Source organism: Stenotrophomonas sp. STEN147, from assembly GCF_056757995.1.
On the sequence record NZ_JBRRCG010000019.1, the window covers coordinates 1 to 55903 of the forward strand.

Annotated in this window: 53 protein-coding genes and 2 tRNA genes (1 of these 55 cut by a window edge); 27 read left to right on the forward strand and 28 right to left on the reverse strand. The window is 67.1% G+C overall.

Annotated features, from left to right (window positions below):
* Nucleotides 1-169 precede the first annotated feature (169 nt).
* The gene (locus ACVOKU_RS15910) at nt 170-1477 is read right to left on the reverse strand and encodes a M20 family metallopeptidase (RefSeq protein ID WP_481560358.1); all 1308 of its coding nucleotides are present in this window, start codon (nt 1475-1477) and stop codon (nt 170-172) included.
* A 185-nt stretch (nt 1478-1662) separates the two neighbouring features.
* On the opposite strand from ACVOKU_RS15910, the gene ACVOKU_RS15915 reads away from it, so the two are divergent.
* The 9 genes from ACVOKU_RS15915 to ACVOKU_RS15955 all read left to right on the forward strand — a co-directional run bounded on the left by ACVOKU_RS15915 (nt 1663) and on the right by ACVOKU_RS15955 (nt 17141).
* Nucleotides 1663-2904, forward strand: coding sequence for an efflux RND transporter periplasmic adaptor subunit (locus tag ACVOKU_RS15915; protein ID WP_053515617.1), 1242 nt, complete (start codon nt 1663-1665; stop codon nt 2902-2904).
* 74 nt (nt 2905-2978) lie between these two features.
* Nucleotides 2979-6212 (forward strand): efflux RND transporter permease subunit, encoded by a 3234-nt coding sequence (locus ACVOKU_RS15920; protein WP_481560359.1) that lies wholly within the window; start codon nt 2979-2981, stop codon nt 6210-6212.
* A gap of 31 nt (nt 6213-6243) precedes the next feature.
* Nucleotides 6244-9366, forward strand: coding sequence for an efflux RND transporter permease subunit (locus ACVOKU_RS15925; protein WP_065174390.1), 3123 nt, complete (start codon nt 6244-6246; stop codon nt 9364-9366).
* A 224-nt stretch (nt 9367-9590) separates the two neighbouring features.
* Nucleotides 9591-11648 carry a TonB-dependent siderophore receptor gene (locus ACVOKU_RS15930; RefSeq protein WP_481560360.1) on the forward strand — a complete coding sequence of 686 codons (2058 nt, stop codon included), beginning with the start codon at nt 9591-9593 and terminating at the stop codon, nt 11646-11648.
* 96 nt (nt 11649-11744) lie between these two features.
* Nucleotides 11745-13925, forward strand: a complete 2181-nt coding sequence (yccS, locus tag ACVOKU_RS15935; protein ID WP_164151974.1) for a YccS family putative transporter — start codon at nt 11745-11747, stop codon at nt 13923-13925.
* 75 nt (nt 13926-14000) lie between these two features.
* The gene (locus ACVOKU_RS15940; RefSeq protein WP_481560361.1) at nt 14001-15890 is read left to right on the forward strand and encodes an MFS transporter; all 1890 of its coding nucleotides are present in this window, start codon (nt 14001-14003) and stop codon (nt 15888-15890) included.
* Nucleotides 15891-16072: 182 nt separating this feature from the next.
* Nucleotides 16073-16360: a CD225/dispanin family protein gene (locus tag ACVOKU_RS15945; RefSeq protein ID WP_053515606.1), complete on the forward strand. Its 288-nt coding sequence runs from the start codon at nt 16073-16075 to the stop codon at nt 16358-16360.
* Between the two features lie 30 nt (nt 16361-16390).
* Nucleotides 16391-16669 (forward strand): CD225/dispanin family protein, encoded by a 279-nt coding sequence (locus ACVOKU_RS15950; protein WP_481560362.1) that lies wholly within the window; start codon nt 16391-16393, stop codon nt 16667-16669.
* A gap of 52 nt (nt 16670-16721) precedes the next feature.
* Nucleotides 16722-17141 carry a DUF2752 domain-containing protein gene (locus ACVOKU_RS15955; protein ID WP_053515602.1) on the forward strand — a complete coding sequence of 140 codons (420 nt, stop codon included), beginning with the start codon at nt 16722-16724 and terminating at the stop codon, nt 17139-17141.
* A gap of 69 nt (nt 17142-17210) precedes the next feature.
* Here the strand turns inward: ACVOKU_RS15955 and ampE are convergent, their stop codons facing one another.
* The 5 genes from ampE to ACVOKU_RS15980 all read right to left on the reverse strand — a co-directional run bounded on the left by ampE (nt 17211) and on the right by ACVOKU_RS15980 (nt 20903).
* Entirely contained in the window at nt 17211-18098 is an 888-nt protein-coding gene (ampE, locus tag ACVOKU_RS15960; protein WP_481560363.1) for a regulatory signaling modulator protein AmpE, read from the reverse strand.
* Nucleotides 18099-18242: 144 nt separating this feature from the next.
* The gene (gene nudC / locus ACVOKU_RS15965; RefSeq protein WP_481560364.1) at nt 18243-19148 is read right to left on the reverse strand and encodes an NAD(+) diphosphatase; all 906 of its coding nucleotides are present in this window, start codon (nt 19146-19148) and stop codon (nt 18243-18245) included.
* Nucleotides 19149-19266: 118 nt separating this feature from the next.
* Nucleotides 19267-19659 (reverse strand): iron-sulfur cluster insertion protein ErpA, encoded by a 393-nt coding sequence (gene erpA, locus ACVOKU_RS15970; protein ID WP_053515598.1) that lies wholly within the window; start codon nt 19657-19659, stop codon nt 19267-19269.
* Between the two features lie 31 nt (nt 19660-19690).
* A complete protein-coding gene (locus ACVOKU_RS15975; RefSeq protein ID WP_481560365.1) occupies nt 19691-20155 on the reverse strand; it encodes a bactofilin family protein in 465 nt (154 codons plus the stop codon).
* A gap of 4 nt (nt 20156-20159) precedes the next feature.
* Entirely contained in the window at nt 20160-20903 is a 744-nt protein-coding gene (locus tag ACVOKU_RS15980; RefSeq protein ID WP_053515594.1) for a DUF6776 family protein, read from the reverse strand.
* 179 nt (nt 20904-21082) lie between these two features.
* On the opposite strand from ACVOKU_RS15980, the gene ACVOKU_RS15985 reads away from it, so the two are divergent.
* From ACVOKU_RS15985 to ACVOKU_RS15995, 3 genes are read left to right on the forward strand one after another with little or no spacing between them, the layout of a single operon-like run.
* The gene (locus ACVOKU_RS15985; protein WP_053515592.1) at nt 21083-21700 is read left to right on the forward strand and encodes a DUF4126 domain-containing protein; all 618 of its coding nucleotides are present in this window, start codon (nt 21083-21085) and stop codon (nt 21698-21700) included.
* A 44-nt stretch (nt 21701-21744) separates the two neighbouring features.
* Nucleotides 21745-23622, forward strand: a complete 1878-nt coding sequence (locus tag ACVOKU_RS15990) for an EAL domain-containing protein (RefSeq protein WP_065181536.1) — start codon at nt 21745-21747, stop codon at nt 23620-23622.
* 1 nt (nt 23623) lies between these two features.
* Complete coding sequence (locus ACVOKU_RS15995) at nt 23624-25786, forward strand: ATP-binding protein (protein WP_481560366.1); 2163 nt, start codon at nt 23624-23626, stop codon at nt 25784-25786.
* A 1-nt stretch (nt 25787) separates the two neighbouring features.
* Here ACVOKU_RS15995 and bfr read toward each other — a convergent pair whose 3' ends face one another.
* From bfr to ACVOKU_RS16010, 3 genes are all read right to left on the reverse strand, one after another.
* Nucleotides 25788-26258 (reverse strand): bacterioferritin, encoded by a 471-nt coding sequence (gene bfr, locus ACVOKU_RS16000; RefSeq protein WP_005414691.1) that lies wholly within the window; start codon nt 26256-26258, stop codon nt 25788-25790.
* Nucleotides 26259-26401: 143 nt separating this feature from the next.
* The gene (locus ACVOKU_RS16005) at nt 26402-26611 is read right to left on the reverse strand and encodes a (2Fe-2S)-binding protein (RefSeq protein WP_032951724.1); all 210 of its coding nucleotides are present in this window, start codon (nt 26609-26611) and stop codon (nt 26402-26404) included.
* Between the two features lie 108 nt (nt 26612-26719).
* On the reverse strand, nt 26720-27337 hold the full coding sequence (locus ACVOKU_RS16010) for an RNA pyrophosphohydrolase (RefSeq protein ID WP_481560367.1): 618 nt from the start codon (nt 27335-27337) through the stop codon (nt 26720-26722).
* A gap of 121 nt (nt 27338-27458) precedes the next feature.
* Here ACVOKU_RS16010 and ACVOKU_RS16015 point away from each other — a divergent pair.
* Nucleotides 27459-27535, forward strand: a tRNA-Met gene (locus tag ACVOKU_RS16015).
* A 52-nt stretch (nt 27536-27587) separates the two neighbouring features.
* A tRNA-Gln gene (locus tag ACVOKU_RS16020) sits at nt 27588-27662 on the forward strand.
* A 276-nt stretch (nt 27663-27938) separates the two neighbouring features.
* On the opposite strand, the gene rpsI is transcribed toward ACVOKU_RS16020, so the two are convergent.
* Together rpsI and rplM are read right to left on the reverse strand one after the other, a co-directional pair.
* Nucleotides 27939-28331, reverse strand: a complete 393-nt coding sequence (gene rpsI / locus ACVOKU_RS16025) for a 30S ribosomal protein S9 (protein WP_053515585.1) — start codon at nt 28329-28331, stop codon at nt 27939-27941.
* A 2-nt stretch (nt 28332-28333) separates the two neighbouring features.
* Nucleotides 28334-28762, reverse strand: a complete 429-nt coding sequence (gene rplM, locus ACVOKU_RS16030) for a 50S ribosomal protein L13 (RefSeq protein ID WP_005414692.1) — start codon at nt 28760-28762, stop codon at nt 28334-28336.
* Between the two features lie 188 nt (nt 28763-28950).
* On the opposite strand from rplM, the gene coq7 reads away from it, so the two are divergent.
* Nucleotides 28951-29595, forward strand: a complete 645-nt coding sequence (coq7, locus tag ACVOKU_RS16035) for a 2-polyprenyl-3-methyl-6-methoxy-1,4-benzoquinone monooxygenase (RefSeq protein WP_053515583.1) — start codon at nt 28951-28953, stop codon at nt 29593-29595.
* 61 nt (nt 29596-29656) lie between these two features.
* Here coq7 and ACVOKU_RS16040 read toward each other — a convergent pair whose 3' ends face one another.
* Together ACVOKU_RS16040 and speD are read right to left on the reverse strand one after the other, a co-directional pair.
* A complete protein-coding gene (locus ACVOKU_RS16040) occupies nt 29657-29977 on the reverse strand; it encodes a DMT family transporter (RefSeq protein WP_005411314.1) in 321 nt (106 codons plus the stop codon).
* Nucleotides 29978-30144: 167 nt separating this feature from the next.
* Complete coding sequence (speD, locus tag ACVOKU_RS16045) at nt 30145-30939, reverse strand: adenosylmethionine decarboxylase (protein WP_019661504.1); 795 nt, start codon at nt 30937-30939, stop codon at nt 30145-30147.
* A 149-nt stretch (nt 30940-31088) separates the two neighbouring features.
* On the opposite strand from speD, the gene crp reads away from it, so the two are divergent.
* On the forward strand, nt 31089-31778 hold the full coding sequence (crp, locus tag ACVOKU_RS16050) for a cAMP-activated global transcriptional regulator CRP (RefSeq protein ID WP_010482649.1): 690 nt from the start codon (nt 31089-31091) through the stop codon (nt 31776-31778).
* Nucleotides 31779-31840: 62 nt separating this feature from the next.
* Nucleotides 31841-32602 (forward strand): sulfite exporter TauE/SafE family protein, encoded by a 762-nt coding sequence (locus tag ACVOKU_RS16055; RefSeq protein WP_481560368.1) that lies wholly within the window; start codon nt 31841-31843, stop codon nt 32600-32602.
* Nucleotides 32603-32756: 154 nt separating this feature from the next.
* Here ACVOKU_RS16055 and ACVOKU_RS16060 read toward each other — a convergent pair whose 3' ends face one another.
* The 9 genes from ACVOKU_RS16060 to ACVOKU_RS16100 form a co-directional block, all read right to left on the reverse strand.
* Entirely contained in the window at nt 32757-33473 is a 717-nt protein-coding gene (locus tag ACVOKU_RS16060) for a haloacid dehalogenase-like hydrolase (RefSeq protein WP_053515578.1), read from the reverse strand.
* Nucleotides 33470-34264 carry an indole-3-glycerol phosphate synthase TrpC gene (gene trpC / locus ACVOKU_RS16065; RefSeq protein WP_065174378.1) on the reverse strand — a complete coding sequence of 265 codons (795 nt, stop codon included), beginning with the start codon at nt 34262-34264 and terminating at the stop codon, nt 33470-33472. The genes ACVOKU_RS16060 and trpC overlap by 4 nt, the downstream gene beginning before the upstream one ends.
* Before the next feature lie 74 nt (nt 34265-34338).
* Nucleotides 34339-35370, reverse strand: coding sequence for an anthranilate phosphoribosyltransferase (gene trpD, locus ACVOKU_RS16070; RefSeq protein WP_481560369.1), 1032 nt, complete (start codon nt 35368-35370; stop codon nt 34339-34341).
* An 18-nt stretch (nt 35371-35388) separates the two neighbouring features.
* Complete coding sequence (locus ACVOKU_RS16075; protein ID WP_074900025.1) at nt 35389-35976, reverse strand: anthranilate synthase component II; 588 nt, start codon at nt 35974-35976, stop codon at nt 35389-35391.
* Between the two features lie 108 nt (nt 35977-36084).
* Nucleotides 36085-37560 (reverse strand): anthranilate synthase component I, encoded by a 1476-nt coding sequence (trpE, locus tag ACVOKU_RS16080; protein ID WP_065174375.1) that lies wholly within the window; start codon nt 37558-37560, stop codon nt 36085-36087.
* 175 nt (nt 37561-37735) lie between these two features.
* Nucleotides 37736-38665 carry a lipid kinase YegS gene (yegS, locus tag ACVOKU_RS16085; protein WP_481560370.1) on the reverse strand — a complete coding sequence of 310 codons (930 nt, stop codon included), beginning with the start codon at nt 38663-38665 and terminating at the stop codon, nt 37736-37738.
* A gap of 670 nt (nt 38666-39335) precedes the next feature.
* Nucleotides 39336-39821, reverse strand: coding sequence for an N-acetyltransferase family protein (locus ACVOKU_RS16090; RefSeq protein ID WP_481560383.1), 486 nt, complete (start codon nt 39819-39821; stop codon nt 39336-39338).
* Nucleotides 39822-39833: 12 nt separating this feature from the next.
* Nucleotides 39834-40511 carry a ribulose-phosphate 3-epimerase gene (rpe, locus tag ACVOKU_RS16095; protein WP_065174373.1) on the reverse strand — a complete coding sequence of 226 codons (678 nt, stop codon included), beginning with the start codon at nt 40509-40511 and terminating at the stop codon, nt 39834-39836.
* A 29-nt stretch (nt 40512-40540) separates the two neighbouring features.
* The gene (locus ACVOKU_RS16100) at nt 40541-40870 is read right to left on the reverse strand and encodes a J domain-containing protein (protein ID WP_005411327.1); all 330 of its coding nucleotides are present in this window, start codon (nt 40868-40870) and stop codon (nt 40541-40543) included.
* Nucleotides 40871-41011: 141 nt separating this feature from the next.
* Between ACVOKU_RS16100 and ACVOKU_RS16105 the strand changes: the two genes are divergently transcribed.
* From ACVOKU_RS16105 to ACVOKU_RS16140, 8 genes are all read left to right on the forward strand, one after another.
* Nucleotides 41012-41938 (forward strand): phosphoribosylaminoimidazolesuccinocarboxamide synthase, encoded by a 927-nt coding sequence (locus ACVOKU_RS16105; RefSeq protein ID WP_053515559.1) that lies wholly within the window; start codon nt 41012-41014, stop codon nt 41936-41938.
* A gap of 117 nt (nt 41939-42055) precedes the next feature.
* Nucleotides 42056-42541: an Mpo1 family 2-hydroxy fatty acid dioxygenase gene (locus ACVOKU_RS16110; protein ID WP_481560371.1), complete on the forward strand. Its 486-nt coding sequence runs from the start codon at nt 42056-42058 to the stop codon at nt 42539-42541.
* A gap of 332 nt (nt 42542-42873) precedes the next feature.
* Entirely contained in the window at nt 42874-45702 is a 2829-nt protein-coding gene (locus ACVOKU_RS16115; RefSeq protein ID WP_065174372.1) for a monovalent cation/H+ antiporter subunit A, read from the forward strand.
* Complete coding sequence (locus ACVOKU_RS16120; RefSeq protein WP_053515553.1) at nt 45702-46079, forward strand: Na+/H+ antiporter subunit C; 378 nt, start codon at nt 45702-45704, stop codon at nt 46077-46079. Before ACVOKU_RS16115 ends, ACVOKU_RS16120 begins: the two co-directional genes overlap by 1 nt.
* Complete coding sequence (locus ACVOKU_RS16125) at nt 46076-47611, forward strand: monovalent cation/H+ antiporter subunit D (RefSeq protein WP_128988919.1); 1536 nt, start codon at nt 46076-46078, stop codon at nt 47609-47611. Before ACVOKU_RS16120 ends, ACVOKU_RS16125 begins: the two co-directional genes overlap by 4 nt.
* A complete protein-coding gene (locus ACVOKU_RS16130; protein WP_481560372.1) occupies nt 47608-48114 on the forward strand; it encodes a Na+/H+ antiporter subunit E in 507 nt (168 codons plus the stop codon). Before ACVOKU_RS16125 ends, ACVOKU_RS16130 begins: the two co-directional genes overlap by 4 nt.
* A complete protein-coding gene (locus ACVOKU_RS16135; RefSeq protein ID WP_053515548.1) occupies nt 48111-48395 on the forward strand; it encodes a K+/H+ antiporter subunit F in 285 nt (94 codons plus the stop codon). The genes ACVOKU_RS16130 and ACVOKU_RS16135 overlap by 4 nt, the downstream gene beginning before the upstream one ends.
* Nucleotides 48392-48781: a Na+/H+ antiporter subunit G gene (locus ACVOKU_RS16140; RefSeq protein WP_074900035.1), complete on the forward strand. Its 390-nt coding sequence runs from the start codon at nt 48392-48394 to the stop codon at nt 48779-48781. Before ACVOKU_RS16135 ends, ACVOKU_RS16140 begins: the two co-directional genes overlap by 4 nt.
* 64 nt (nt 48782-48845) lie before the next feature.
* On the opposite strand, the gene ACVOKU_RS16145 is transcribed toward ACVOKU_RS16140, so the two are convergent.
* Both ACVOKU_RS16145 and ACVOKU_RS16150 read right to left on the reverse strand, forming a co-directional pair.
* Nucleotides 48846-49811 (reverse strand): sodium:calcium antiporter, encoded by a 966-nt coding sequence (locus ACVOKU_RS16145; protein ID WP_481560373.1) that lies wholly within the window; start codon nt 49809-49811, stop codon nt 48846-48848.
* Between the two features lie 73 nt (nt 49812-49884).
* Nucleotides 49885-50541 carry a hypothetical protein gene (locus ACVOKU_RS16150; protein ID WP_279941867.1) on the reverse strand — a complete coding sequence of 219 codons (657 nt, stop codon included), beginning with the start codon at nt 50539-50541 and terminating at the stop codon, nt 49885-49887.
* Nucleotides 50542-50662: 121 nt separating this feature from the next.
* On the opposite strand from ACVOKU_RS16150, the gene ACVOKU_RS16155 reads away from it, so the two are divergent.
* On the forward strand, nt 50663-51187 hold the full coding sequence (locus ACVOKU_RS16155; protein WP_481560374.1) for a hypothetical protein: 525 nt from the start codon (nt 50663-50665) through the stop codon (nt 51185-51187).
* A gap of 3 nt (nt 51188-51190) precedes the next feature.
* Here ACVOKU_RS16155 and hmgA read toward each other — a convergent pair whose 3' ends face one another.
* Nucleotides 51191-52489 (reverse strand): homogentisate 1,2-dioxygenase, encoded by a 1299-nt coding sequence (hmgA, locus tag ACVOKU_RS16160; RefSeq protein ID WP_065174368.1) that lies wholly within the window; start codon nt 52487-52489, stop codon nt 51191-51193.
* 83 nt (nt 52490-52572) lie between these two features.
* On the reverse strand, nt 52573-53685 hold the full coding sequence (gene hppD, locus ACVOKU_RS16165; protein ID WP_481560375.1) for a 4-hydroxyphenylpyruvate dioxygenase: 1113 nt from the start codon (nt 53683-53685) through the stop codon (nt 52573-52575).
* 129 nt (nt 53686-53814) lie between these two features.
* On the opposite strand from hppD, the gene ACVOKU_RS16170 reads away from it, so the two are divergent.
* On the forward strand, nt 53815-54309 hold the full coding sequence (locus ACVOKU_RS16170) for a MarR family winged helix-turn-helix transcriptional regulator (protein ID WP_065174367.1): 495 nt from the start codon (nt 53815-53817) through the stop codon (nt 54307-54309).
* Nucleotides 54310-54352: 43 nt separating this feature from the next.
* Here the strand turns inward: ACVOKU_RS16170 and ACVOKU_RS16175 are convergent, their stop codons facing one another.
* Together ACVOKU_RS16175 and ACVOKU_RS16180 are read right to left on the reverse strand one after the other, a co-directional pair.
* On the reverse strand, nt 54353-55492 hold the full coding sequence (locus ACVOKU_RS16175) for a hypothetical protein (RefSeq protein WP_481560376.1): 1140 nt from the start codon (nt 55490-55492) through the stop codon (nt 54353-54355).
* Nucleotides 55493-55623: 131 nt separating this feature from the next.
* Nucleotides 55624-55903, reverse strand: the 3' portion of a protein-coding gene (locus tag ACVOKU_RS16180) for a thioredoxin family protein (protein ID WP_053519849.1). Its footprint extends 320 nt past the window's final position; 280 of the gene's 600 nt are visible here — the last part of the coding sequence; the start codon falls outside the window, past its right edge; the stop codon is at nt 55624-55626.

The window sequence follows — 55903 nt, forward strand, 5'->3', positions numbered from 1 at the left end:
GTCCGGTTGAGGGGGTGTGAGCGGCATGGATGCCGCGACCAAGCCCCCATGGACGGGTTTACGGCGTCCCCCTCAACCGGACCCACCCCGCCAACCCACGGAAAGCCAGCTTCTGAAGTTGACGTTGATCTGCAGCGGGTGCAGGGCTGCAAGCCCTGCCGGAATACGCTCAGCCAGCACCGTTCAAGTAATCCAGGCTCACCTGCATCAACGCCCGGAACCCGACGTCCAGCGCCTTCTCATCCAGCAGGAACTTCGGCGAATGATTGGCCGGTGCCGTCGCCGGATCGATGCCCACGCTGGTGGAGCCGACGAAGAAGAACATGCCCGGCACCTCCTTGGCATACAGCGAGAAGTCCTCCGCGCCCATCTGCAGGGGCGGTTCGTACACGTTGTCCTTGCCCACCACCGCCTGCAGGCTCGGCAGCATGCGTGCCGTCAGCGCCGGATCGTTGACCGTGGCCGGGTTGCCCTCTGATTCGTAGATGTCGGTGACCGCCTTTGCCCCGTGCGCGGCCGCAGTGTGCTCGGCGACGTTGCGCAGGTCAGCGAAGATCTGCTGGCGCATGCCCTCGTCGAACGTGCGGATGGTGCCGACCATCTCCACCTCGTCCGGAATGATGTTGTAGCGGATGCCGCCGTTGATCGCACCGAAGGTGAGCACCGCCGGCTGCTTGGACAGATTCGCGCGACGGCTGACGATGGTCTGCGCGGTACCGACCAGATCGGCGGTGGCAACGATCGGGTCGACACCGTTCCACGGCGCGGAGCCATGCGTCTGGCGACCGATCACCTTGATGCCGAAGCGGTCCGAGGCGGCCATCAGCGGACCGCCACGCACGGCGATCTGACCGGCCTGCACGCTGGAGAACACATGCAGGCCGAACACGGCTTCCGGCTTGAAGTCGGCGAACAGGCCCTCCTTCAGCATCAGCGCGGCACCGCCTTCTTCCGGCGGCGGCGCGCCCTCCTCTGCCGGCTGGAAGATCAGCATGACCTGGCCCGGCAGGTCCTTCTTCATTGCCACCAGCGCCTCGGCCACACCCAGCAGGGTGGCGGTATGCGCATCATGGCCGCAGGCATGCATCACGCCCACCGTCTGCCCGCGGTACTGATCGGTCGCCTTCGAGGCGAACGGCAGGCCGGTCTGTTCGGTCACCGGCAGCGCATCCATGTCGGCGCGCAGGGCGATCTTCGGACCCGGCCTGCCGCCTTCGATGATCACCACCACGCCATGATGGGCAATGCCGGTCTTCGGCTTCAGGCCCATCGCGCGCAGGTGCTTGGCGACCTCGGCCGAGGTCCGTACTTCGCGGTTGGACAGCTCCGGATGCTGGTGGAAATCGCGGCGCCACTCCACCACTTTGGCCTGCAGCCGCTGTGCGGCCGCGGTCACCTCGGGGCGCTGCCCGTCCTGGGCGTGGGCAAGGGCCGGCAGGGCCAGGATCAGGGCGGACAGCAGCAACGAACGGCGCATCTCGGTACTCCACGGCAGGGTTCTGCACCTGAATGTAGGGCAACGCTGCCTTTACGGGAACCTCCACGGCCGGCACCGGTCCTAGCGCCCGTCCCATCCGTCATGCAGGAAACGCGATGTGGCACAGGTATGCTTTGCGCATTGCCCACCGGGCCCCGCCCGTCCAGCCCTCTTGGAGTCCTTGAATGTCACGTGTTTGGAAGATCGTGCTGCTGGTCGTGGCGGTACTGGTGCTGGCCGTGGTGGGCCTGCGCGTGCTGGGCGGTGGCAAGGACAAGGCCGGCAGGCCCGGCGTCGCCGCCGGCCAAGGTGGCGATGACGCCGATGCCGCACCGGTACCGGTGACCGTGGTCGACGCCGTGCGCCAGGACGTGCCCGTCTACGCCAGTGCGCTCGGTACGGTCACCGCGATGAATACCGTCACGGTCAGCCCGCAGGTCGGCGGCCAGCTGATGAGCCTGAACTTCCGCGAAGGCCAGGAAGTGAAGCAGGGCGACGTGCTGGCGGTGATCGACCCGCGTACTGCCCAGGCCAGCTATGACCAGGCCGCCGCCGCCAAGCGCCAGAACGAGGCGCTGCTGGCGACCGCGCGTTCCAACTACCAGCGCTCCAACGCCCCGGAGTACCGCCAGTACGTCGCCAAGACCGATCTGGATACACAACGCAACCAAGTGGCACAGTACGAAAGCGCAGTAGCCGCCAACGAGGCGAGCATGCGCTCGGCGCAGGTGCAGCTGCAGTACACCAAGGTCACCGCGCCGATCTCGGGCATCGCCGGCATCCGTGCGGTCGATGCGGGCAATGTGGTCAACGCGGGCACCGCCCTGGTCACCCTGACCCAGATCCACCCGATCCACGTGCTGTTCAACCTGCCCGAACGCCAGCTCGGCGACGTGCGCCAGGCACAGGCGGCCGGCAGCGTTCCGGTGGCTGCACTGGACCGGGCCGATTCGCACGTGCTGTCCGGCGACGGCAAGCTTGATGTGGTCGACAACCTGATCAGCGCTGACAGCGGCACCTTCAAGGCACGTGCGGTGTTCGACAATGCGGACAACGGCCTGTGGCCCGGCCAGTTCGTCAATGTGCGCATGCAGCTGCGTACCATTGGCGGCGGCGTGGTGATTCCGACCCAGGCCGTGCTGCGTGGCCCGGACGGCGAGTATGTCTACGTCGTGCAGGGCGACAACACGGTGAAGATGCAGACCGTGCGCAGCGGCGTGGAAGTGGGCGACAGCCACGTGCAGATCGCCGAGGGCCTGAAGGGCGGCGAGCGGGTAGTCAGTGAAGGCCAGTTCCGCCTGAAGCCCGGCAGCAAGGTCACGGCCCTGAAGCCCGGCGAGACCCCGGCTGCACCGACCGAGGCCGAATTGAAGGCCGCCGAACAGAAGAGTGGCGGCGCGGGCCGCCGCGGTGGTGGCCCGCGCTGAGCGCAGGCCACCGATTCCTTTCGCGCCGGCATCGACGCCGGCGCTGCCATTGAAGCGCCAGCAAGGATCAGTCCGTGGGCTTTTCGACGATCTTCATCCGCCGCCCGATCGCCACCTCGCTGCTGATGGCGGGCCTGTTGCTGCTGGGCATTCTCGGTTATCGCAAGCTGCCGGTGTCGGCACTGCCGGAAATCGATGCGCCCAGCCTGGTGGTCACCACCCAGTACCCGGGTGCCAATGCCACCACGATGGCCTCGCTGGTCACTACCCCGCTGGAGCGGCAGTTCGGCCAGATCTCCGGCCTGGACCTGATGACGTCCGATTCGTCGGCCGGGCTGTCGACAATCATCCTGCAGTTCTCGATGGACCGCGACATCGATATCGCCGCGCAGGACGTGCAGGCGGCGATCCGCCAGGCCACCCTGCCCTCGTCGCTGCCCTACCAGCCGGTCTACAACCGGGTGAACCCCGCCGATGCGGCCATCGTCACCCTGAAGCTCACCTCGGACACGCGCCCGCTGCGGGAGGTCAACAACTACGCCGATTCGATCCTGGCCCAGCGCCTGTCGCAGGTGCAGGGCGTGGGCCTGGTGTCGATCGCCGGCAATGTCCGCCCGGCGGTGCGCATCCAGGTCAATCCGGCGCAGCTGTCGAACATGGGCCTGACCCTGGAAGAACTGCGCAGCGCGCTCACCCAGGCCAACGTCAACGCGCCGAAGGGCTCGCTGAACGGCAAGACGCAGTCCTACAGCATCGGCACCAATGACCAGCTGTCCAGTGCCGCCGAATACCGCGACACCATCATCAGCTACAAGAACGGCCGCCCGGTGCGGCTGTCGGACGTGGCCGCGGTGGTGGACGGGGTGGAGAACGACCAGCTGGCCGCATGGGCCGACGGCAAGCCGGCAGTCCTTCTCGAAGTGCGCCGCCAGCCGGGCGCCAACATCGTGCAGACGGTCGAGCGCATCCGCGCGATCCTGCCGCAGTTGCAGGGCGTGCTGCCGGCCGACGTGCATCTGGAGATCTTCAACGACCGTACCGAGACCATCCGCGCCTCGGTGCACGAAGTGCAGTTCACCCTGGTACTGACCATCGGCCTGGTCGTGGCGGTGATCTTCGTGTTCCTGCGCCGCCTGTGGGCCACGATCATTCCTTCCGTGGCGGTACCGTTGTCGCTGGCCGGCACGTTCGCGGTGATGGCGTTCACCGGCATGTCGCTGGACAACCTTTCGCTGATGGCACTGGTGGTGGCCACCGGCTTCGTTGTCGACGATGCCATCGTCATGATCGAGAACATCGTCCGTTACATCGAGCAGGGCAAGAGCGGCAAGGAAGCGGCCGAGATCGGTGCGCGCCAGATCGGCTTCACCGTGCTGTCGCTGACGGTATCGCTGGTGGCGGTATTCCTGCCGCTGCTGCTGATGCCCGGCGTCACCGGCCGCCTGTTCCATGAGTTCGCCTGGGTGCTGAGCATCGCGGTCGTGCTGTCGATGCTGATCTCGCTGACGCTCACGCCGATGATGTGCGCCTACCTGCTCAAGCCCGATGCGCTGCCGGAAGGCGAGGACGCGCATGAACGGGCGCACGCGGCCGGCAAGCAGACCGTGTGGAGCCGCACCGTCGGCCTGTATGAGCGCAGCCTGGACTGGGTGCTGGACCACCAGCGCCTGACCCTGGCCGTGGCCGGCGGCGCCCTTGTGCTGACCGTTCTGCTGTACGTGCTGATTCCCAAGGGCCTGCTGCCCGAGCAGGACACCGGCCTGATCACCGGCGTGGTGCAGGCCGACCAGAACATCGCGTTCCCGCAGATGGAGCAGCGCACCAGGCAGGTGGCCGAAGCGCTGCGCAAGGATCCGGATGTGACCGGCGTGTCGGCTTTCATCGGCGCTGGCAGCATGAACCCCACGCTCAACCAGGGCCAGTTGTCGATCGTGCTGAAGGAGCGCAGCCAGCGTGACGGGTTGGACCGGATCCTGCCGCGCCTGCAGGAGGCCGTCGCCGGGATTCCCGGCGTAGCCTTGTATCTGAAGCCGGTGCAGGACGTCACCCTCGACACCCGCGTGGCCGCGACCGAGTACCAGTACTCCCTGTCGGACGTGGACCCGGCCACCGTCGCCACCCAGGCCACGCGCCTGACCGAGGCCCTGCGCCAGCGGCCGGAGCTGGCCGACGTGGACAACAACCTGTCCAACCAGGGCCGCGCCCTGCAGCTGACCATCGATCGTGACAAGGCCAGCGTGCTGGGCGTGCCGATGCAGACCATCGACGACACGCTCTACGATGCGTTCGGCCAGCGCCAGATCTCGACCATCTTCACCGAGCTCAACCAGTACCGCGTGGTGCTGGAAGTGGCACCGGAGTTCCGCACCAGCACCGCGCTGATGGAGCAGCTGGCGGTGGCCTCCAACGGCGCTGGCGCGCTGACCGGCACCAACGCCACCAGCTTCGGCCAGGTCACCTCCTCCAACTCCTCCACGGCCACCGGCATCGGCGCGCAGAACACCGGCATCACGGTCGGTGCCGGCAACATCATTCCGTTGTCGGCGCTGGCCGAAGGCCAGGTGACCAGCGCGCCGCTGGTGGTCAGCCACCAGCAGCAGCTGCCAGCCGTGACCGTCTCGTTCAACGTCGCGCCGGGCTATTCGCTGTCCGAAGCGGTACGCGCGATCCAGGAGACCAAGGACAGTCTGGACATGCCGGCGCACCTGCATGCCGAGTTCATCGGCAAGGCCGCCGAGTTCACCGGCAGCCAGACCGATGTGGTGTGGCTGCTGCTGGCCTCGCTGGTGGTCATCTACATCGTGCTGGGCGTGCTGTACGAGAGCTACATCCATCCGATCACGATCATCTCGACCCTGCCGCCGGCAGGCGTCGGCGCGCTGCTGGCGCTGATGCTGTGTGGCCTGAGCCTGTCGGTGGACGGCATCGTCGGCATCGTGCTGCTGATCGGCATCGTCAAGAAGAACGGCATCATGATGGTGGACTTCGCGATCGAAGCACGCCGCGCCGGTGCCAACGCGCATGAAGCGATCCGCCGCGCCTGCCTGCTGCGCTTCCGCCCGATCATGATGACCACGGCTGCGGCCATGCTCGGCGCGCTGCCACTCGCGCTGGGTACCGGCATCGGCTCGGAACTGCGCCGTCCGCTGGGCATCGCCATCGTCGGCGGCCTGCTGCTGTCGCAGCTGGTGACGCTGTACACCACGCCGGTGATCTACCTGTACATGGAGCGCTTCTCCGAGTGGCTGGCGCGCCGTCGGGAGCAACGCGCACTGCGCGAGGGCACGCTGCAGGAGCCGCAGGCATGACCCCTGCCCCGCTGTTGCGGGGGGCCGCGCGATGAACCTGTCCGGCCCCTTCATCCGCCGCCCGATCGGTACCGCCCTGCTGGCCATCGGCCTGTTCATGGTGGGCCTGATCTGCTACCTGAGGCTGGGTGTTTCGGCACTGCCGAACATCCAGATTCCGGTGATCTTCGTGCACGCCAGCCAGGCCGGTGCCGACGCGGCGACGATGGCCTCCACGGTCACCGCCCCCCTGGAACGCCATCTGGGCCAGCTGCCGGGCATCGACCGCATGCGCTCGTCGAGCTCGGAAGGCAGCTCGCTGGTGTTCATGATCTTCCAGAGCGACCGTGACATCGATTCGGCAGCGCTGGACGTGCAGACCGCGATCAATTCCGCGCAGGCCGACCTGCCCTCGGGCATGGGTTCGCCGATGTACCAGAAGGCGAATCCGAACGACGACCCGGTGATCGCCATCGCACTGACCTCGCAGACGCAGTCGGCCGATGAGCTGTACAACGTGGCCGACTCGCTGCTGGCCCAGCGCATCCGCCAGATCAGCGGCGTGGCCTCGGTGGACATCGCCGGCGCGTCGACGCCGGCAGTGCGCGTGGACGTCAACCTGCGGCTGATGAACGCGCTGGGCCTGACCGCCGACGACCTGCGCAACGCAGTGCGCGCGGCCAATGTGACCTCGCCGACCGGCTTCCTCAGCGATGGCAACTCCACCACCGCGATCATCACCAACGATTCGGTGGCCCGCGCTGCGGACTTCGCCAACCTGGTGGTGAAGACCGAAGGCGACGGCCGGGTGATCCGCCTGAAGGACGTCGCCAACGTCTACGACGGCCAGCAGGACGCCTACCAGGCGGCATGGTTCGACCACAAGCCCGCGGTGGTCATGTATGTGTTCACCCGCGCCGGCGCCAACATCGTGGAGACCGTCGACCGGGTGAAGGCGCAGATCCCGACGCTGCGTGACTACCTGCAGCCGGGCACCACGATGACCCCATACTTCGACCGCACGCCGACGATCCGCTCGTCGCTGCACGAAGTGCAGATCACCCTGCTGATCAGCCTGGCGATGGTGGTGCTGACCATGGCGCTGTTCCTGCGCCGGCTTGCCCCGACCCTGATCGCGGCCGTGACGGTGCCGCTGTCGCTGGCCGGCGCCGCACTGGTGATGTATGCGCTGGGCTTCACACTGAACAACCTGAGCCTGCTGGCGCTGGTGATCGCGATCGGCTTCGTGGTGGACGATGCGATCGTGGTGATCGAGAACATCATGCGCCACCTCGACGAAGGCATGCCGCGCCTGCAGGCAGCGTTCACCGGCGCACGCGAGATCGGCTTCACCATCGTCTCGATCACCGCCTCGCTGGTTGCGGTGTTCATCCCGCTGCTGTTCGCCAGCGGCATGATGGGCGCGTTCTTCCGTGAGTTCACCGTCACCCTGGTGGCGGCGATCGTGGTCTCGATGATCGTCTCGCTGACGCTGACGCCGGCGCTGTGCAGCCGGTTCCTCAGTGCGCACGACCATCGCGCGGCACCCTCGCGCCTGGGCCGCTGGCTGGACGCCGGCCACGAGCGCATGCTGCGCATCTACACCGTGTTCCTCGATTTCTCCCTGCGCCACGCGTTGCTGCTCTCGCTCACGCCGCTGATCCTGATCGGCGTGACCGTCTTCCTGTTCGGCGCGGTGAAGAAGGGCGCCTTCCCGCCACAGGACACCGGGCTCATCTGGGGCCGCGCCAACTCCAGCGCGACCGTGTCCTTCGAGGACATGGTCAACCGCCAGCGCCGCATCACGGACATGCTGATGGCCGACCCGGCGGTGAAGACCGTCGGCGTGCGCCTGGGCAGTGGCCGCCAGGGTTCCAGCGCGCAGTTCAATGTCGAACTGAAGTCGCGCAAGGAAGGCCGCCGCGAGACCACCGCGCATGCACTGGCGCGACTGAGCGCCAAGGCCGACCGCTATCCCGACCTGCAGCTGCGGCTGCGCGCCATCCAGGATCTGCCCAGCAACGACGGCGGCGGCTCCAGCCAGGGCGCGCAGTACCGCATCTCGCTGCAGGGCAACGATCTGGCGGCGCTGCAGGAGTGGTTGCCGAAGCTGCAGGCGGAACTGAAGAAGAACCCCAAGCTGCGCGATGTCGGCACCGACGTGGACAACGCCGGCCTGCGCCAGAACATCGTGATCGACCGCGCCAAGGCCGCGCGACTGGGCGTCTCGGTCGGTGCCATCGACGGTGCGCTGTACGGTGCATTCGGCCAGCGCCAGATCTCGACGATCTACTCGGACATCAACCAGTACAGCGTCGTGGTCAATGCCCTGCCTTCGCAGACGGCGACCCCCACCGCACTGGACGAGGTCCATGTGCGCGCAGGCAATGGCGAGATGGTGCCGATCACTGCGGTGGCCACCCAGGTACCGGGGCTGGCGCCTTCGCAGATCACGCATGAGAACCAGTACACGACGATGGACCTGAGCTACAACCTCGCCCCCGGCGTCAGCATGGGCGAGGCAAAGGCGATCATCGATGCGACCGTGGCCGGCATGCGCATGCCGGGCGACATCCGCCTGGCCGACGATGCGGGCTTTGGCTTCAATTCCGATCCCAGCGACATGCTGATCCTGGTATTGGCGGCGATCCTGACCGTGTACCTGGTGCTGGGCATGCTGTACGAAAGCCTGATCCATCCGGTGACGATCCTGTCCACGCTGCCGGCGGCAGGCGTAGGCGCGCTGCTGGCCCTGTTCGGTACCAACACCGAGCTGTCGGTCATCTCGATGATCGCGCTGGTGCTGCTGATCGGCATCGTCAAGAAGAACGCGATCATGATGATCGACTTCGCGCTGGTGGCGCAGCGCGAGCACGGACTGACCCCGCGCGAGGCCGCACGCGAGGCCAGCATCGTCCGCTTCCGGCCGATCATGATGACCACGATGGTGGCCATCCTGGCTGCGGTTCCGCTGGCGATCGGCCTGGGCGAAGGGTCGGAGCTGCGCCGGCCGCTGGGCATCGCGATGATCGGTGGCCTGCTGTTCTCGCAGAGTCTGACCCTGCTCAGCACGCCGGCCCTGTACGTGATCTTCTCCTGCCTGGCCGAGCGTTGGCGGGCGCGGCGCGCGCGCAGGCGCGAGGCGAAACTGCTCAAGCGCGCGCAGCGCGCCTAGCCTCGGTAGCGCCGGGCCACGCCCGGCGCGCCGCTACCAACCCCGTGCGACGCTCACGGTTTGACGCGCTGTAACGAAAAGAGAACAATTCGCAACCAGCCATGGTCCTGCGCCCCTGCGGCGCCCCGCTCCCAGTTCACGGACAGCCTGCGTGATCCCAGCCACTGCCTCTTCCCCCAACCATGGGTGGATGGCCTGTGGCCATCCGCCGAGGAATCCGATCGATGCCTTCGTTCCGCACCCCGCGCCTGGCCCTGCTGGCCGCCGCCCTGTCCACCGCCTGCGCAGCCCATGCGCAAGCCCCGGCTGATGCCCGCAGCGCCACCGACCTGGACGCCATCAAGGTGGTCGGCGAACGCACCCACACCGAAGCCGGCGCGCTGGGTGACCGTGCCCTGCGCGATACCCCGTTCGCCATTACTGCGGTCGGCCGCGAACAGCTCGAGCAGCGCCAGGTCGTATCGCTGGGCGAAGCCTTCCTGTTCGATCCATCGGTCACCACCCAGGTAAGCGCCTACGCCAGCGGCTGGAGCTCGCCCATCCGCAACCGCGGCATCGATCTGAACTACGACAGCTACCGCGTGAACGGTCTGCAGGTGTCCTCGTGGGGCACCGAATGGCCGCTGGAAGTGATGGAACAGGTGGACCTGCTGAAGGGCCCCGGCGGCTTCCTGTACGGCTTCGGCGCGCCCGGCGGCATCGTCAACTACATCACCAAGAAGCCGACCGATACCCCCACCTTCTCGGCGCAGCTGGGCTGGCGCGAACAGGCCATCATCAGTGGTGGTGTCGATGCCGGCGGCCGCTTCGGAAACGAAGATATGTTCGGCTATCGCTTCAACGCCTACCAGGAGAAGGGCGAAACCTTCAACGGCGGCCATGTCGACCGCAAGGTCGGCGCGCTGTCGTTGGACGCGCGCCTGAGCGATGCGCTCACGTGGACCTTCGACAGCGTGTTCCAGTCGCGCGACCTGAGCGAAGAGTCGCCGCAGTACTACTTCATCGGCATGACCTCGCTGCCGCGGCCGATTGCCGGCGACGTCGACAACAGCGTGCCGGGTACCTACTACGATACCCGTTCCAGCCTGCTGTCCACGGCGTTCACCTGGCAGATCAACGGCGACTGGAAGGCCAGCCTGAGCTACGGCGTCACCACCTCCTGGAACGACGTCAACAAGATCTTCGCCTACATCGACGATCCGAACGGCGACTACAACGTGAACGTGTATGAGCTGGGCGGCAAGAGCCAATGGAAGCTGGCGCAGGCGCTGGTGCAGGGCGGCTTCCGCACCGGTCCGCTGCAGCACCAGCTGGTGGCCGGCGTCAGCCACCAGACCGGGCTGGGCTGGGACCGCCCCTACGAATGGAACACCATTGGTCGCGCCAACCTGTACCAGCGTTCGGCCATCCGCCACGACGCGGTGGGTTCGCGGGTGATGACCCGCGGCGATGAAACCGTGCAGCAGGCCGTGTTCGCCAGCGATACCGTGGACTTCGGCGGGGGCTGGTCGGTGCTGGCCGGCTGGCGCTACAACGACTTCGAGACCAAGGGCCGTTACCACACCTACCCGGTCACCCCGACCTATGCGGTGATGTTCAAACCCAGCGAAGCCGTGACCCTGTACGCCAGCTACATTGAATCGCTGGAAGCCGGCAGCCGCGTGGGCAACCCCTACATCAACGCCGGTGATGTGCTGGGTCCGACCATCAGCAAGCAGTACGAGGTCGGCGCCAAGGTGGAAGCCTCGCGCTGGAATGCGAACGTGGCCGCATTCCGCCTGGAACGCGGTGCCAACATCGACCAGCCCACCGACGCCGGCCTGCGCCTGGTGCAGGATGGCATCACCCTGTACGAAGGCGTGGAAGCCAGCGCCGACCTGCACCTGACCGATGCGCTGGCCGTGGGTGGCGGCGTGACCTGGCTGGACCCGACCTACGACAGGCTGTCGCCCGGCAGTGCCGCGCAGGAAGGCAACCGCACCGTCGGCGCCGCACGCTGGAGCGGTGTGCTGCATGCCAGCTACCAGCTGCCGTGGGTCGATGGCCTGGAGACCTATGCTGCCGTGCGCTACTACGGCGATGTCTGGTACGACGCCGACAATACCCTGAAGCTGCCCGACTACACCCTGGTCAATGCCGGCGTGGGCTACCGCCTGATGGCGTCGGGGCACCCGGTCACCCTGCGCGCCAGCGTGGAAAACCTGGCCAATCGCAGGTACTGGTCGAACGCGGGCGTCGGCCTGCCGCGCACCTTCGCGGTGAGCGTGCGCTGGGAGATGTAAACCGGCTTGTGGGGGTGCGGACCGTGGGTCCGCACATTGAACACCTCACCCACGCGCACACCGCCATAATGGAGGCAATCCACCGCCCGAACCTGCATGTCCGCGTCCCATTCCCGCCTCAGCCGCCTGTGGGCACACGAGAAAGCCAGCTATGGCCTGCGCGTGTTCATCGCCCTGTCGGCTGCGATGGCCGTGTGCTGGCAGCTGGACGCGCTCCCCGCGCTGCCCGGGGCGTTCCTTGGCATCATCGCCAGCGCGATCGCCGAAACCGACGACAACTGGTGGGGCCGCACCAAGGCGGTGCTGCTGTCGCTGCTGTGCTTCTGCATCGCCGCCGCCTCGGTGATCGCGCTGTTCCCGTGGCCGTGGCTGTTCATCGGCGCACTGGCGCTGTCCACCTTCGGCCTGACCCTGCTGGGCGCTCTGGGCGAACGCTACGCCTCCATCGCCCAGGCCACGGTGACCCTGGCCATCTACACCATGATCGGGCTGGAACAGCATGGCGGCGCCGGAGATCTGCCACGTGCGTTGCATGCGGTCAGCCACCTGCTGGCCGGTGCAGTCTGGTATGGCCTGCTGTCCATCGTCTGGACCGCGCTGTTCGCCAACCGTCCGGTGCGCGAACGCGTGGCCCGTCTTTACCAGGAACTGGGCCGCTACCTGCAGCTGAAAGCCGCCTTGTTCGAGCCGGTGCGTGAGGCCGACCTGCAGCGCCGCCAGCTGGACCTGGCCGAACAGAACCGGCGTGTGGTGGGAGCCCTGAACGAAGCAAAGACGGCGATCCTTGCGCGCTTCGGCCGTTCCGGCCGGCCCGGGGTCAACTCCGGCCTGTACCTGCGCCTGTACTACATGGCGCAGGATTTCCACGAGCGTGCCAGCTCCTCGCACTATCCCTATGGCGCACTGGTGGATGCGTTCTTCCACAGCGACGTGCTGTACCGCTGCCAGCGCCTGCTCGACCTGCAGGGTCAGGCCTGCGCGCGTCTGGGCGAAGCCATCCGCCTGCGCCGCCCGTTCGTGTATGGCGAGAGCAACCAGCAGGCCGGGCGCGACCTGGCCGACGCGCTGGCCTACCTGCGCGACCAGCAGCGTCCGCAATGGCAGCGCCTGCTCGGTTCGCTGGATCTGCTGGTGCACAACCTGCGCAGCATCGAGCGCCGGCTGCTTGACGCCGAACGCTCCGAGGCCAGCCTGGACAATGTCGACACGCGCCTGCGCGACAGCAACCCGCACACCCTGCGCGAGATGGGGGTACGGCTGCGCCAGCAGCTCACGCCCGGCTCGGTGCTGTTCCGCCATGGCCTGCGCATGGCGCTGGCGCTGATCGCCGGCTTCCTGGCGATCCGCCTGTTCAATGCCCAGAACGGTTCATGGGTGCTGTTGACCATCGTCTTCGTGTGCCGGCCGAACTTCGGCGCCACGCGCCAGCGCCTGGCACAGCGCATCATCGGCACCCTGGCCGGTCTGGTATTGACCTGGGCCCTGCTGCAGCTGTTCCCACAGCTGCACGTGCAGCTGCTGATCGCCTTGCTGTCGGCGCTGCTGTTCTTCTTCACCCGCACCGATCGCTACCTGGTGGCCTCGGCCGCGATCACGGTGATGGCGCTGACCTGCTTCAACCTGATCGGCGATGGCTTCGTGCTGATCGTGCCACGCATGGTGGATACGATCCTGGGCTGTGCGATCGCTGCGGCGGCCGCCTTCCTGATCCTGCCGGACTGGCAGGGCCGCCAGCTGCATCGGGTCCTGTCACGGGTACTGGATACCGCCGCGCGTTACCTGGATGCGGTGCTGGGCCAGTACCGCAGTGGCATGCACGACGACCTGGCCTACCGTATCGCCCGCCGCGACATGCACAACGCCGATGCGGCGCTGTCCACTGCACTGTCGAACATGCTGCGCGAGCCCGGCCATGTACGCCGCAACCTGGATGCCGGCTTCCACTTCCTGGCATTGTCCAACACCCTGCTCGGCCATCTGTCGGCACTGGGTGCCCACCGCGACCAGGTCGACAGCTACGCCGGCGACCCACTGGCACTGGCCGCCGGCGACCGGGTACGCAAGGCGCTGCAGCAGCTGGCCGGCGCGCTGGCCGCACGGCAGGCGGTTGCAGAGGATGACAATGATGCCGACCGCGCAGTCGCCGCGGAGCTGGAGCAGATCGAGGACGTGATGCCACCGAAGCTGCAGTTGATCCGCACCCAGATGGCGCTGGTGCTGCGCCTGCTGCCGAAGCTGCGTGCCGCCGCCAACGAGGCCGTACGCAGCCTGACCTGACCGCCACCCGGCAGCACTGGATCCGGGCCCGGCCGGCGGGCAGGAATGCTAGGCTGCGCCGGTCAAGGAGATTCCATGTCCGGTCACAACCAGTTCGCCCTGCTGCGCCAGCGCCGCTTCCTGCCGTTCTTCATCGTGCAGGCGCTGGGCGCTTTCAACGACAACGTATACCGGCAGGCCATCATCGGCCTGCTGTTCTACCTGGGCGTGTCCGAAGAGCAGCGTTCGCTCTACACCACGCTGGCGCCGGCGATCTTCATCCTTCCCTATTTCCTGTTCTCGGCATTGGCCGGGCAGATCGCCGACAAACTGGAGAAGTCACGGCTGATCGTGATCACGACCACGATGGAGATCGTGATCATGTCGCTGGCAGCGATCGGCTTCCTCACCGAGAACCTGCCGTTCCTGCTGGTGGCGCTGTTCTGCACCGGCATGCAGTCGACCCTGTTCGGCCCGGTGAAGTACTCGGTGCTGCCCTCGGTACTCAAACCCGAGGAGCTGACCGGTGGCAACGGGCTGGTGGAGATGGGCACATCGATCTCGATCCTGTCAGGGATGATCATCGGCGGCGCCGTGTTCCTGCTGGCCGGCAGCCACGGGCCCGTGTTCGCGGCATCGCTGGTCATCGCCCTGGCGGTCTGCGGCAACATCGCGGCGCGGTTGATTCCCAGGGTCGATGCCGGCGACCCGGGCCTGAAGATCAACTGGAACCCGTTGCCGGAGTCGCTGGTGGTGCTGCGCATGGCACGCCAGCAGAAGGCGGTGCGCAACGCGATCCTGGGCGTGTCCTGGTTCTGGTTCGTCGGCACCGTGCTGACCTCGCAGCTGCCGAATTACGCGCTGGCCAACCTGGGCGGCGAACCCAAGCTGTACCTGCTGGCACTGGCGCTGTTTTCCATCGGCACCGGCGTTGGCTCGCTGCTGTGCGAGAGGCTGTCGGCGCGCACGGTGGAGATCGGCCTGGTGCCGCTGGGCGCGTTCGGCATGACCGCGTTCCTGCTCGATCTGTACTTCGCCCGCAGCGGTGAGGCCACCGTGCAGGGGCTGAGCATCACCCAGTTCCTGCAGCAGCCCGGCAGTGTGCGCATCGTCATCGACCTTGTCGGAATCGGCCTGTTCACCGGCATCTTCGTCGTTCCGCTGTTCGCCCTGATCCAGAGCCGCACGCCGAAGGCGCAGATGTCACGCGTGTTCGCCGCGTTGAACATCCAGAACTCCGGTTTCATCGTCTCCGCCGCACTACTGTCGCTGGCCGCGCGCGAACTGCTGCACTGGAGCATCCCGCAGCTGTTCCTGGCGCTGGCGATCGCCAATGCCGTGGTGGCGATCTACATCTTCACCATCGTCCCCGAATTCCTGATGCGCTTCCTGAGCTGGGTGATGGTGCGCACCCTTTACCGGCTGCGCCCGCATGGCATCGAAGCCAATGTGCCGGATGAAGGCGCAGCACTGATCGTCTGCAATCATGTCAGCTACATGGATGCACTGATCCTGTCGGCGACGATTCCGCGCCCGGTACGCTTCGTCATGTACTACAGGATCTTCAACATCCCGGTGATGCGCTGGATCTTCCGCACCGCCAAGGCCATTCCGATTGCCGGGGCCCGCGAGGACGAGGCCCTGATGCAGCGCGCATTCGAGGAGATCGATGCGGCGCTGGCCGAGGGTGAGCTGGTCTGCATCTTCCCGGAGGGAGCACTCACCCGCGATGGGCAGATGGCGCCGTTCAAGTCCGGCGTCGAGAAGATCCTCGAACGCCGGGCGGTGCCGGTGGTGCCGATGGCCCTGCGCGGGATGTGGTCGAGCATGTGGAGCCGGCGCGACAGCCGGCTTGGCCGCATGCGGGTTCCGCGCCGCTTCCGCGCCACCGTCGAGGTGGTGGCGGCGCCTGCCATCGATGGCCGCAGCACCGACGCGCCGGCACTGGAAGCCCAGGTCCGCGCCCTTCGCGGCGATCACGCCTGACGGAATCCCTCCGTTCGCGCATAGCCGGGCCATCCCCCACATACGCCAGCGTCAAGTGCCGTGCCCGTCATTACCGGGCTGAAAACGCATACATGCGACGCAGGTTGCGGTAGATTACGCACCCACAGGGGGGAGGTCCGGCCCGTTCACTACGGTCGGCCACCAAGGAATGGAGTCTCACGTTGAATCAACCGCCACCACTCGGCCGTCCGGTCTACATCCCCAACCATCTGGTGTGGGCGATCCTGACGACGCTGTTCTGCTGCCTGCCGTTGGGCGTGGTGTCGATCGTGTATGCCGCCCAGGTCGATGGCCGCCGCGCGGCCGGCGATCTGGCGGGAGCCTATAGCGCGTCACGCAAGGCGGGCTGGTGGGCGGCGGCTTCGGCCGCGGCGCTGCCGGTCCTGTTGCTGTTGTGGTTCGGGCTCTTCGGCGGCCTGGCCGCACTGGGCGCTCTTTCCGACCATTGATCCACCACCACCCATCAAGGAGCTTGAATCATGAATACCGCTACTCCGCAGGTCCCGAACAACCTGGTCTGGGCGATCCTGAGCACCCTGCTCTGCTGCCTGCCGGTCGGCATCGTGTCGATCGTCTATGCGGCACAGGTCAACGGCAAGCTGGCCGCTGGCGATATCGCCGGTGCACAGGACTCGTCCGCCAAGGCCAAGAAGTGGGCCATCTGGTCGGCCATCGCCTGGGTCATCATGGTCGTGCTGTACCTGCTGTTCTTCGTCGTGCTCGGTGGCATCGGTGCGATGAGCAACGGCAGCTACTGAGGCCTGCGGACGGATCCGGCCGCGTCCGCGCCGGATCCGTCCTCGCCTGATGGTGTCCGCGCTTCCTTCCCGGCTCGCCCGCTGGGCACCCCTGCTGGCCTCCACCGGCCTGGCCGCAGGCGCGGCCGTGGTGCTGCGCAACGTCAATCCCTACGTGGCCGGCAATCCCCTGCCGGGCTGCCCGCTGTACGCACTCACCGGTCTGTATTGCCCCGGCTGCGGCAGCACGCGCTGCCTTTACTCGCTGGTCCATTTCGATCTGGCCGGCGCGATGGCGATGAACCCGCTGCTGGTCATCAGCCTGCCCCTGCTGCTGCTGATGCTGCTGAACATCGCCGGCATCCGCCCGCGTGTGCTTGATCCGCTGATGCGGATTCTGGCCAATCCCATGTTCTGGCTGTGGCTGCTGCCCGGTTACGCACTGCTGCGCAACCTGCCGTGGGCACCGTTCACCGCACTGGCGCCGGTCTAGATTCCCACTTCGCGTCCAGGCGCGTCGCGACGCGTACTGCGGTCAGGGCCGCACGCGCCTGGCCAGCGGCTACGTCACCCAGCCGGCGATCACCAGCACGGCCAGCACCGCCAGCCACAGCAGCAGCATCCGCCACACCAGACTCATGGCATCGCGCAGGTCGGGCAGACGTTGCCAGACCGGCAGCAGGCCTGCCTCGGTGTAGTCATGCGCGTCCTCGCGCAGCTCGGCGTTGACGCTGGCCCGGGCCACTGCACCCAGGAATCCGATGCCTCCGGCCAGGCGCTCGCCATGCGCTTGCCGCCATGCCTTCCACGCCGTGTCGAAGTTGCCGACCAGTGCCATCGAGAACGCCATCAACTGTGCCACCGGCCATTCGACCCAGCCCAGCAGACGCTGGGCCACCGCCAGCGGTTCCACCGGTACGCGTGCACGCATCGGGCTCTCGGACATCAGCGCCAGCAGGCGATAGCCCAGCGCGCCCACCGGGCCCAGCAGCAGGAACCAGAACAGCACCGCGAACCAGCGGCGCAGCGCATTGAGTACGGTCGCCTCCACCAGCGAGGGCACATCCTCGCGCAGGCTGCCACCGGCCGCCTGCAGATGGCGCACGGCCGCCTGCCGGGTCGGTGCGTCATCGGCATCGATGATCGCTTCGATGTCACGATCCAGGTCGCGCGGCCCCCAGCACCAGGCCAGAACCGCCACGCCCAGCAGCAACGCGGGCAGCCCGAACAGCACGCCCCGCAGCAGCCAGGCCAGCAGCGCCATCAACACCAGCGGCGGCAGCAGCGCCAGCACCACGCCCATGGGGCCCTGCCAGGCCTTGCCGCCGTGCGCATCCAGCCAGCCCAGCCAGCGCCGGAAGCTGTCAAAGCGGCGCAGCGAGGCGGCAGCGGCCGGGGCGACATGGCCCAGAGCCAGTGCAACCAGCACGGCAGCCAGAGTGGTGAACATGGCAGGTCTCCCTACGAAACAAGGCGCTCGGCGTCGCTACCTTACCCGTCGCGACGCCGCCATCAGCGGTCTGCCGCACTGTAACCCGGGCCGTGTTCAGGTGGCGGCAATGGTCGCCGCCGTTCTGACAGGCCGATGCGGTCTTCAACCCCGCTGTTGGCGATACCAGTGCTCGATCAGCCCCCGCGAAATCGAGATCGGCGGCGACAGGCGGATGCCCTGGCCATCATCTTCGACATCACGTGCCAGCGCCGCGCCCACCTCGTCGGCACTGAACCAGCGCGCATCCTCCAGTTCGCCATCCACGGTCGGCACATCGTCCTGCGCCTGCGCGCGGAACCCCACCATCAGCGCGCCCGGGAACGGCCAGGGCTGTGAACCGAGATACTGGCAGGCAGTGATGCGCACCCGGCTCTCCTCGTGCACTTCCCGCACCACGGTCTGTTCGAAGGTCTCGCCCGGCTCGACGAAACCCGCCAGTACCGAATAGCGGCGCGGCGCCCAGTTGGACTGCCGCCCCAGCAGCAGCCGGCCCTGGTTTTCCACCGCGACGATCACCGCCGGGTCCACCCGGGGATAGTGTTCGGTCGCGCACTGCGCGCAGCGGCCAACGAAGCCACCGCGGGCAAAGGCCACCGCCCCCCCGCAGACGCCGCAGAAGCGCGTGCGCGAATGCCAGTAGGACATGCCGCGCGCGTAGCTGAAAGCGGTCGCATCGGCCACCGGCCACAGCAGCGCCGCCTGGCGCAGGTCGAGCCGGCCAGGCGCAGTGACGGCAACCGTGGACGCTTCCACCGAGAACCAGGCCTGCTCACCCCGCAGACCCAGGAAGATCGCCGCACCGGGGCCGCCGCCGATGTCGGCACCGGTCAGCGCCAGTGGCTGGTCATCAGCGCCGGTGAAGGCACTGCCGTCCTGGTCAAGCACGAGAACCCGCGCATCCGGCCACAGGCGTGCCAGCATATCGGCATCTTCGCGCAGGGCATCGGCGCGCTCCAGCGGTTCGCCGATGAAGGCGAAACCGGACAGCGGCGAAAGAATATTGGACATCCAGCAAGCCTGCCGCCATTCGATGCGGGTGGCAAGGTCGGCGCTGTGCGCATTCTGCTGTGAGGTGTGGAGACCGCTCGACACACCTGGCGCGGAGCGCAGGCCCCGCGCCCTGCCATCACATGCTGAAGCTGCTGCCGCAACCGCAGGTGGTCTTCGCGTTCGGATTGCGGATCACGAACTGCGCGCCGGTCAGGCTCTCGGTGTAATCCACTTCAGCCCCCATCAGGTACTGCAGGCTGAGCGGGTCGACCAGCAGGGTCACCCCGCTGGTCTGTACCGCCAGATCGTCCTCGGCACGGTTCTCGTCGAACTCGAAACCGTACTGGAAGCCCGAACAGCCGCCACCCTCGATATACACACGCAGCGCCAGATCGGGGTTGCCCTCTTCCTGGATCAACGACTTGACCTTGGAGGCCGCTGCTTCGGTGAAGTTCAGCGGCCGCTCCAGCGACTGGTAATCGGGCGCGGCCGCCGTGGGGGCGCCGGGCAGGGAGACTAGCGTGCTCATGGCATCAGCATGGGGGCACCGGCGGTGGCTTTCAAGCCATCGCTTCGGCCAGCTTGCGTCGGGCCGCAGTGTCGCCCTTGCCACTGGCGGGATCCCCGCCTTCGGGTGCAGGCAGGGCCGCCAGCGGTGCGCTGGCATGGATCAGGCGTCCATTCAGCTGGGCCCCGGCGTTCATCTCCACCACCTCGTAGTGGACATTGCCGTTGACCCGCGCGCTCGGGGTCAGTTCGACCTTTTCGGTGGCGTGGACATCCCCCTCCAAGCGGCCGCTGATGACCACCACCTGGGCACGGATCTCCCCTTCGATCACGCCGTGCTCGGCGAGCGTCAGGGTCGCGGTGCTGGCGCCTTCGGCGGCGACCACCTTGCCATGGATGCGACCTTCCACGTAAAGGCCACCACTGAACTCCACATCACCGCGGATCACCACCTGGTTGCCGATCAGGGCATCCACCACCAGTTGGCCGTCACGGTTGGATTTGCTGTTTCCGAACATCTGCCTACTCCCCTTTGCTGGCCGGCGCGCCGGCCTGTTTCCAGTCGAATACCTGGGTGGCGCCCCCCGCACCACTCCCCAATGTCACCCGCACGCGTTGCGGAGTGAAGTCAGCCGGCAGCATCACGCTGCCGGTGAGCTGCTGGAAGTACCGGAACGAGTAGTCCTGTCCCGGCACCTTGCTGCGCTGGTGCAGATCATCCCAGCTGATCGTGGCCAGCTTGCCGTTCTTCACGCCTTCCACGGTGAAACGCATCTGCCCCTGGCTGATGGCCCCGCGGTTGAGGTTCTGGGTGAGCACGGCGGTGTACTGCCAGGTACCGGCCGATTCCGGGCTGAACTCGATCGAGTGGGTGTTCAGGCCCTTGCGCTGGCTGGTCGAGCCGACCAGGCGCTCATAGAAGGCGACGTCCGCGCGCAACCCGGCGATCTCTTCGTCGCGCTCGGCGAGGGAGGACTGCACTTCGTTGTTGGCGGCGCGGCTGATGCGGTCGGAGGCTTCCAGCGTGGCCTGCTTCTGGCGCAGTTCGGTCAGCTGCGCCTGCAGGCTCTCGGCACGCTTCTCGGCCGCCTGCAACCGTTGTCCCTGCTCGCCACGCGGCGCCCCCATCCAGCAGCCTCCGATCGTGGCCAGCACCAGGCTGAGCAGCCAGATGCCTCCAATCACCCACAGGCGACGGCGGTCCGCGGGCGGATGTGACGCGCCGGGCAGGCGGACCTGCACGCGCATGGGAGGACGGTTGGTCATGGGTAGATCCCGTGGCATCGCGGGCGCGACACCGGCACGGCCCGTGTGGCAAACGACGGGCTAGTGTATGACAGGATCGGCAGGATTCCTGCGCTGGCGGCGACCGAGGTCTGTGGCGTTCAGGCACGTCATCGTCGATAGTGTGGCCCCTCGCACAGTTCCGCCGTCGGAGCATCGCCATGACCGAAGCCCACCTGTTCGTGATCGGCATCCTGCTGGCCTGGCTGGCCGGCATCCGTGTCTACCTCACCGTCTTCGGTGTCGGCCTGGCCGGCCTGCTCGGCTGGGTCGACCTGCCGCCCGCCCTGCAGGCGACCGAGTCGTGGTGGGTGCTGGGCACCTCGGCGGCACTGGCCGTGACCGAGTTCTTTGCCGACAAGATTCCCGGCGTGGATTCGGTCTGGGACCTGGTGCAGACCCTTGCCCGGGTCCCCGCCGGCGCCTTCCTCGCCGCCGCCACCCTGTCGCCGGATGGGCAGCTGGGTACCGGCGCGCTCGCTGCGGGCGCCGGCGTTGCCCTGGCCAGCCATGGCCTGAAGGCGGGCACCCGTGCCCTGCTCAACACCTCGCCGGAGCCGGCCAGCAACTGGGTCGCCTCGATCGCCGAAGACACCGTGGTGGTTGGCGGCCTGGCGCTGGCCCTGGCACACCCCTGGATCGCGCTGGTCGTGGTGCTGGCATGCAGCCTGGCCGGCGCATTGCTGGTCTGGCTGGCATGGCGCGCTCTGTGGCGCGGCGTGCGTTGGCTTGCCCGTGCCGGCAACGGCACTGACCGGCAACAGCCACGCACCGGATGAACGCCGGGCGTGTCGCATAATGGCTGCGATCATCAGGAGCCCCCATGGCCGCAATTGAATCCCCCGCAGGCGTCCGCCCGGGTCGCGCTGAAACGCCACCGGCCGATCATTGGCAACGCTGGGCCACTGCGGTGGTGGACGCAGGTGCCTCCCCATCGGTTCCGTCCAGCGTCGCTGACAGTGGGCCTGCCTCCGGCGGTGCTCCGCCGCCGCTGCCGGGCGTCACCTCACAGCCCGAGGCGGGCAACCACGACCCGGCACCAGCGCCGGCGGATTCACCCTACCGCGTGCTGATCGTCGAGGACGACCGTGCGCAGGCCCTGTTCGCGCAGAGCGTGCTGCACGGCGCCGGCATGCAGGCCATCGTGCTCAGCGATGCCGAAGGCGTCCAGCAATCGATCAAGGACCATCGCCCTGACCTGATCCTGATGGACCTGCACCTGCCCGGCCTGGACGGCATGCGGCTGACGGCGATGATTCGCCAGCAGCCCGGCCTGCAGTTGCTGCCCATCGTGTTCCTCAGCGGCGATCCCGATCCGGAGCGCCAGTTCGAAGTGCTCGACAGCGGTGCCGACGACTACCTGAGCAAGCCGATCCGGCCGCGGCACCTGATCGCGGCGGTCGCCAACCGCATCCGCCGTGCCCGCGCGCAGGCGGCAACCTTGCCCGGCGCCTCCGGCACGCCGGCCACCAGCAATCCTGAAACCGGCCTGCCGACGCGCCATCATGTGCTGCAGCAGCTCAACGCCGCCCTGGCCCACCATGATCGTGGCGGCCTGTTCTTCATCGAGGTGGCCAGCGCGCTGGGCCTGCGCGAGCGCTATGGCTACGCTGCGTTCGAACGGCTGATGGTGCAGGCCGGACAGCGCTTGGCCGAAGCCGGCCATCCGCACCTGCTGGCGCGCCTGAACGACAACAGTTTCCTGCTGCTGGCGCGTGATGCCGATGAGGACAGGCTGGAGAACGTGGCCGCCGCCCTGCGCGAGCAGCTCTCCGCGAGGGCCTTCGTGATCCGCGATGACGAATCGGTGCACCTGCGTGGCGTGGTCGGCTATGCACCGCTGTCGCCCGGCTTCGAGGATGCCGCCAGTGCGCTGGAAGCCGTCGAGCGCACGACCCTGCAGGCGCGCCTGCTCAGTGCCGGCGTGGCCGGCCACGTGCATCGGCAGGCCATCAGCGAACAGGAGCATCTGGCCCTGCTGGAAGGCCAGCTGGAACTGGCTTACCAACCCATCGTCGCCGTCGCCGGTGGAGGCAGCGCGCAGTACCAGGTCCTGCTGCGGCTGCGCCAGGCCGACGGCACCGTGCTGACCGCCGGCCAGGTGATTCCGGCCGCCGAAGCCGCCGGCCGCATCGCCGACCTCGACCAGCAGGTGCTCGATCATGCGCTGGGCCTGCTGGATCTGTACCGGCATGCCACCCAGCCGCTCAATCTGTTCGTCTCGCAGTCGCTGCGTACCCTGCAGCGCGACGCCTTCGCCGACTGGCTGCTGGAGTCGCTGCAGCAGCGCGACCTGCCAGGCAGTGCGCTGGTCATCGACGTGCGCCTGCCTGATGCGCTGATCCACACCGTGCCGCTGCAGCAGTTCTGTCAGCGCATGGCGCAGGCCGGCGTGCGCTTCTGCCTGAGCCAGTTCGAGCCCGGCAACGATGCCGACGCGCTGCTGGGCCAGCTGCCGCTTTCGTTCGTACGCATGGCTGCACGCTTCTCCAGCAGCCACGCCAATCCAGGCACGCGCGAAGAACTGCGCAGAGCGATCGAGCGGGCGCACGGCGCCGGTCTGCAGATCATCGGGCAGCAGATCGAGGATCCGCAGGCAGCGGCCGCGATGTGGGTGGGAGGGGTCGACTACATCCAGGGCAACATGGTGCAGTCCGCCGGCAGCGACCTGAACTTCGACTTCCACAACGCGGTACTCTGACATGCCGCTGTGGGCGGTGCTGCTGGTGGCCCTGGCCGTGGCGGCCATCGCGCTGCTGCTGGCGGGGCTGCGCCTGCGCACGCGCAGCCAGGCGCTGGTCGCACTGCAGCGGGATCGTGCCGCGCTGGCCAGCGAGCGCGACCAGCTGCGCCGCACCACCGAGCGCCAGGGCCAGCTCGAACAGCAGTTGCTGCAGGCCAAGCAGGCGGCCGAGGCGGCGGTGCTGGCCAAGGGCGAGTTCCTGGCCACGATGAGCCACGAGATCCGCACGCCGCTCAACGGCATCCTGCCGATGCTGGAGCTGATCGCGCGTGGCCCGCTGGGCGAGGACCAGCGGCAGATGCTGGCCACCGCATCGGCCAGCTCGCAGCAGCTGCTGCGCATCGTCGACGACATCCTCGATTACTCGCGGTTGGAAGCACAGGCACTGGAGCTGGAGATCACCAGCTTCAATCTGCGCGAGCTGCTCGACGCCGTGGTGCAGCTGATGCAGCGCGCGGCCGACGCCAAGGGACTGGCACTGGTGCTGCAACTGGATCCGACGGTCCGCCTTCCCGTGCGCGGCGATCCGGTGCGCCTGCGGCAGGTGCTGAGCAACCTTCTGGCCAATGCCATAAAGTTCACGGCACGCGGCCAGGTGCAGCTGCGCGTGCAACGGCTGGGCGAAGGTCCGGCCCAGCACCAGTTGCGCTTCGAAGTGATCGACACCGGCATCGGCATCGACGAGGCCCAGCAGGCACGCCTGTTCCAGTCCTTCAGCCAGGCCGATGCGTCGACCACCCGCATCTATGGTGGCACCGGCCTGGGCCTGGCCATCTGCAAACGCATCATCGACCTGATGCACGGCCACATCGGCGTCCAGTCGACACCCGGCCAGGGCGCCCGCTTCTGGTTCGAGATTCCGCTGCTGAAGGTTCCCGGCGACCTGCCGGCGATGGCACGCGCACCGGCCACCCTGCTGCTGTTCAGTGCCGACAGCCACCTGCAGGCGCGCATCGAACGCATTGCCGCCCATCACGAGCTGCAGGTGCAGGTCATCGACGGGATGGACGCGCTGGCCGAGCGGCTGCGAGCCATGCCCCGCCCCGGGCACGCTGCGCCGGCCTGGCTGCTGGCCGATGCGCCTGCGCGCCGCAGCGGCGGAACCCGTCTGCGGCAGGCGCTGGCTGCGCGCGGTGAGGACGACACGCTGCAGGTGCTGTGGCTGCAGGACGAGCCGCTGCCCGCGCAGGCGCGCCATCGCCAGTTGCCGGTCGCCTTCGAGGATGCCGCCCTGCACGCCCTGCTTGCCACGCCCACCGCCAGCGCGCGCCCGTCCGCCTGGCTGGCTGCCGCCGAAGAGGGCCAGGCACCGGCTGCCCTGCCAGCGCTCGGTCTACGCGTGCTGCTGGTGGAGGACAACACGGTCAACCGCATGGTGGCCGAACACCTGCTGCGGGTATTCCAGTGCGAGGTCCGCAACGCCGCCGATGGCGAGCAGGCACTGGTCGCGCTGCGCGAAGGCGGTGTGGACGTGGTGCTGATGGACTGCCAGATGCCGGTGCTGGACGGTTACGCCGCGACGCGCCAGTGGCGCGAGGAAGAGATCGCAGCCGGAGGCCGGCGCCTGCCGATCATCGCCATGACCGCCAATGCCATGGCCGGTGATCGCGAACGCTGCCTGCGAGCAGGCATGGACGATTACCTGTCCAAACCGATCGCGCGCGACACGCTGCACGCGCTGCTGCTGCGCTGGGGCCCAAAAGCCCTCCCCACGCCGGCAGTTCCGGCGGCGGCAGCGAAGGCCGGTCCAGAACCTGTCGCCCACCCGGTTCTGGACCGGAACGTGCTGGACGAGCTGCAGGCGGTCATCGGTGATGCCGCCACGCAGATCGTATCGGTGTACCTGGAAGACGCACCGGCGATGGTGCAGGCGCTGCAGCAGGCGGCGCAGGACCACGATGGCCAGCGCCTGCAGGCAGTCGCGCACAGCCTGAAGTCCTCCAGCGCGAATGTCGGCGCGATGTCGCTGTCGGCGGTCGCACAGCGGATCGAGCACGAGGCCCGCGCCGGCAGTCTGCAGCGCCCCGCCGTTGCGGTTGCGCTGCTGGTGGCCGAATTCGCCCGGGCACGGGTGGCGCTGGGCGGGTACCTGGCACAGCATCGCGCCGGCCAGGCGGGCTGACTCACTCTTCGAGCTTGCTCAGCAGGTACTTCGGTTCGCCAATGCGCTCGATCAGGTCCAGCTGCGTTTCCAGCCAGTCGATATGCTCTTCCTCCGAATCGAGGATCTTCACGAACAGCTGGCGGCTCACATAGTCGCCGACCGAATCGGCATAGGCCACCGCCTCGCGCAGGGTGACCACGCCATCACGCTCGAGCGAGAGGTCACACTGCAGGATCTCGGTCGGGTTCTCGCCGATGCGCAGCTTGCCCAGCGCCTGGAAGTTCGGCAGTCCTTCAAGGAACAGGATGCGGTCGGCGAGCATGTCGGCATGCTTCATCTCGTCGATCGATTCCTTGTACTCATGCTCGGCGAGTTCCTTGATGCCCCAGTTCTTCAGCATCTTGGCGTGCAGGAAATACTGGTTGATCGCGGTCAGCTCGTTGTAGAGGACCTTGTTGAGGAATTCGATGACCTTGGTGTCGCCCTTCATGGGGATACTCCTGCACGCTGAAAACGCAGGCACTTTACCGCCTTGCGTGCGGTCGTGAAGGAACGCGAATCGTGCGCATTGGCCTGAGCGGCCGCACGTGAAGGATGCGAAGGCGCGGTATCAACGCACCGCGGAACAGGCAGTCAGGCGACCTGGGCCAGGCCGAGTACCGGCAGCGGCAGATCGTGGGTGGCACGCGCCTTGGCCAGCAGCTCGCCGGCCATGTCAAGGCAGGACCCGCAGGTCGCGCCGCATCCGGTGCGCATGGTCAGCTCGGCCACCGACGTCACGCCATGGCTGGCGGCTTCGCGGATCTGGTGGTCGGTGACTCCGTTGCAGATGCAGACGTACACAGGCGGGAACCGGGCTGACAGGCCAGAAGCGGCCTGGTCGCTATTCCAATGGAAACGAGAATGGTTGTCAATCAGAGACCTGAACCATTCTCGATACCGTTCAGGCGGTCAGCTCGTCGGTCCGTCCTGCGCCTTTTTCGGCCAGTAGCCCCTGCTGCGCGGCCGCTTGCGCGGACGGTCGTGGCCCGCGGTGTTGCCGGGCATCCACGCTTCCGCTGCGCTCTTCGGCATGGCGGTGACGCCCTGCCCCGCCACCCCGCGCGCCAGCGGCGCCAGGTGCCGCAGCGCGCGCGCGTAGACGCCGCGCTTGAACATCACCACGTGCTCCACCGGGTACCAGAAATCCACCCAGCGCCAGTGATCGAACTCCGGCGAATCGGTATGGTCCAGGCACACATGGGATTCGTCACCGGTCAGGCGCAGCAGAAACCAGACCTGCTTCTGGCCGATGCAGACCTGCCGTTCATTGCGGCGGACAGCCCGCGCCGGCAGCTTGTAGCGCAGCCAGCCGGGCGTTGCCCCCAGCACTTCCACGTGCTCAGGCAGCAGGCCGGTCTCTTCCTGCAGTTCGCGATACATGGCCTCGACGGGCGTCTCGTCGGTGTTCATCCCACCCTGCGGGAACTGCCAGCCATCCCGGCGCACGCGTCGTGCCCAGAACACCTGCCCGTCCTGCCGCATCAGCACGATGCCGACGTTCGGTCGATAGCCGTCCGGATCGATCACGATGCGGACTCCTAAAAAAATCTACTGGTCAGGACTATCCCACGCCGCCTGTCAGGCGACAAGCGCGGCACAAATGTGTTGACAGTCCCACGGCGTATCAGCAGAATAGCGGGCTCACCAAGGCTATGTAGCTCAGCCGGTTAGAGCACAGCACTCATAATGCTGGGGTCGGTGGTTCGAGTCCACCCATAGCCACCATGCTGAAGTTGTTTTTCAGCGTGAAAAGTGAGAAAATAGTTACACGATACATTGCCCCGTCGCCAAGCGGTAAGGCACCTGACTCTGACTCAGGCATTCGGTGGTTCGAATCCATCCGGGGCAGCCAAATTAAACGCAGAAGGCCAGATCGAAAGATCTGGCCTTCTGCGTTTAATTTGGTCGCGCATTCCACCTTATCCCCGCGCCTGTCGGCGCACCCCCTTGAACATCAAGGGGGCTCCCCTCCAGAGAGAACCCCGGGGTCGGATCCTTCTCGCAGGCAAAGGCCCTGACCCCACCCTCTCCAATGCACAACCCCGAAACGACAAAAGCCCGGCCAAAGCCGGGCTTTTGCTTTTTCCAACCCGCGGGCTCCCGGAGGAGCCCAGCCAGGCGCAGTGGATCAGCGCTTGGAGAACTGGGTGGCGCGACGGGCCTTGTGCAGACCGACCTTCTTACGCTCGACTTCACGGGCGTCACGGGTCATGAAGCCAGCCTTGCGCAGCTCGGACTTCAGGGTTTCGTCGTACTCGACCAGCGCACGGGCGATGCCCAGACGGATCGCACCAGCCTGGCCGGTGGTGCCGCCGCCGGTGGCGGTGACCAGGATGTCGAAGCTTTCGGTGTTCTTGGTCAGCTCGAGCGGCTGGCGCACGATCATGCGCGCGGTCTCACGACCGAAGAACTCGTCCAGCGGACGGCCATTGACGGTGATGTTGCCCGAACCCTTGCGCAGGAACACGCGAGCGGTGGAGGACTTGCGGCGGCCAGTGCCGTAGTTTTGAGTGATAGCCATGATTAGATATCCAGAACCTGCGGCTGCTGTGCGGCGTGCGGATGCTCAGTGCCGGCGTAGACCTTGAGCTTGCGGTACATCTGGCGACCCAGCGGGCCCTTCGGCAGCATGCCCTTCACGGCGATCTCGATCACGCGCTCCGGGTGGCGCTCCAGCGCCTGGGCCAGGGACTCGGTCTTCAGGTTGCCGATGTAACCGGTGAAACGGTGATACATCTTGTCCTGCAGCTTCTTGCCGGTGACGGCAATCTTTTCTGCATTGATGACGACCAGGTAGTCGCCGGTATCAACGTGCGGGGTGTAGACCGGCTTGTGCTTGCCACGCAGACGGCGGGCCAGCTCGGTGGCGAGACGGCCCAGGGTCTTGCCCTCGGCGTCGACGAGGTACCAGTCGCGCTGGACGGTCTCGTTCTTGGCAGTGAAAGTGCTCATGAAGAACTCTAGGTTAGGTCGGGCTCATTGCGGCGAAGGACTCGCCGGAACTCTGCCACGCGTTGTGAAAGGTGAAGCGCAAGAGGCGGGATTGTACGCAGGTCCAAGCCCCGGCGCAAGCCGCCCCTGTCCCGGGTTGGCAGGGGCGCGGGCGAGAATCGGCGGGTCTCCCGCCCCACCGTATCGCCATGACCGTGCTCCGCCAGACCACCCCGCTGGACCACCTGCTGACCGAAGCCCAGCGCGCCCTGGACACGGTGTTCGGCAACCCGCCGGCCAGCCGCCCCTATCCGGCGGTGGACACCGACGAGCCGGGCATGGACGCCCGCCAGCGCCGCCATGCGGCCGGGCTGATGCGGATCAACCACGTCGGCGAGGTCTGCGCGCAAGGCCTGTATTTCGGCCAGGCCGCCGTGGCCCGCGATCCAGCCACCCGCGAGCATCTGCTGGAGGCGGCGCAGGAGGAAACCGACCACCTGGCGTGGTGTGCCACCCGCCTGGCCGAACTGGACAGCCGGCCGAGCCTGTTCAACCCGCTCTGGTACGCCGGCAGTTACACCATCGGCACCCTGGCCGGGCTGCGCGGTGATGGCTGGAACCTGGGGTTTGTCGTCGAGACCGAACGCCAGGTCGAAGCCCACCTGGATGAGCATCTGGTCGATCTTCCGGCCGCCGACCTGCGCAGCCGCGCGGTCATCGAAGTGATGAAGCAGGACGAGGCCCGGCATGCGGACCATGCCGAGCAGGCCGGCGCCCGCCGCCTGCCCTTCCCCATTCCGGGGGCGATGGCGCTGGCCTCGAAGGTGATGAAGACCATCGCGTACCGCCTCTGAACGGTCGCCGGGCATGGCCCAGCGCTGCCGGCAATGCGGACTCGGACGCCTCAGCGCCGGCTCAGTTCGGCGACACCAGCTTCAGGCCGATCACACCGGCGACGATCAGGCCCACGCAGGCCAGGCGGGCCGGTGAAGCACTGTCGTTGAACAGGTAGATGCCCAGCACTGCCACGCCCATGGCCCCGATGCCGGTCCAGATGGCATAGGCCGTGCCGACCGGAATGCTCTTCATGGCCTGGCTCATCAGGTACAGGCTGATCAGCGCGGAAACGACCGTGGCGGCCGTGGGCAGTGGCTTGCTGAAGCCTTCGGAGTACTTCATTCCAAGCGCGAAGCCGATCTCGAACAGGCCGGCCAGCAGCAGGTAGATCCAGGGCATGGGTGGGGGGTCCTTACCTAGTGGTTGAAAAACGAAACGGCCCGGTGTCTTCACACCGGGCCGTAGGTCGGTACATCGCCGTGGAACTATGAATTGCGCAGCACGCAGGTTCCACGGGGCGGGTCGTCCCGCCTGGGTGACGATGCCTGCCGGCATCGCACAGGGTGTTACTCGGACAGGTTGCGACCGTGGAACAGCTCTTCGATCTCGCGCTTGAGCAGCGCCTCGATCTTCATGCGTTCCTTGAACGACAGGTTCCTGGCCTTTTCCTCGAACAGGTACTGATCCAGGTCGAAGTCCTTCAGGTGCATCTTCGTGTGGAAGATGTTCTCCTGGTAGACGTTGACGTCGAACATCTCGTAACGCGACTTGATGTTCTTGGCCAGGAAGTTCTGGATCGAATTGATCTTGTGATCGATGAAGTGCTTCTTGCCCTTCACATCGCGGGTGAAGCCACGGACGCGGTAGTCCATGATCACGATGTCCGATTCCAGGCTCTCGATCAGGTAGTTCAGGGCCTTCAGCGGCGAAATGACGCCACAGGTGGCCACGTCGATGTCCGCGCGGAACGTCGCGATGCCTTCCTGCGGATGGGTTTCCGGGTAGGTATGGACGGTGATGTGGCTCTTGTCCATGTGCGCGACCACGGCGTCGGAGATCAGCTCCTTGCCCGCCAGCTTCTTGTCGATCACCGGCTCTTCGGAGATCAGGATGGTCACCGAGGCACCCTGCGGATCGTAGTCCTGGCGGGCCACGTTCAGGATGTTGGCGCCGATGATCTCGGCGACATCGGTCAAGATTTGAGTCAGCCTGTCGGCGTTGTACTCTTCATCGATGTATTCAATGTAACGCTGACGCTCCTCTTCGGTGCGCGCGTAACACACGTCATAGATGTTGAAGCTCAGCGCCTTGGTGAGGTTGTTGAAACCCTGCAACCTCAGGCGAGGCAACGGCTTGACCACGGCGGTCGATTCCTGTGTAAGAAGAGAAAGGGTGAATTATGGGGCAAACCGCCCCCGGGGGGAACGTGAAGACGCAAGAGTTCTGGCACACTGTTTGCCCTTAACAATTGCGCTGGTTAAGCTCCGCTATCGACCCCGTGAATCCGTTCATGCGCAGAGGGAGCGCCCCTATCGTGTCAACCGTGCGCCTAGCTAGCAGTCCACTGGCCCTGGATATCGCAACAATCGATCGTTTCCTGGCGCACAGCCACAGGCGGCGATATCCCACCCGGACCGACGTCTTCCGACCAGGAGACCCGGCGGGAACCCTGTATTACGTCATCAGCGGCTCGGTTTCGATCATGGCCGAGGAAGATGACGATCGTGAGCTGGTGCTGGGCTACTTCGGTGCCGGCGAGTTCGTCGGCGAGATGGGCCTGTTCGTGGAATCGGACCGCCGCGAAGTGATCCTGCGGACCCGCACCGCCTGCGAGCTGGCCGAGATCAGCTACGAGCGCCTGCATCAGCTGTTCCTTGGCCCGCTGTCGGCCGACGCCCCGCGCCTGCTGTACGCGCTGGGCCAGCAGATCTCCAAGCGTCTGCTCGACACCAGCCGCAAGGCCAGCCGCCTGGCGTTCCTGGACGTTACCGACCGCATCGTGCGCACCCTGCACGATCTGGCCCAGGAACCGGAGGCGATGAGCCACCCGCAGGGCAGCCAGCTGCGCGTTTCGCGGCAGGAACTGGCGCGCCTGGTCGGCTGCTCGCGTGAGATGGCCGGCCGCGTGCTGAAGAAGCTGCAGACCGACGGGCTGCTGCATGCCCGCGGCAAGACCGTGGTGCTTTACGGCACCCGTTGAGCGTTGAGCACCCGGTGGGTGCGGACCTTGGTCCGCACTCCTTCGCGCGCTAGGCTCGGTGCATGGAACTGAGCAGCGAATTCTGGTGGTTCATCCTCATCGGCCTCGGTGCGCAGCTGGTCGATGGCGCGCTGGGCATGGCCTTCGGCCTGGTCTCCTCGTCGGTGATGCTGAGCATGGGATTGCCGCCGGCGCAGGTCAGCGCCAGCATCCACACCGCCGAAGTGTTCACCACCGGCGCCTCCGGTGTGTCGCACCTTGCGGCTGGCAATGTCGATAAACGCCTGTTCGTGCGCCTGGCGCTGCCCGGCGCGATCGGGGGTGCGGTCGGTGCCTATGTACTCGCCCAAGTGCCCGGCGATTTCATCCGCCCGTTGATCTACCTGTATCTGCTGGTGCTTGCCATCGTCATCCTGGCCCGTGCTGCCGGGCGCTGGATGCCCAGCGGCGAGATCCGCCGCGTGCCGGTTCTGGGCTTCTTCGCCGGCCTTCTGGACGCCAGCGGCGGCGGTGGCTGGGGCCCGATCGCCACGTCCACCCTGCTGGCGCGTGGCGGCCAGGCCCGTACCACCATCGGCACGGTCAACGCGGCCGAATTCGTGGTCACCCTGACCATCTCGGCCACCTTCCTGCTGTCGATGGGGGTGCAGCACCTGCAGATCGTCGCCGGGCTGCTGATCGGCGGCATGATGGCCGCGCCAGTGGCCGCGATCCTGGTCAAGCGGGCCAAGGAACGCTGGGTACTGGTCGCGGTTGGCGTGCTGGTACTGGGCATCAGCCTGTTCCAGATCGGCCACGCGGTGACCAGGTACCTGGCGCGCTGACCGCGCTCTGCGCTCGCCGGGCATGGCCCGGCGCTACCGGATGGCCTGCGGGATTCGCCGGGCATGGCCCGGCGCTACCGGGTTGGCCCGCAATGGCACGGCGCCATCGGGCGGCGAGGGGTAGCGCCGGGCCATGCCCGGCGGGCCGGGTGGATCAGGCCTTGTCGCCGCCGCGGTCGACGCAGCCCCAGTTGAGGATGCGGGTGCCCGCCGGCAGTACGCTGCGGAAGAACGCCACCTTGCCCGGCTTCGGGTTGACCACCACCGGCGCCTTCGCCGCCAGCAGCAGCGGCAGATCCGCAGTGCTGTCGGAGTAGGCAATGTCGATGTCGCCATAGCCACGTTCACGCAGCATGCGCATCTTCTCTTCGTTGTGGCAGTGACGGGTCGGCCCCACCCCTCCCAGGCGCGGCCCAACCTCCGTGCCGATGACCGGCACGTCCTGGTGCGCAACGAAGGCCAGGATCGCGCGGGCCAGTTCGGGCGGCGCGCCGGTGGCCACCACCACGCGATCCCCCTTTGCACGGTGCGCGGCGAACACCTCCAGCGCCTGCGGCAGCAGCTTGGCGCGCATCTGCGCCTCGTTCCTGATCACGTAGGCGTCGATCACCCGGTTGAACTCGCGCGCACGATGCAGGCCGAAGCTGCCGATCCACACGTAGATCGAAATGCCGGCACGGCGGGTCGGCAGCATCGCCACCATCGGCCCTGCGATCGGGGTGACCAGCAGCGCCGCGAGCATGCGCAACGGGTTGCGCTTGATCAGTGAGGCGAACAGGTGCGTGCCCGAATCACCGTCGTACAGGGTGTGATCGAAGTCGAAGACCACCAGCGGCGCATCCGCGCGCGGCGTCGGGTAATGCGTTTTCATGCCGCGAAGAATAGCTGACGCAGGCCCTCGCCCGGCTCTTCCACGCGCATGAAGGCCTCGCCGACCAGGAACGCGTGGATGCCGGCATCACGCATCAGCGCCACGTCCTGGGGCCCGAGGATGCCGCTCTCGGTCACCAGCAGGCGGTCGCGCGGCACGGCCAGGCGCATGTCCAGGGTGGTCTGCAGCGAGACCTCGAAGGTGCGCAGGTTGCGGTTGTTGATGCCGATCATCGGCGCCGGCACCTGCAGCGCACGCTCCAGCTCGTCGATGTCGTGCACTTCCACCAGCACGTCCATGCCCAGCGACAGTGCCAGTTCCGACAGCGTGGCCAGCTGGGTATCGTCCAGCGCCGCCACGATCAGCAGGATGCAGTCAGCGCCCAGCACGCGCGCCTCGTACACCTGGTAGGCATCGATCACGAAGTCCTTGCGCAGCACCGGCAGCGTGCAGGCCTCGCGGGCCTGCTGCAGGTAGGCGTCGGCCCCCTGGAAAAAGTCGACATCGGTCAGCACCGACAGGCAGCTGGCGCCGCCGAACTCGTAGCTGACCGCAATGTCGGCCGGACGGAAGTCCGGACGGATCACGCCCTTGGAGGGGCTGGCCTTCTTCACCTCGGCGATCACCGCCGGATCGCCGTTGGCCACGGCGGCCTGCAGCGCGCGCACGAAACCACGCACCGGCGGGGCGCCGGCCAGGGCGGCCTGCAGCTCCTCGAGCGGGCGCTGGGCGCGGCGCTGGGCCACTTCTTCGGCCTTGCGGGCCAGGATCGTCTGCAGGATGTCGCTCATCGTCGTCGGTTCGGTGCGGGGGCGGTGAGGACGGCCATTATCGGCCATCATTCGGATCAGGCTGAACCGCGCGCTCAGGCAGCCAGCGCGCGGGTGGTCTCGATGTACTGCTGCAGGCGCTGGCGGGCGCCGCCATCGGCGATCGCGGCGCGGGCGCGGGCCAGGCCATCGCCGATGTCGTCGGCCACGCCGGCCACGTACAGTGCGGCGCCGGCATTGAGCGCGACGATGTCCAGCGCGGGGCCGGGCGCGTTGTCCAGCACCGCGCGCAGCAGGGCGATGGACTGCTCCGGGCCATCCACGCGCAGGTTGCGACTGGCCGACATGGCGATGCCGAAGTCCTCCGGGTGGATCTCGTACTCGCGCACCCTGCCGTCGCGCAGTTCACCGACCAGGGTGCCGGCCCCCAGCGAGATCTCGTCCATGTTGTCGCGGCCCCAGACCACCATGGCGCGCTCGGTACCCAGTTCGCGCAGCACGCGCGCCTGGATGCCCACCAGATCGGGATGGAACACGCCCATCAGCACCGACGGTGCGCTGGCCGGATTGGTGAGCGGGCCGAGGATGTTGAAGATGGTGCGCACGCCCATCTCGCGGCGCACCGGCGCCACCACCTTCATCGACGGGTGGTGGATCGGCGCGAACATGAAACCGATCCCGGTCCGCTCGATGGCCGCGGCCACCTGCTCCGGCTGCAGCTCGATCACCGCGCCCAGCGCCTCCAGCGCGTCGGCGCTGCCGGACTTGGACGACACGCTGCGGTTGCCATGCTTGGCCACGCGCGCGCCGGCAGCGGCCGCGACGAACATCGCGCAGGTGGAGATGTTGAAGGTATGCGAACCATCGCCCCCCGTGCCGACGATATCGACCAGGTTGGAGGTATCGGCCACCGGCACCGGCCGGGCGAATTCACGCATCACGGTGGCCGCCGCGGCGATTTCGTCCACGGTCTCCTTCTTCACGCGCAGGCCGGTGAGGATGGCCGCCGTCATCATCGGCGAAACATCGCCGCGCATGATCTGCCGCATCAGGTCGACCATCTCGTCGAAGAAGATCTCGCGGTGCTCGATGGTGCGGTGCAGGGCTTCCTGGGGGGAGAAGCTCATCGGGATTGCTCCTTGGACTCAGGCGGCCGGTCGCTGCAGGAAATTGCGCAGCAGGGCATGGCCGTGTTCGGTGAGGATGGATTCGGGGTGGAACTGCACGCCTTCCACCGGGAAGTGGCGATGGCGCAGGCCCATGATCTCTTCGATCGAGCCGTCGTCGTTCTCCGTCCAGGCGGTCACTTCCAGCACATCGGGCAGGCTGTTCTTGTCCACCACCAGCGAGTGGTAACGGGTGGCCTGGTAGCGGTCCGGCAGGCCGGCGAACACGCCCTTGCCTTCATGGCGGATCGGCGAAGTCTTGCCGTGCATGATGTTGCCCGCGCGGATCACCGTGCCGCCGTAGACCTGGCCGATGCCCTGGTGGCCCAGGCACACGCCAAGGATCGGCGTGGTCGGGCCCAGGCGCTGGATCAGTTCCAGCGACACGCCCGCTTCGTTGGGCGTGCACGGGCCGGGCGAGATGACGATGCGTTCGGGCTTCTGCGCGGCGATCTCATCCACGCTCATTGCATCGTTGCGCACCACCTTCACCTCGGCACCCAGCGTCTGCAGGTACTGCACGAGGTTGTAGGTGAAGCTGTCGTAGTTGTCGATCATCCACAACATGGTCAGGTTCCGTCGCTTATCGGGAGTGGGCGTACACGTGGGTGCCGCACAGGGAGAGGGCCAGGTACAGCAGAAGGTGCCGCAGCGCAGGCCACGGCGCAGGGTGCCTTACAGGCCCTTGGCAGCCTGGGCGACGGCGCGGAACAGCGCGCGGCCCTTGTTCATCGTCTCGTCCCATTCCTTGTCCGGGTCCGAGTCGTAGACGATGCCGGCGCCGGCCTGCACGTACAGGCGGCCGTCCTTGATCACCGCGGTGCGGATCGCGATCGCGGTGTCGGCATCGCCGTGCCAACCGATGTAGCCGATGCTGCCGGCGTACACATTGCGCTTGATCGGCTCCAGTTCGCGGATCACTTCCAGCGCGCGGATCTTCGGTGCGCCGCTGACGGTGCCGGCCGGGAAGGTGGCGCGCAGCACGTCGGCATAGCTCAGGCCCGGCTGCAGCTGCCCGGTCACTTCGCTGACGATGTGCATGACGTGGCTGTAGCGTTCAATCACGAACTGCTCGCCCACTTCCACCGTGCCGGCCTTTGATACGCGACCGGCATCGTTGCGGCCGAGATCGATCAGCATCAGGTGCTCGGCACGTTCTTTCGGATCGGCCAGCAACTCGGCTTCCAGTGCCAGGTCCTGCTCGACGGTGGCGCCGCGCGGACGCGTGCCGGCGATCGGGCGTACGGTGACTTCGCCGTCCTGCAGGCGCACCAGGATTTCCGGCGAGGAGCCAACCACCTGCAGGTCGCCGACATCCAGGAAATACATGTACGGCGACGGGTTCAATGCGCGCAGCGCGCGGTACACGTCCACCGGGCGTGCCTTGAACGGCACGCTCAGGCGCTGGCTGAGCACCACCTGGAAGATGTCGCCGGCGCGGATGTATTCCTTGCTGCGCTGGACCGCATCGACGAAGCCATCGCGGGTGAAACCGGAGACGAAATCGGATTCATCCAGCACATCGCTGTTGAGCGGTGCGGGATAGCCGGCACCCGGTGCACGCAGCTTTGCGGTGAGCGCATCCAGGCGCGCCTGCGCCTGCTCGAACGCGCCGTGGACGCGCGGGTCCGCGTGCACGATCAGGTACAGGCGGCCCTTGAGATTGTCGAATACCGCCAGCTCGTTGGAGTGCAGCAGCAGGATGTCCGGCGTGCCCAGTTCATCGCGGCCGGCCGGCGGTGCCAGGCGCGGCTCGATATAGCCGATGCACTCGAAACCGAACCAGCCGACCAGGCCACCGGTGAAGCCCGGCAGGCCCTCCAGCTTCGGCACCGAGTGGGCGCTGCGCAGCGCCTCGACTTCGGCAAACGGGTCGGCCACCTCGCGGGTTTCCACCACCTGGCCGTCTTCGCGCACGGTCAGCGTATGGCCATGGAAGGCATACACGCGGCGCGCCGGCAGGCCGATGATCGAGTAACGACCAAAGCGTTCGCCGCCTTCGACGGATTCAAACAGGTAGGTATTGGGGCCGTCGGCGAGCTTCAGATAGACCGAAAGCGGCGTGTCCAGGTCGGACAGCACTTCGCGGACAACGGGAATGTGGGTGTGGCCTTCAGCGGCCTGCAGCTGAAACTGAGCGTGCGAGTTCAAGACGACTTTCCTTCCGGGACACAGCGTTATGGGGGCGGACGACGGCAACGGGCCACCATCGCCACCAACGGCGTGCGGAAGAAAGGGTATGCGGGGTCGTCAGGCTGGACACCCCTTGACTGTATCGCAGCTTGGACGGGAGTGGAACCCCGCAGCGCCAGGCGTGGCAGCCACCTTACGTGGCCAGCAGCGGGCAATCGGCCGGCAGATGCATACGCACCCGGCCAGCCACGCAGTCGATGCGGAACCGCCGCGCCTGCACGGGCTCACCGTCCAGGTTCAGGGTCAGTGGCTGCGCCGACTCGAGCTGCAGCCAGGGCAGCCGGACGCGGGTGGCCACCCGTTCCAGCGCCGCTTCCTTGCCACCGGTGAGCATCTGCCCCAGCGTCGACGCCACCTCCCCCTCCAGTTCGGGTACGACGGTGACATCCAGCAGGCCGTCATCGATCAGTGCCTGTGGGCACAGCTGCTGGCCACCACCGGCCTGCCGGCCGTTGCCGATCCCCAGCGCGATGAAGCCGCCCTCCCAGGCGAAGTCCGGACCGTGCAGACGCGCGGTGATCGGCTCGATCCGCCCCAGCTTGGCAATGCCGGTGATCACGTAGGCCAGGCCACCGAGCATCTTCTTCAGGCCGGCATCGGTTTCCACGGTGACCTGCGTGCCGAAACCGCCACTGGCCAGGTTGGCGCACCACCAGGGCGTGCCGTCGGCATCCACGCGCAGCAGATCGATGGCAAGTGCCGTGGTCTGCCCGATCAGCGCGAGCGCGGCCTCCGGCTCGGTCGGAAGGTTCGCCGAGGTGGCGAAGTCATTGGCGGTGCCCATCGGGACCAACGCCAGCGAAGGCAGGGCATCGGCGGATTCATCGCGGTGGGCCAGCGTTTCGGCCACCGCACTGAGCGTGCCGTCGCCGCCTGCCGCCACGATCACATCTACCCCGTGATCGATCGCCTCGGCCACGTAACGCTCGGCGTCACCTTCCTCCCAGGTCACCCGTACCTCCAGCTGCACGCCCCGCTCCCGCCACTGGCGCACCGCGTCGCGCAGCTCGTCATTGCCTGCGGACTTGCCGTTGAGGATCAGGCGCCAGCGCGGTGCGGTCATGCGGGGATTCCGGTGTGGGGTGGCACAGGCTAGCAACGCACCGTTTGCCGGCAGTGAATGTCACATGCGTGTCATTCAGCTCCCGGAGAATGGAAGGCCATAGCAGGGACGACGGATGGAGGCAGGATCAGCCTCCGACAGCTTCCAGGGCCGCACTCGCAGGAGTGCGGCCTTCCTGCTTCAGGCCCGGTCAGCCGCTGGGGCATCGGCCATCCACGATCAGACGTGTCAGTGTGAGAGGCGACCCCGACATTTCGGGCTAGCTCTTGTTACTCGTTCTCCGATGAATCGCGCGACACAGGAAAGTGACCAAGCCTGCAATGGCAGCCAGATACCAGACGAGCGATCCCTCGGAGACGATCGGCGACAACACCGCGGATGCCAGCACCACCGACGCGGCGACAAGAAGACAGCAGATGATGTTCATACGCGCTCTTCAGCCTGGACACGTCGTGGTTACTGGACTGACGGGGAATCAGCGGGCCATCGTCAGGATTGCCAGGGCCGGTGTGCCGCTACAGTGGCACCGACGGCCTTTCCAAGGAATCAGGAAAATCCAGCTTGAAAACCAGGAGTTCTCTGCTCTGCGCATCCTGCGCCGTCGGCCCTGCCTACGTAAGGAATCACGACGCGGGATGATGACTTTCTGCTGGCCGGCCAACGATTGGCGCTACCGGCTTCCCGCAAACGCCTTCAGTGCGTCGCCGTCGAGCCGGTATACGGTCCACTCATCCTGTGGTTTCGCGCCCGCTGCGGTGTAGAACTCGATGGCCGGCGTGTTCCAGTCCAGCACCGACCATTCGAAGCGACCGCAGCCTTCGGCGACCGCCTGCCGCGCGATGTATTTCAGCAGCGCCTTGCCAGCGCCCGCGCCCCGCTGCTGCGGGCTGACATACAGGTCTTCCAGGTAGATGCCCTTGCGGCCCAGCCAGGTGGAGTAGTTGTAGAAATACACCGCATAGCCGATGGCCTCGCCATCGGCTTCACAGATCAGCGCGCGGGCAGCTGCGTCGGGACCGAACAGGCTTTCGGCGATGCCGATCTCGTCGGTCTGCACCGAATGCTCGGCCCGCTCATAGACGGCCAGCTCACGGATGAAGCGCAGGATCAGGCCCGCGTCGGCGGCAGTGGCCGGGCGGATGTTCAACACGGCCACCGTGCTCATGCCTCAGCCCCGCGCCGCAGCGACGTTGGCGCGCATCTGCGCGATCACATCCTGGTAGGGGGTCTTGGCATTGAAGATGGCCGAGCCGGCGACGAAGGTGTCGGCGCCCGCAGCCGCGATCTCGCCGATGTTGTCGGCCTTCACGCCACCGTCGATTTCCAGGCGGATGTCCTTGCCGCTGGCATCGATCTTCTGGCGGACCACGCGCAGCTTGTCCAGCGCCGAAGGAATGAAGGCCTGGCCGCCGAATCCCGGGTTGACCGACATCAGCAGCACCAGGTCCAGGTCATCCAGCACCCAGTCGAGGATGTCCACCGGCGTGGCCGGGTTCAGCACGATGCCCGGCTTGCAGCCCAGCGAACGGATCAGCTGGATCGTGCGGTGCACGTGGCGGCTGGCCTCCGGATGGAAGCTGATGTAGGTGGCACCGGCTTCGGCGAAGTCCGGGATGATGCGGTCCACCGGCTCGACCATCAGGTGCACGTCGATCGGCGCGGTCACGCCGTGCTTGCGCAGTGCCTGGCAGACCATCGGGCCGATGGTCAGGTTGGGTACGTAATGGTTGTCCATCACGTCGAAGTGCACCCAGTCCGCGCCGGCGGCCAGGACGTTGTCGACTTCCTCGCCGAGGCGGGCGAAATCGGCGGACAGGATGGAGGGGGCGATGAGGCAGTGGGACATGGCCGGGCCTTGCAACGAGGGGAAAGGGGTCAGCGCTTGCGCAGGGTCTTGATGCGGTCGTAGGCGGCGTTGATGCGCCGCGACTTCTGCTCGGCCTGCTGCTGCAGCTCGGGGGCGGCGCCGCCAAGCTTGTCCGGGTGATACTGCGAGATCAGCTTGCGGTAGGCGCGCTCGACCTCGGCATCGGTGGCTTCGGAGGTCAGACCCAGCTCCCGGTACGGGTTCTCCTTGTTCAGGCGGAACCAGTCCGAATCAAAGGCATGGCCGATCAGCAGGCCGACCACCGCGCCGAACAGCGGATTGGGCCGGAACAGCAGGGCGCCGGCGATGAATCCCAGCAGTTTTCCGTACCAGCGCATGGCGCTCCGGGGTCGACCGACGAAATGGACGCTCATTTTACGTCACAGCGGGCCCGGACGGCTTTACACTAGGCCGCCCGCTGGTCAGCGGGCCCGCCGGGTCCGTTGGGCAGCCGTATCGACAACGCCCCAGGAGTGCCCGTGCCAACCACGCTGTTGCAATCCGATCTCCCCGGCCTGCCCTTGCGCCACCGCGGCAAGGTGCGTGATGTGTTCGATATCCCGCGCGAGCGGCTGCCTGCAGGGACCCCGCCGGGCGACTACCTGCTGATGGTGGCCACCGATCGCCTGTCGGCGTTCGACGTGGTGCTGCCCGACCCGATCCCCGGCAAGGGCGAAATGCTCTGCCAGGTCTCCAATTTCTGGTTCGCCAAGACCGCGCACCTGATGCCCAATCACCTGACCGGCATCGACGTGGCCAGCGTGCTGCCTGAAGGCGTGGACCCGGCGCTGTACGCCCGGCGCGCCGTGGTCACCCGCAAGCTGAAGCCGGTGCCGGTGGAAGCGATCGCCCGCGGCTACCTGATCGGCAGCGGCTGGAAGGACTACCAGCGCACCGGCAAGGTCAGCGGCATCGACCTGCCCGATGGGCTGCGCCAGGCCGAGCAGCTGCCCGAACCGATCTTCACCCCCTCGACCAAGGCCGCGGTGGGCGACCATGACGAGAACATCGATTTCGATGCGATGGTGCGGCAGGTCGGCGCCGAACTGGCCGAGCGCGTGCGCGATGCCACCCTGCGCATCTACAAGTTCGCCGCCGATTACGCCCGCGAGCGCGGCATCATCCTGGCCGACACCAAGTTCGAGTTCGGCACCGATGCCGACGGCCGCCTGTACATCATGGACGAGATGCTGACGCCGGATTCATCGCGTTACTGGCCGGCCGACGAGTACGAAGTGGGCACCAGCCCGCCCAGCTACGACAAGCAGTTCGTGCGCGATTACCTGGAGACGCTGGACTGGGGCAAGACCGCCCCGGGCCCGAACATCCCGGCGGAGATCATCGAGCGCACCCGCGCCAAGTACGCCGAGGCGCTGCAGCGCCTGGCCGGGATCAGCGTCGACTGATCCCCTGCGCCCCCGGTCGCGGCGACCGGGGGCGTCCTGCCCGGCAGCGCCCGTAGTGGCGCTGTGCGAAGGCGCCCGGGAGTATGCTGTCGGCCTCACCGGAGGAAGCGAAGAAGCATGCAGACCACCACCGAGCTCGCGCGTCCGATCGACCGCTATTTCGCCAGCTACTCCGACGATCACCGCAATACGGTCAACCAGCGCATCCACGTGGTCGCGGTACCGGCCATCCTGTGGTCGGCGGTCGCCCTGCTGTGGTGCCTGCCCCCCCTGATCACCTGGTTCCAGTACGGCATCTGGTCGGCGTTCGCGATGTTCAGTGCCTGGTGCTTCTACAACAAGCTGTCGCGTCCGCTGGGCATCGGCATGCTCATCCAGTTCTTCGTGTTCGGCTGCCTGTGCCGCCTGCTGGAGGCCGAGATCGGCCTGCACAACCTGTTCTGGCTGGCGGTGACGGTGTTCGTCGTGGCCTGGATCGCGCAGTTCATCGGGCACAAGTTCGAGGGCCGCAAGCCCAGCTTCCTGACCGACCTGACTTACCTGCTGATCGGCCCGGCCTGGGTGATGGCCAAGCTCTATCGCAGGCTCGACTGGCGTTACTGACACGCCTCCGGGCGAGCGTCAGCCTCGCTTCCTGAACGGGCGGGTTTCCTCACCTGCGGTCCACCGCCGGCCTGCCAGCCTGCACGCTCTGCCCCTCTGCCGGGGCGTCTGTCGCAGCGGCAGCCCCTGTGCGACAGGGCCTGCGGTCGCCGTGCGCGGGCGTAGGGTGCAGCTGGCCGCAGCCCCTGGCCGGCACCGCGGAGGAGATGCTGCACTGCAAAAAAAATGAATCAGCGAACGTTACAGGCAATTGATCGCCGTTCGATGGCTTTCGGCGACATTTCGCAGCCTGTTATCCTCACTGACCTGCTCGTGAATCATGGATTCCCTGCATGCTCCCCAGCCTGCCTCTGCTGCTGGCCCTGCCGTTCCTGATGGCAGCGGCTGTTGCGGCCTTCCCCCGTAGTTCGCGCTCGACTGCTGCCTGGCTGGCGGCGCTGGCGCCGTTGGGCGGCTTGGCCATTCTCGGCTGGCTCACCCCGGCGGTGCTCGACGGCCAGATCGTCCGCACCCTGCTGCCCTGGCTGCCGCAGATCGGCCTGGACTTCCATCTGCGGCTGGACGGCCTGGCCTGGATGTTTGCCGGTCTGGTGCTGGGCATCGGCGCACTGGTGGTGCTGTACGCGCGCTATTACCTCAGTGCGCAGGACAACGCCCACCGCTTCTACTGCTACCTGCTGCTGTTCATGGGCGCCATGCTCGGCATGGTGCTGTCGGGCAACCTGCTGTTGCTGATGATCTTCTGGGAAATGACCAGCATCAGCTCGTTCCTGCTGATCGGCTTCTGGTCGCATCGCCAGGATGCGCGCGAGGGCGCACGCATGGCGCTGGTGATCACCGGCGGCGGCGGGCTGGCCCTGCTCGGTGGCGTGCTGCTGATCGGGCGCATCGTCGGCAGCTTCGACCTGGATGTGGTGCTGGCGGCCGGTGAACAGATCCGCGCCAGCGCGCTGTATCCCTATGCCCTGTTCCTGGTGCTGGCCGGCATCTTCACCAAGAGCGCGCAGTTCCCGTTCCATTTCTGGTTGCCGCATGCGATGGCGGCGCCGACACCGGTCTCGGCCTACCTGCACTCGGCCACCATGGTCAAGGCAGGCGTGTTCCTGCTGGCGCGCCTGCATCCGGCACTGGCCGGCAGCGACCTGTTCTTCTATACGGTGAGCGGCATCGGCGCGCTGACCCTGCTGATCGGCGCCTGGAACGCGATCTTCCAGCACGACCTGAAAGGGCTGCTGGCGTATTCGACGATCTCCCATCTGGGCCTGATCACCCTGCTGTTCGGCCTGTCCACGCCGATGGCGGTGGTCGCCGGCGTGTTCCACATCCTCAACCACGCCACCTTCAAGGCCTCGCTGTTCATGGCCGCCGGCATCATCGACCATGAGACCGGCACCCGCGACATGCGCAAGCTGGGCGGGCTGCGGAAACTGATGCCCTTCACCAGCGCACTGGCGATCATCGCCTCGCTGGCCATGGCCGGCATTCCGCTGCTCAACGGCTTCCTGTCCAAGGAAATGCTGTTCGCCGAGGCGATCAGCGCCGGCGGCACCGAGACCATGCGCATGGCGGTGTCGATCGCGGCGTTGCTGGCCGGCGTGTTCGGCGTGGCCTACAGCCTGCGCTTCGTGCACGACACCTTCTTCGGCCCCGGCCCGCACGGGCTGGACCGCGTTCCCCATGAACCGCCGCGCTGGATGAAGGTACCGGTGGAACTGCTGGTGGTGGTCTGCGTGGCAGTCGGCATCGCGCCCGCGCTGACGGTGGCGCCGGTCCTGCATGCCGCTGCCGCCTCCATCCTCGGCAGCGCCATGCCCGAGTACAGCCTGTCGGTATGGCATGGCTTCAACCTGCCGCTGGCGATGAGCGCGATCGGCGTGGTGGGCGGTATCGCCCTGTACTTCGGCCTGCGCAAGCTGATCAACCTGCATGCCGTGACCAATACCACCACCGGCCGCAACGTGTTCCATGCGCAGCTGGATGCGGTTTCCGCACTGGCCATGCGCCTGACCAACGGCATTGCCAACGGCAGCCTGCAGCGGATGCTGCTGGGCCTGGTGCTGGTCGCGATCGTGGTGGCCGCCGCGCCGTTCGTGGCGAACCCGGCGTCCCCGAACTGGACCGCGCCGCAGCCGATTCCACTGCTGGGCTGGGCGTTGTGGCTGGTGATGATGGGCTGCGCGATCGCCACCCTGCGCGTGTACAAGCAGCGCCTGCTGGCGGTGCTGCTGGTGGGCGGCGTCGGCCTGATGGTGGCGCTGACCTTCGTGTTCCTGTCGGCACCGGATCTGGCACTGACCCAGCTGCTGGTGGAGATGGTGACCCTGGTCCTGATGCTGCTGGGGATGAACTATCTGCCCGCGCAGTCCGGACCGGAGCGGCCGCGCTGGCGCAAGCGCCGCGACGCGCTGATCGCGGTCATCGCCGGTTCCGGTCTTGGCGCGCTGGCCTATACCGCGATGACCCTGCCGCCGAACACCATGGCCGGTGAGCTGGTGGCGCGTGCCCTGCCCGAAGCGTATGGCCAGAACGTGGTCAACGTGATCCTGGTCGACTTCCGCGGCTTTGATACCTTCGGCGAGATCACCGTGTTCGGCATCGCCGCGCTGGTGGTGCACGCGCTGCTGCGCCGCACGCGGATGGCCCCGGAGCAGATCATGCCCGGGCCGCCGATCAAGCTGCCGGTACCGGCCGACCTGGCGCAGATCATGTTCCCGCTGACGCTGACGGTCTCCATCTTCCTGTTCCTGCGCGGTCACAACGCCCCGGGCGGCGGGTTCATCGCCGGCCTGGTACTGGCGGTGCCGCTGCTGATCCAGTACGTGATCCAGGGTACGGCATCGGTGGAGTCGCGCTTCGGCTTCGACTACATCCGATGCATCGGCACCGGCCTGCTGATCGCCCTGCTCAGCGGCAGTGCTTCGATGCTGTTCGGCGTGCCGTTCCTGACCAGCGGGCACCTCGACCTGCACCTGCCGCTGATCGGCGACGTGCCGCTGGCCAGCGCGATCGGCTTCGACATCGGCGTGTACCTGGTGGTGTTCGGTGGCGCCATGCTGATGCTGTCGATGATGGGCACGGTCAAGCCCTCTCGAACCCGCACCGCCCGCAAGGGCGAGATCGATCTGCAACGCCGTTCGGCCCGCACCGGGGAGATGCACTGATGGAACTGGCCCTGGCCACCGCAATCGGCGTGCTGACCGCCATCGGCGTGTACCTGCTGCTGCGGGCGCGCAGCTTCGACGTGATCCTTGGCATGACCTTCCTGTCCTACGCCACCAACCTGCTGATCTTTGCCGGTGGCCGCCTGGTGCAGGGCAAGGCACCGGTGCTGCAGGAAGGCGTGGAGAGCCATCTGGGCAACTACACCGACCCGTTGCCACAGGCGCTGGTACTGACGGCCATCGTGATCGCCTTCGCGATGACCGCAGTGAGCATCGTGCTGGCCATGCGCAGCCGCAGCGACAACCACAGCGACCACGTGGACGCGCACGAGCCCGATGACGATGCGCCGCCGCGCCAGGGCGAGGACCGCGCATGAACCATCTGGTGATCCTGCCGATCCTGGTCCCCCTGCTCGGCGCCGCACTGTCGCTGTTCGTCGAGCATCGCCGCTATGGTCCGAAGGTACAGCGGACCGTGGCCTGGACGGCACTGGCGGCCCTGGCCGTGGTGGTCGGGCTGCTGTTCGCCGATACGGCGGGCGGTGACATCCGCGTCTACCTGCTGGGTGACTGGCCCTCGCGCCTGGGCATCGCGCTGGTGGCCGACCGGCTGTCGGCGTGGATGCTGCTGACCACCCTGCTGCTGGCCATCCCCTGCCTGCTGCACGCCTGCTCGGGCTGGGACCGGCGCGCGCCACACTTCCATGCGCTGTTCCAGTTCCAGCTGGTCGGCCTCAACGGTGCGTTCCTCACCGGCGACATCTTCAACCTGTTCGTATTCTTCGAGGTGATGCTGATCGCTTCCTACGGCCTGCTGCTGAGCGGCGGCCGTGGCCTGCGCATGCGCATCGGCCTGCACTACGTGGTGTTCAATGTCACCGCCTCGACGCTGTTCCTGATCGCACTGGGCCTGCTGTACGCCTCGCTCGGCTCGTTGAACATGGCGGAGCTGTCGCAGCGCATCGCCGAGGTTCCGCCGGCCCAGCTGACCCTGGTGAAGGCCACGATGGGCCTGCTGCTGCTGGTGTTCTGCGCAAAGGCCGCGCTGATGCCGTTGTACCTTTGGCTGCCCGAATCGTACGCGCGCGCACCTGCTGCGGTCGCTGCGCTGTTTGCGATCATGACCAAGGTCGGCCTGTACGCCGTGCTGCGCGTGCAGATGCTGTGGTTCGGCGAGGACGCCGGCGCGATGGCCGGATACGGACGCGACTGGCTGCTGTGGGCCGGCGTGGCCACGCTGGTACTGGGCGGCCTGGGCGCGCTGGCCGCCGCGCGCCTGCGCGTGCTGATCTCCTACCTGGTGATCGTCTCGGCCGCGACCCTGTTCATTGCCTTCGCGGTGGGCACGCCGAAGGTACTCTCCGCCGGTCTGTACTATCTGCCACACAGCAGTTTCGTCGCGGCCGCGCTGTTCCTGGTGGCCGACCTGATCCGGCGCCGGCGCGGCGGTGCCAGCGACCGCAAGGAAGTGATCGCACCGATGCCGGGCAAGGAAACGCCGGCGGTACTGTTCCTGATCGGCGCCGTATCGGTTGCCGGACTTCCGCCGCTGTCGGGCTTCCTGGCCAAGGCCGCGCTGCTGGCCGGGATGCCGGCGCAGTACACCGGCGCGGTATGGACGGCCGTGCTGGTCAGCAGCCTGCTGGTCATCATGGGCCTGACCCGAGGGGGCATCCGCCTGTTCTGGCGCGTGCCGCTGCCCGAGCCGGACGCGCCGCCGCCCCGCAAGGCCAAGCTGCGCAGGGTCGAGCTGTTCGCGGCCTGCATCCTGCTGGCCTACGGCATCGGCATGACCCTGGCCGCCGCCCCGCTGATGCGCCATACCGACGCCACCGCCGCCCAGCTGCTGCAGCCGGGCGAGTACGTGCAGCAGTTGCGCGCGACCACACCGGAGATCCGCCAGCCATGACCGCGCAACGCCCCCTGTTCCGCCGCCTGGTACCGTCGCCCGCACTGAGCGTGATGGTGGTGGCGTTCTGGCTGCTGATGTCCGACAGCTTCAACCTTGGCCAGATCCTGCTGGGCCTTGTGCTGGGCGTGGTCGTGCCGCTGTTCGCCGCGCGCCTGGATCGCGAGTTCGCCCGCATCGGTACGTTGCGCCCGGTACCGAAGCTGCTGTGCGTCACCCTGTGGGACATCCTGATGTCCAACATCCGGGTGGCCCTGCAGGTGCTCGGCCCGGAGAAGAACATCCATCCGGGCTTCATCTGGCTGCCGCTGGACATCGCCAACATCCACGGCATCGCCGCGCTGACCAGCATGATCACCCTGACCCCGGGTACGGTGTCGGCGGCACTCAGCGACGACCGCAGGTTCCTGCTGGTGCACGTGCTGCACCTGGAGGATCCACAGGCGCTGATCGACACGATCAAGCAACGATACGAAGCCCCGTTGATGGAGATCTTCCCATGACCGGTTTTGAAGTCATCCAGACCACCCTGGTGGTATGCATGCACGTGGTCGGACTGGCCATGCTGCTGGCGACCTGGCGCCTGCTGCGCGGCCCGAGCGTGCCCGACCGCATCCTCGCCCTAGACACCCTTTCAGTGACTGCCATCGCCGAACTGATGCTGTTCGGCATGTACCTCAACTCGCCGATCTACTTCGAGGCCGCACTGGTGATCGCCATGCTCGGCTTCGGCAGCACCGTGGTGCTGAGCAAGTTCGTGCTGCGCCGGGACATCGTCGAATGATCACCGCGATCCAGATCGGCCTGTCGGTCCTGCTGCTGTTCGGCTGCTTCTTCATCCTGGTCGGTGCGCTGGGCCTGGTGAAGCTGTCGACCTTCTTCAAGCGGCTGCATGCGCCGACCAAGGCCAGCACGCTGGGCGTGGGCTGCGTGCTGGTGTGTTCGGTCTGCTACCACATCTTCCTCGGCCAGGATCCGCAGCCGCGCGAGCTGCTGATCACCGTCTTCCTGTTCATCACCGCGCCGATCAGCGCGCACATGATGGCCAAGGCCGCGTTGTCGCTGCTGATGGAAACCCGTCCTACCCTGCCCGGCAACGAACGGGCTGCCGAAGAGCAGCTGCCGCCGCCGGAGCCGGTGCGGAAAGAAGAGCAGAGCCCGACACGCTGATCACCCGACTCCCCGCATCCACCCAGGGCGGGGATCTGCTGCAGAGCCGGGCATGGGCTCGGCACTACAGTGCCGGTGCGCCCACCAGCAGCAGTTCCAGCACGAACCAGCCGACGAACGCCACCAGCAGGATCACGCCTTCGCCACGGCTGATCTTCAGGTCGCCACGCAGCATCGGATACAGCACCAGGGCAAAGGCCAGCAGCGCGGGCAGTTCCAGGCGCACGAACGATGCCGGCAAGGCCAGCGGCTGCAGCGCCGCCATCGCGCCGATCACCAGCAGCAGATTGACCGCGCTGGAGCCGAGCACGTGGCCCAGCACCATATCGCCATGGCCACGCCGCGCGGCGGCGATGGCGGTGGCCACCTCCGGCAAGGCAGTGCCGATCGCAAGCGGCAGCAGGCCGACCAGCAGCGGCGTCCATCCAAGTGCGACGCCGAAGTCGGCCGCCGCGCCAACGACCAGCCGCGCCCCCCAGTAGAGGGCCACCACGGCCACCAGCACACGCAGCACATTCAACGGCAGGCTGGTGCGGCTCAGCGCCGATCGTGCGATGGCCGCCTGCACATCGGCGGTCTCACTGCGGCCACGGCGCATCAGCACGGCCTGCATGACGACGAAGCCAGCCAGCAGCACGACACCTTCCCAGCGCGCGAGGCGGCCATCCAGCCCGAACAGGATCAACAGAACGCCGGCCCCCAGCAGCGACCACCAGAGCACGGTCTGCAGGCGCGCGCGCAGCAGCAGCGGGGCCGCGATCGCCGCGACCGCCAGGGTCAGGCCCAGGTTGGCGATGCTGCTGCCCACCGCGTTGCCCAGCGCCAGTTCCGGCTGGCCCACGGCCAGCGCGCGGGCGTTGACCACCAGCTCCGGCATCGAGGTCGCCACGCCGAGAAGCAGCAGACCCGCGGTGAACGGGCGGGCACCGAAGCGCTGGGCCAGGCCGGAAACGGCCTTGACGATGGAGTCTCCGCCGAGCCCCAGCAGCAGCAGGCCAAGCAGAAACCAGGCGATGGCAATGGCGATCATCGAGCACTCCCCCAGCGGTCGTCGCGCGATTCTACGCTTGGCCCGGCCGCGAGGCTGGGCGGTGCATCAAGGATCAGCCACAACCTTCGGTGTAATCGACCTGCGGGGTCTGGCCGACCCGCCACGCGCTGACCCGGCCGTCGGGCCCCAGGGTGAAATCGATCACCGCCGCACCTTCCTGCGCCGGACGCACGCGCAGGTGCTGGGCCTTGTCGTCGTACTTGTCGGGACCGACATCGGCACGCTCGGGGTACAGCACCTGCAACTCGCCCAGGGTCATGCCGACCCTGCCGCCGCCCGGCGCGGTGATGGCGGCGCTGCGCACGTCATAGCGGACCAGCTTGCGGCCTTCGATCATCAGGCGTGGGTCATCGGCCTGCTGCGGACGCAGGAAATAGCAGTCCTCGTTGCCGTCGTCGGCCGGCAATGGCCTGCCTGCCGCATCGCTGCCCAGTCCCTGCAGCGGCGCGCCGAAGCCGCTGCGCACCTCGGCGATGCCCGCACCCAGCGCCACCCCGCCGAAACCGTCCAGGCGCGCGGGGCTGTCGGCGCGGGCATCGTTGGCCGGCCGTGACGCCAGGTCCGGATCGGCCGATTGCGCCGGGCCGGTGGCACTGGCGGTCTCGGCCGGCGAGTCGCTGCCGCTGCCGGCCGCTCCCTGTTTGTCCGAACCACCGCCACAGGCGGTCAGGGACAGCAGCATCAGGCCAGCCAATGGCAGCAGCTTCATCGGTGTCGCTCCAGGAGGGATGGGCGGACGCTACCGCAGGCCGCGTGCAGGCGCTGCATTGTCATCGCTGTTTCATCGCCTTCGTTCAGGCTCGGCGTGCACCGTCCTGGCTGTCCCATCCATGCAACCGCGCAAGACCGATCTCGCCCGAACCGCGCTGCAGGCGCACCGCGCGCCGCTGGACATGCGCCAGCGCCGGTTGCTGATCCTGTGCGATGGCCAGCGCAGCGTCACCGAGCTGAGCGGGCTGATGGGCCAGGAGACGCCGGCCATGCTGATCCAGCTGATCCATGCCGGCTATCTGGAAACCGACGCCCCGCCTCCCGCGGCGGCGGCATCCGGGCGCACACCTGCCCGGCCGCAGGCACCCGCGCCTGCGGCCACGCCGATCGAACGGCGCCGCTCGCTGGTCGCCTCACGGATCTATCTGCTGGGCATCCTGGAGCTGCAGCGGCATACGCAGGCAGCGGCGCTGTTCCGCGACCTGCAGCAGGCACGTGCGCAGACCGATGTGCTGCGGGTGCTGCACTCGGCGTTGCAGGTACTGCCCGCGCTGACCTCCGAAGGCTACTGCGAACGCGTACGGCAGCGGCTGCTGGAAGTCCTGCCGCTGGAGCACTGCGACGCCTTCACCGATGCCGCATGAGGCTCATCGGAAGTTGTTGCGCAGCCCTGCCCAGCACTGCTGGTAATCGGCCTGCCGGTGCCCGGCATCAAGCGCCTGGGCGGTCGGGCGGATCACCGCGCGGGTCTCGAACATGAAGGCCATGGTGTCCTTGACCACGTCGGGCCTGGACAGATCGGCACTGGAGGCCCTGTCGAAGGTCGGTGCATCCGGTCCGTGGCCGCTCATGCAGTTGTGCAGGGAGGCGCCGCCCGGCACGAAGCCTTCGGCCTTGGCATCGTAGGCACCGTGCACCAGGCCCATGAACTCGCTGGCGATGTTGCGGTGGAACCACGGTGGCCGGAAGGTGTTCTGCGCCACCAGCCAGCGCGGCGGGAAGATGGCGAAATCCATGTTGCTGGTCCCTGCTGTGTCGCTGGGCGAATGCAGTACCAGGAAGATCGACGGGTCCGGGTGGTCGTAGCTGATCGAACCGAGAGTGTTGAAGCGGCGCAGATCGTAGCGGTACGGCGCGTAATTGCCGTGCCAGGCGACCACGTCCAGCGGCGAATGGTCGATCGGCGCGCGCCACAGGCGTCCTTCGAACTTGGCGATCAGTTCGAACTCACCGTCGAGGTCCTCGAAGGCCGCATGCGGGGTTTCAAAGTCGCGCGGATTGGCCAGGCCGTTGGCGCCGATCGGCCCCAGATCGGGCAGCTTCAGCAGGGCGCCGTAGTTCTCGCAGATGTAGCCCCGGCTCGGGCCATCAGGCAGCTCGACGCGGAAGCGCACGCCACGCGGAATCACCGCGATCTGCTGCGGTTCGATCTCGATCACGCCCAGCTCGGTCAGCAGGCGCAGTCCCCCCAGCTGGGGCACGATCAGCAGTTCGCCATCGGCATCGTAGAAGTAGCGGCCAACCATGTCCCGGTTCGCGGCATACAGATGGATGCCGACGCCGGCGTGGGCATCCGGCGAACCATTGCCGCCCATGGTGTACAGCCCTTCGACGAAGTCGGTGGGCAGTTCCGGCAGCGGCAGCGGGCTCCAGCGCAGCTGGTTCGGCGAGGCCGGCTGTGAACCGAAATCGCACTGCAGCCGCGATTGCGCGAACGGAGTGAACTCACCGTGGGTCACCGCCGGCCGGATCCGGTACAGCCAGCTGCGCCGGTTGCTGCCGCGCGGCGCGGTGAAGGCGGTGCCGGACAGCTGCTCGGCATACAGGCCATGGGCCACCTTCTGCGGCGAGTTCTGCCCGACCGGCAGCGCGCCGGCCACGGCTTCGGTGGCGAATTCGTTGCCGAAACCGGACTGGTAGCCACGGGCGGTGATGGAGGTGGACATGGGGGCTCCTGGAACGGCAAGGCCGGAACGGAAAGCCGCCGGGCATGGCCCGGCGCTACCGCTGAGGGTGCAGGTCTGAAACGTTACAGCACGCCGCGGCGGATCTGGTCGCGCTCGATGCTCTCGAACAGCGCAGTGAAGTTGCCTTCGCCGAAACCTTCATTGCCCTTGCGCTGGATGATCTCGAAGAAGATCGGGCCGATGCAGTTCTGGGTGAAGATCTGCAGCAGCTTGCGCTGGTGGGTTTCCGGATCGGCGTCGATGAGGATCTTGTTCTTCGCCAGGCGCGGCACGTCCTCGCCATGGTTCGGCACGCGCTGGTCGATCACGTCGAAGTAGGTGTCCGGCGTGTCGAGGAAATCCACACCCTGCGCACGCATCGCCTCGACGGTCTCGTAGATGTTCTCGGTGAAGCAGGCGATGTGCTGGATGCCCTCGCCCTTGTAGGCGTCCAGGTATTCGTTGATCTGGCTCTTCGGATCGGACGATTCGTTGAGCGGAATGCGCACGATGCCGTCCGGCGCGGTCATGGCCTTGGACACCAGGCCGGTCTTCAGGCCCTTGATGTCGAAGTAGCGGATCTCGCGGAAGTTGAACAGTCGCTCGTAGTAGTCCGACCACTGCTGCATGTTGCCGAAGTACAGGTTGTGGGTCAGGTGGTCGATGAAGGTCAGGCCGAAGCCCACCGGATGCTGATCGGCGCCGGCGATCGGCTCGTAGTCGCCGTCGTAGATGCTGCCGGCGCTGCCATAGCGGTCGACCAGGTACAGCATGCAGTCACCGATGCCCTTGATGACCGGCGCGCCGACCGCCTTGCTGTCCGGCTTGAAGCCGATGGCCTCGGCACCGTTGCCCAGGGCGGTCTGGTAGACCTCCTGGCCCGGCTTCTTGAATCGGATGGCGAAGCCGCAGGCGCACGGACCGTGCTTTTCGGCGAAGTCGGCAGCGAACGAATCCGGGTCTTCATTGACCAGGAAGTTGACGTCGCCCTGGCGATAGACGGTAATCGGACGCTGCTTGTGCCTGAGCACCGCCGTGAAGCCCATCCTGCGGAAGTAGTCGTGCAGCTCCTGGCCGCGGCCGGCCGGGGCAGCAAACTCGACGAACTCAAAACCATCGATGCCCATCGGGTTCTCGAAGGTGGTGACCTGCATGCCCGGATTGGGATGCGAGGAGGGCTGGACTGCGGTATTCATGGCGGGGCTCCGAATCGGTACCGCATCGGTACAAACCAGGTGCGGGCAGGTAACGACCCGGCGAGAATGCAGGGTCTGGACCCAACCCTTATAGTTACACTTGAAACCACCAGCAAGGTGCACCGCAACATGAGCCCCGCCGATCCCGCTTCGACACGCCTGCGTGCATCGCACGTCCTGCTCGACCTGGAACAGTTCCTGCCCTACCGGCTGAGCGTGCTGTCCAACCGGGTCAGCGGCAACATCGCCAAGCTGTACGGTGATCGTTACGGTCTGGCCATTCCGGAATGGCGGGTCATCACCATCCTGGCGCTGTATCCCGGGTCGTCGGCCAGCGAGGTCTCCGACCGCACGGCGATGGACAAGGTGGCGGTCAGCCGCGCGGTGGCGCGCCTGCTCGAGCGTGGCTTCATCAAGCGCGAGACCCATGGCGACGACCGTCGCCGCTCGGTCCTGGCCCTGTCGGCAGCGGGCTTCGAGGTGTACGAGACCATCGCGCCGCTGGTGATCGAGATCACCCGCAAGCTGATGTCGGTGCTGAGCGAGGAGGAGGAACAGCTGCTGGAGACGCTGATCCTGCGCCTGGCGGGCGATGGCCTGGAACGGATGGGCGAAGGCGTCTGAGGCATGCCGCCGGGGCTCGGCCCCGGTCTCGGGACAGCACGGTTCAGCTCAGGTGCTTGCGCCGCGCATGGATCCACGGCACCGCGAGTGCACCGATCGCGCCACCGGCAAAGCCGAGCGATGCGGCAACCGTGGCTGCTTCGACCGCACCGGGCAGGGCCAGCGCGGCAGCCACCAGCAGCAGCGACGGCACGCCGACGAAGGTGCCGAGGAAGAAATGCCAGCGCGGCGACCACGTGTTGAGCTGCAGCAGGCTGACCGGCTGCCATGCTTCGCCGGCTGCGTCTTCGGCCATCTTCGCCACCACCTTGCCCAGATCCACCTCGGGCAGCGCGCGTCCCTGGCGCGCGGTCGCCAGCGCCTCGGCAACGGCGTCCACGGGCGGGAAAGCGGACGGCCATGGCACCGGTGCGGGCACGCCGTAGGCCGTCAACAACGGCACGCTCAGCCACGGTGCGACCAGTGGACGCATGCGACGGCGACCGTGAACGCACCAGACCTGCGACTGGCCATGCGCGACCACGCTGTACAGCGCCAGCTCGGTGGCCGCCGGATAGCCCAGCATGGTCACCCGCGCGGCCAGGCTGTCCTGCCCCACCGCACGCAGGAAGCCCGCGCGGCTGCGCCCCTCCTGCATCCACGCCACGCCCAGCGCCCCGACCAGAAAGGCTTCGGCCACGTCCCTGCCGCCCGCAGTGGCGCGTTCGTCGCTGGCCAGGTACCACGCCAGCGACTTCGGTTCGGCCACATCCGGCAGGCCCCAACGGCTGTCGTCGCCCAGCACATGACGCACCGGCAGGCGTGCGGCCGCGGTCTCGCCACGTTCTCCCGGCTGCAGGAACGGCAGCACGCCCTGGATGAAGGTGGACAGCTCGATGGCGCGTACGCCGTTGCCCTGCCATTCCGGCGGCAGCAGGCCGGCCAGCTGGCCCTGCGACGCCAGCGCATCGAGTCGCGATTTCTGTTCCACCAGCGTCTGCACCGCGCCCTTCAGCACGACGTTGTCAGGCAGTGCGATCTGCGGCAGGCGATGGTGCGGCGGGGCCGCTTCGGGGGCACTGTCGCCGATGCCGACGTCATCCAGCAGTGCGTCCTGCGCCGGCAGGGTCACGCCCTCGCCAGCACCACCCTCGTCCAGGCTGCTGGCAGGATCGGGCAATCGTTCGGCGTGGTCGCTGTGCATGGGCGTTCCGGTAGGGTGCGTCGACGTCGGGTCGACCGGGAGCCTTGCCGGTAACGGCGTGCGTGCGATGAAATTGAGGCGGCGATGCTGGGAATGTGACGGCGCGCGCATCCGCCGGGCATGGCCCGGCGCTACCGATCAGGCGCCCACTGCTTGAGGAAGGCCATCACCTGCGCCGGCAGGTAGGTCTCGCCCCTGCGCATTGCCGCCGTTGCCTGCGGTGCCAGCAGGGTGCCGTCGGCATCGAGCACCAGCAGGTAGGGGTAGTCGCGGCCCATCTCCGGGAACTGGCCGAGGAAAGCGCTGTTGGGCTTCTCGTCGCTCTCATTGACCTTCACCCACACGTAGTGGGCATCGCGGAAACGGCGCAGGTCGCCATCCCCCTCCACGATCTGGTCCAGCGCATGACAG

Excerpts from the sequence above, each read along its gene's own strand:
- ACVOKU_RS15910 (WP_481560358.1), bottom strand. The coding sequence starts at position 1,477 with ATGCGCCGTTCGTTGCTGCTGTCCGCCCTGATCCTGGCCCTGCCGGCC.
- ACVOKU_RS15915 (WP_053515617.1), top strand. The coding sequence starts at position 1,663 with ATGTCACGTGTTTGGAAGATCGTGCTGCTGGTCGTGGCGGTACTGGTG.
- ACVOKU_RS15925 (WP_065174390.1), top strand. The coding sequence starts at position 6,244 with ATGAACCTGTCCGGCCCCTTCATCCGCCGCCCGATCGGTACCGCCCTG.
- ACVOKU_RS15930 (WP_481560360.1), top strand. The coding sequence starts at position 9,591 with ATGCCTTCGTTCCGCACCCCGCGCCTGGCCCTGCTGGCCGCCGCCCTG.
- yccS (WP_164151974.1), top strand. The coding sequence starts at position 11,745 with ATGTCCGCGTCCCATTCCCGCCTCAGCCGCCTGTGGGCACACGAGAAA.
- ACVOKU_RS15940 (WP_481560361.1), top strand. The coding sequence starts at position 14,001 with ATGTCCGGTCACAACCAGTTCGCCCTGCTGCGCCAGCGCCGCTTCCTG.
- ACVOKU_RS15950 (WP_481560362.1), top strand. The coding sequence starts at position 16,391 with ATGAATACCGCTACTCCGCAGGTCCCGAACAACCTGGTCTGGGCGATC.
- ampE (WP_481560363.1), bottom strand. The coding sequence starts at position 18,098 with ATGTTCACCACTCTGGCTGCCGTGCTGGTTGCACTGGCTCTGGGCCAT.
- nudC (WP_481560364.1), bottom strand. The coding sequence starts at position 19,148 with ATGTCCAATATTCTTTCGCCGCTGTCCGGTTTCGCCTTCATCGGCGAA.
- erpA (WP_053515598.1), bottom strand. The coding sequence starts at position 19,659 with ATGAGCACGCTAGTCTCCCTGCCCGGCGCCCCCACGGCGGCCGCGCCC.
- ACVOKU_RS15975 (WP_481560365.1), bottom strand. The coding sequence starts at position 20,155 with ATGTTCGGAAACAGCAAATCCAACCGTGACGGCCAACTGGTGGTGGAT.
- ACVOKU_RS15980 (WP_053515594.1), bottom strand. The coding sequence starts at position 20,903 with ATGACCAACCGTCCTCCCATGCGCGTGCAGGTCCGCCTGCCCGGCGCG.
- ACVOKU_RS15985 (WP_053515592.1), top strand. The coding sequence starts at position 21,083 with ATGACCGAAGCCCACCTGTTCGTGATCGGCATCCTGCTGGCCTGGCTG.
- ACVOKU_RS15990 (WP_065181536.1), top strand. The coding sequence starts at position 21,745 with ATGGCCGCAATTGAATCCCCCGCAGGCGTCCGCCCGGGTCGCGCTGAA.
- ACVOKU_RS15995 (WP_481560366.1), top strand. The coding sequence starts at position 23,624 with ATGCCGCTGTGGGCGGTGCTGCTGGTGGCCCTGGCCGTGGCGGCCATC.
- bfr (WP_005414691.1), bottom strand. The coding sequence starts at position 26,258 with ATGAAGGGCGACACCAAGGTCATCGAATTCCTCAACAAGGTCCTCTAC.
- rpsI (WP_053515585.1), bottom strand. The coding sequence starts at position 28,331 with ATGGCTATCACTCAAAACTACGGCACTGGCCGCCGCAAGTCCTCCACC.
- rplM (WP_005414692.1), bottom strand. The coding sequence starts at position 28,762 with ATGAGCACTTTCACTGCCAAGAACGAGACCGTCCAGCGCGACTGGTAC.
- coq7 (WP_053515583.1), top strand. The coding sequence starts at position 28,951 with ATGACCGTGCTCCGCCAGACCACCCCGCTGGACCACCTGCTGACCGAA.
- ACVOKU_RS16040 (WP_005411314.1), bottom strand. The coding sequence starts at position 29,977 with ATGCCCTGGATCTACCTGCTGCTGGCCGGCCTGTTCGAGATCGGCTTC.
- crp (WP_010482649.1), top strand. The coding sequence starts at position 31,089 with ATGCGCAGAGGGAGCGCCCCTATCGTGTCAACCGTGCGCCTAGCTAGC.
- ACVOKU_RS16055 (WP_481560368.1), top strand. The coding sequence starts at position 31,841 with ATGGAACTGAGCAGCGAATTCTGGTGGTTCATCCTCATCGGCCTCGGT.
- ACVOKU_RS16060 (WP_053515578.1), bottom strand. The coding sequence starts at position 33,473 with ATGAAAACGCATTACCCGACGCCGCGCGCGGATGCGCCGCTGGTGGTC.
- trpC (WP_065174378.1), bottom strand. The coding sequence starts at position 34,264 with ATGAGCGACATCCTGCAGACGATCCTGGCCCGCAAGGCCGAAGAAGTG.
- trpD (WP_481560369.1), bottom strand. The coding sequence starts at position 35,370 with ATGAGCTTCTCCCCCCAGGAAGCCCTGCACCGCACCATCGAGCACCGC.
- ACVOKU_RS16075 (WP_074900025.1), bottom strand. The coding sequence starts at position 35,976 with ATGTTGTGGATGATCGACAACTACGACAGCTTCACCTACAACCTCGTG.
- yegS (WP_481560370.1), bottom strand. The coding sequence starts at position 38,665 with ATGACCGCACCGCGCTGGCGCCTGATCCTCAACGGCAAGTCCGCAGGC.
- rpe (WP_065174373.1), bottom strand. The coding sequence starts at position 40,511 with ATGTCCCACTGCCTCATCGCCCCCTCCATCCTGTCCGCCGATTTCGCC.
- ACVOKU_RS16100 (WP_005411327.1), bottom strand. The coding sequence starts at position 40,870 with ATGCGCTGGTACGGAAAACTGCTGGGATTCATCGCCGGCGCCCTGCTG.
- ACVOKU_RS16110 (WP_481560371.1), top strand. The coding sequence starts at position 42,056 with ATGCAGACCACCACCGAGCTCGCGCGTCCGATCGACCGCTATTTCGCC.
- ACVOKU_RS16115 (WP_065174372.1), top strand. The coding sequence starts at position 42,874 with ATGCTCCCCAGCCTGCCTCTGCTGCTGGCCCTGCCGTTCCTGATGGCA.
- ACVOKU_RS16120 (WP_053515553.1), top strand. The coding sequence starts at position 45,702 with ATGGAACTGGCCCTGGCCACCGCAATCGGCGTGCTGACCGCCATCGGC.
- ACVOKU_RS16125 (WP_128988919.1), top strand. The coding sequence starts at position 46,076 with ATGAACCATCTGGTGATCCTGCCGATCCTGGTCCCCCTGCTCGGCGCC.
- ACVOKU_RS16130 (WP_481560372.1), top strand. The coding sequence starts at position 47,608 with ATGACCGCGCAACGCCCCCTGTTCCGCCGCCTGGTACCGTCGCCCGCA.
- ACVOKU_RS16135 (WP_053515548.1), top strand. The coding sequence starts at position 48,111 with ATGACCGGTTTTGAAGTCATCCAGACCACCCTGGTGGTATGCATGCAC.
- ACVOKU_RS16140 (WP_074900035.1), top strand. The coding sequence starts at position 48,392 with ATGATCACCGCGATCCAGATCGGCCTGTCGGTCCTGCTGCTGTTCGGC.
- ACVOKU_RS16145 (WP_481560373.1), bottom strand. The coding sequence starts at position 49,811 with ATGATCGCCATTGCCATCGCCTGGTTTCTGCTTGGCCTGCTGCTGCTG.
- ACVOKU_RS16150 (WP_279941867.1), bottom strand. The coding sequence starts at position 50,541 with ATGAAGCTGCTGCCATTGGCTGGCCTGATGCTGCTGTCCCTGACCGCC.
- ACVOKU_RS16155 (WP_481560374.1), top strand. The coding sequence starts at position 50,663 with ATGCAACCGCGCAAGACCGATCTCGCCCGAACCGCGCTGCAGGCGCAC.
- hmgA (WP_065174368.1), bottom strand. The coding sequence starts at position 52,489 with ATGTCCACCTCCATCACCGCCCGTGGCTACCAGTCCGGTTTCGGCAAC.
- hppD (WP_481560375.1), bottom strand. The coding sequence starts at position 53,685 with ATGAATACCGCAGTCCAGCCCTCCTCGCATCCCAATCCGGGCATGCAG.
- ACVOKU_RS16170 (WP_065174367.1), top strand. The coding sequence starts at position 53,815 with ATGAGCCCCGCCGATCCCGCTTCGACACGCCTGCGTGCATCGCACGTC.
- ACVOKU_RS16175 (WP_481560376.1), bottom strand. The coding sequence starts at position 55,492 with ATGCACAGCGACCACGCCGAACGATTGCCCGATCCTGCCAGCAGCCTG.